This window comes from Pseudarthrobacter sp. 10T415 (assembly GCF_056394175.1).
The window spans coordinates 113,789-167,320 of the sequence record NZ_JBFTHJ010000006.1 but is presented as its reverse complement, the minus strand read 5'-3'; the positions used below and the strand labels follow the sequence as shown (position 1 = coordinate 167,320).

General features: G+C 65.9%; 60 protein-coding genes and 1 pseudogene (2 of these 61 only partly in view). 40 read left to right on the top strand and 21 right to left on the bottom strand.

The window, feature by feature from the left end:
* The 6 genes from AC1DBN_RS10865 to AC1DBN_RS10840 all read left to right on the top strand — a co-directional run.
* Nucleotides 1–1,422: the 3' portion of a glycoside hydrolase family 68 protein gene (locus AC1DBN_RS10865; protein WP_477723165.1), read on the top strand. 177 nt of this gene lie to the left of the window's left edge; 1,422 of the gene's 1,599 nt are visible here — the last part of the coding sequence; its start codon lies off the left edge, out of view; it ends in the stop codon at nt 1,420–1,422.
* A gap of 225 nt (nt 1,423–1,647) precedes the next feature.
* Entirely contained in the window at nt 1,648–2,109 is a 462-nt protein-coding gene (locus AC1DBN_RS10860; RefSeq protein WP_091717909.1) for an Asp23/Gls24 family envelope stress response protein, read from the top strand.
* Nucleotides 2,106–2,297, top strand: a complete 192-nt coding sequence (locus AC1DBN_RS10855; RefSeq protein ID WP_056076947.1) for a hypothetical protein — start codon at nt 2,106–2,108, stop codon at nt 2,295–2,297. Before AC1DBN_RS10860 ends, AC1DBN_RS10855 begins: the two co-directional genes overlap by 4 nt.
* Nucleotides 2,294–2,671, top strand: coding sequence for a hypothetical protein (locus tag AC1DBN_RS10850; protein WP_056076945.1), 378 nt, complete (start codon nt 2,294–2,296; stop codon nt 2,669–2,671). The genes AC1DBN_RS10855 and AC1DBN_RS10850 overlap by 4 nt, the downstream gene beginning before the upstream one ends.
* Nucleotides 2,668–3,324 carry a hypothetical protein gene (locus tag AC1DBN_RS10845; RefSeq protein WP_091717912.1) on the top strand — a complete coding sequence of 219 codons (657 nt, stop codon included), beginning with the start codon at nt 2,668–2,670 and terminating at the stop codon, nt 3,322–3,324. Before AC1DBN_RS10850 ends, AC1DBN_RS10845 begins: the two co-directional genes overlap by 4 nt.
* On the top strand, nt 3,321–3,932 hold the full coding sequence (locus tag AC1DBN_RS10840; RefSeq protein WP_477723164.1) for a hypothetical protein: 612 nt from the start codon (nt 3,321–3,323) through the stop codon (nt 3,930–3,932). Before AC1DBN_RS10845 ends, AC1DBN_RS10840 begins: the two co-directional genes overlap by 4 nt.
* A gap of 30 nt (nt 3,933–3,962) precedes the next feature.
* On the opposite strand, the gene AC1DBN_RS10835 is transcribed toward AC1DBN_RS10840, so the two are convergent.
* The gene (locus AC1DBN_RS10835) at nt 3,963–5,801 is read right to left on the bottom strand and encodes a glycoside hydrolase family 13 protein (protein WP_477723163.1); all 1,839 of its coding nucleotides are present in this window, start codon (nt 5,799–5,801) and stop codon (nt 3,963–3,965) included.
* Nucleotides 5,802–5,940: 139 nt separating this feature from the next.
* On the opposite strand from AC1DBN_RS10835, the gene AC1DBN_RS10830 reads away from it, so the two are divergent.
* The 5 genes from AC1DBN_RS10830 (at nt 5,941) to AC1DBN_RS10810 (ending at nt 10,589) form a co-directional block, all read left to right on the top strand.
* Nucleotides 5,941–7,227 (top strand): ABC transporter substrate-binding protein, encoded by a 1,287-nt coding sequence (locus AC1DBN_RS10830; RefSeq protein WP_477723162.1) that lies wholly within the window; start codon nt 5,941–5,943, stop codon nt 7,225–7,227.
* A 6-nt stretch (nt 7,228–7,233) separates the two neighbouring features.
* Entirely contained in the window at nt 7,234–8,271 is a 1,038-nt protein-coding gene (locus AC1DBN_RS10825; RefSeq protein ID WP_091717920.1) for a carbohydrate ABC transporter permease, read from the top strand.
* On the top strand, nt 8,268–9,164 hold the full coding sequence (locus AC1DBN_RS10820; RefSeq protein ID WP_091717922.1) for a carbohydrate ABC transporter permease: 897 nt from the start codon (nt 8,268–8,270) through the stop codon (nt 9,162–9,164). Before AC1DBN_RS10825 ends, AC1DBN_RS10820 begins: the two co-directional genes overlap by 4 nt.
* Nucleotides 9,161–9,409, top strand: a complete 249-nt coding sequence (locus AC1DBN_RS10815; RefSeq protein ID WP_091717924.1) for a hypothetical protein — start codon at nt 9,161–9,163, stop codon at nt 9,407–9,409. Before AC1DBN_RS10820 ends, AC1DBN_RS10815 begins: the two co-directional genes overlap by 4 nt.
* Before the next feature lie 127 nt (nt 9,410–9,536).
* Nucleotides 9,537–10,589, top strand: a complete 1,053-nt coding sequence (locus tag AC1DBN_RS10810; RefSeq protein WP_091717926.1) for a LacI family DNA-binding transcriptional regulator — start codon at nt 9,537–9,539, stop codon at nt 10,587–10,589.
* 44 nt (nt 10,590–10,633) lie between these two features.
* On the opposite strand, the gene AC1DBN_RS10805 is transcribed toward AC1DBN_RS10810, so the two are convergent.
* Together AC1DBN_RS10805 and AC1DBN_RS10800 are read right to left on the bottom strand one after the other, a co-directional pair.
* Entirely contained in the window at nt 10,634–11,527 is an 894-nt protein-coding gene (locus tag AC1DBN_RS10805; RefSeq protein ID WP_091717928.1) for a DUF8083 family protein, read from the bottom strand.
* A 34-nt stretch (nt 11,528–11,561) separates the two neighbouring features.
* Entirely contained in the window at nt 11,562–12,368 is an 807-nt protein-coding gene (locus AC1DBN_RS10800) for an exodeoxyribonuclease III (protein WP_091717930.1), read from the bottom strand.
* Between the two features lie 196 nt (nt 12,369–12,564).
* On the opposite strand from AC1DBN_RS10800, the gene AC1DBN_RS10795 reads away from it, so the two are divergent.
* Genes AC1DBN_RS10795 through AC1DBN_RS10780 form a run of 4 tightly spaced genes read left to right on the top strand, consistent with a single transcriptional unit; the run spans nt 12,565 to nt 16,904 of the window.
* Nucleotides 12,565–14,064, top strand: a complete 1,500-nt coding sequence (locus AC1DBN_RS10795; protein ID WP_091717932.1) for a CoA-acylating methylmalonate-semialdehyde dehydrogenase — start codon at nt 12,565–12,567, stop codon at nt 14,062–14,064.
* Entirely contained in the window at nt 14,064–15,179 is a 1,116-nt protein-coding gene (locus tag AC1DBN_RS10790; protein WP_091717934.1) for an enoyl-CoA hydratase/isomerase family protein, read from the top strand. The genes AC1DBN_RS10795 and AC1DBN_RS10790 overlap by 1 nt, the downstream gene beginning before the upstream one ends.
* Nucleotides 15,172–16,131 carry a 3-hydroxyisobutyrate dehydrogenase gene (mmsB, locus tag AC1DBN_RS10785; RefSeq protein ID WP_091717936.1) on the top strand — a complete coding sequence of 320 codons (960 nt, stop codon included), beginning with the start codon at nt 15,172–15,174 and terminating at the stop codon, nt 16,129–16,131. Before AC1DBN_RS10790 ends, mmsB begins: the two co-directional genes overlap by 8 nt.
* The gene (locus tag AC1DBN_RS10780; RefSeq protein ID WP_091717938.1) at nt 16,128–16,904 is read left to right on the top strand and encodes an enoyl-CoA hydratase; all 777 of its coding nucleotides are present in this window, start codon (nt 16,128–16,130) and stop codon (nt 16,902–16,904) included. The genes mmsB and AC1DBN_RS10780 overlap by 4 nt, the downstream gene beginning before the upstream one ends.
* On the opposite strand, the gene AC1DBN_RS10775 is transcribed toward AC1DBN_RS10780, so the two are convergent.
* Nucleotides 16,891–17,865 carry an NAD(P)/FAD-dependent oxidoreductase gene (locus AC1DBN_RS10775; RefSeq protein WP_477723161.1) on the bottom strand — a complete coding sequence of 325 codons (975 nt, stop codon included), beginning with the start codon at nt 17,863–17,865 and terminating at the stop codon, nt 16,891–16,893. The two genes, AC1DBN_RS10780 and AC1DBN_RS10775, sit on opposite strands and share 14 nt — an antisense overlap.
* Nucleotides 17,866–17,931: 66 nt before the next feature.
* Here AC1DBN_RS10775 and AC1DBN_RS10770 point away from each other — a divergent pair, with 66 nt between their 5' ends.
* Entirely contained in the window at nt 17,932–18,528 is a 597-nt protein-coding gene (locus AC1DBN_RS10770) for a helix-turn-helix domain-containing protein (protein ID WP_477723160.1), read from the top strand.
* 97 nt (nt 18,529–18,625) lie between these two features.
* Nucleotides 18,626–19,279: a DedA family protein gene (locus AC1DBN_RS10765; protein WP_091717944.1), complete on the top strand. Its 654-nt coding sequence runs from the start codon at nt 18,626–18,628 to the stop codon at nt 19,277–19,279.
* Nucleotides 19,280–19,285: 6 nt separating this feature from the next.
* Here the strand turns inward: AC1DBN_RS10765 and AC1DBN_RS10760 are convergent, their stop codons facing one another.
* Complete coding sequence (locus AC1DBN_RS10760; protein WP_477723159.1) at nt 19,286–19,798, bottom strand: MarR family winged helix-turn-helix transcriptional regulator; 513 nt, start codon at nt 19,796–19,798, stop codon at nt 19,286–19,288.
* 66 nt (nt 19,799–19,864) lie between these two features.
* Here AC1DBN_RS10760 and AC1DBN_RS10755 point away from each other — a divergent pair, with 66 nt between their 5' ends.
* Nucleotides 19,865–21,055, top strand: a complete 1,191-nt coding sequence (locus AC1DBN_RS10755) for an acyl-CoA dehydrogenase family protein (RefSeq protein ID WP_477723158.1) — start codon at nt 19,865–19,867, stop codon at nt 21,053–21,055.
* Nucleotides 21,056–21,071: 16 nt separating this feature from the next.
* Here AC1DBN_RS10755 and AC1DBN_RS10750 read toward each other — a convergent pair whose 3' ends face one another.
* The 5 genes from AC1DBN_RS10750 to AC1DBN_RS10730 all read right to left on the bottom strand — a co-directional run bounded on the left by AC1DBN_RS10750 (nt 21,072) and on the right by AC1DBN_RS10730 (nt 24,554).
* On the bottom strand, nt 21,072–21,857 hold the full coding sequence (locus AC1DBN_RS10750; protein ID WP_091717949.1) for a MerR family transcriptional regulator: 786 nt from the start codon (nt 21,855–21,857) through the stop codon (nt 21,072–21,074).
* A 79-nt stretch (nt 21,858–21,936) separates the two neighbouring features.
* Nucleotides 21,937–22,257, bottom strand: coding sequence for a hypothetical protein (locus AC1DBN_RS10745; protein ID WP_091717951.1), 321 nt, complete (start codon nt 22,255–22,257; stop codon nt 21,937–21,939).
* A gap of 135 nt (nt 22,258–22,392) precedes the next feature.
* The gene (locus AC1DBN_RS10740; protein WP_069950491.1) at nt 22,393–22,596 is read right to left on the bottom strand and encodes a cold-shock protein; all 204 of its coding nucleotides are present in this window, start codon (nt 22,594–22,596) and stop codon (nt 22,393–22,395) included.
* Nucleotides 22,597–22,728: 132 nt separating this feature from the next.
* Nucleotides 22,729–23,355, bottom strand: coding sequence for a response regulator (locus AC1DBN_RS10735; RefSeq protein WP_091717953.1), 627 nt, complete (start codon nt 23,353–23,355; stop codon nt 22,729–22,731).
* Nucleotides 23,352–24,554, bottom strand: coding sequence for a sensor histidine kinase (locus AC1DBN_RS10730; RefSeq protein ID WP_091717955.1), 1,203 nt, complete (start codon nt 24,552–24,554; stop codon nt 23,352–23,354). Before AC1DBN_RS10730 ends, AC1DBN_RS10735 begins: the two co-directional genes overlap by 4 nt.
* A gap of 197 nt (nt 24,555–24,751) precedes the next feature.
* On the opposite strand from AC1DBN_RS10730, the gene AC1DBN_RS10725 reads away from it, so the two are divergent.
* Nucleotides 24,752–25,321: a GlcG/HbpS family heme-binding protein gene (locus AC1DBN_RS10725; RefSeq protein WP_091717957.1), complete on the top strand. Its 570-nt coding sequence runs from the start codon at nt 24,752–24,754 to the stop codon at nt 25,319–25,321.
* Nucleotides 25,322–25,330: 9 nt separating this feature from the next.
* Nucleotides 25,331–26,062, top strand: coding sequence for an ankyrin repeat domain-containing protein (locus AC1DBN_RS10720; RefSeq protein ID WP_477723157.1), 732 nt, complete (start codon nt 25,331–25,333; stop codon nt 26,060–26,062).
* 121 nt (nt 26,063–26,183) lie between these two features.
* On the opposite strand, the gene AC1DBN_RS10715 is transcribed toward AC1DBN_RS10720, so the two are convergent.
* From AC1DBN_RS10715 to AC1DBN_RS10700, 4 genes are all read right to left on the bottom strand, one after another.
* Nucleotides 26,184–27,377: an acetyl-CoA acetyltransferase gene (locus AC1DBN_RS10715; protein WP_314215538.1), complete on the bottom strand. Its 1,194-nt coding sequence runs from the start codon at nt 27,375–27,377 to the stop codon at nt 26,184–26,186.
* Nucleotides 27,374–28,057, bottom strand: a complete 684-nt coding sequence (locus AC1DBN_RS10710; protein ID WP_314215540.1) for a CoA transferase subunit B — start codon at nt 28,055–28,057, stop codon at nt 27,374–27,376. Before AC1DBN_RS10710 ends, AC1DBN_RS10715 begins: the two co-directional genes overlap by 4 nt.
* Before the next feature lie 54 nt (nt 28,058–28,111).
* The gene (locus AC1DBN_RS10705) at nt 28,112–29,551 is read right to left on the bottom strand and encodes a short-chain fatty acid transporter (protein WP_314215541.1); all 1,440 of its coding nucleotides are present in this window, start codon (nt 29,549–29,551) and stop codon (nt 28,112–28,114) included.
* A gap of 68 nt (nt 29,552–29,619) precedes the next feature.
* Nucleotides 29,620–30,336 (bottom strand): CoA transferase subunit A, encoded by a 717-nt coding sequence (locus tag AC1DBN_RS10700; protein ID WP_314215543.1) that lies wholly within the window; start codon nt 30,334–30,336, stop codon nt 29,620–29,622.
* A gap of 175 nt (nt 30,337–30,511) precedes the next feature.
* Between AC1DBN_RS10700 and AC1DBN_RS10695 the strand changes: the two genes are divergently transcribed.
* Nucleotides 30,512–31,303, top strand: a complete 792-nt coding sequence (locus tag AC1DBN_RS10695; protein ID WP_477723156.1) for an IclR family transcriptional regulator — start codon at nt 30,512–30,514, stop codon at nt 31,301–31,303.
* Nucleotides 31,304–31,428: 125 nt separating this feature from the next.
* Here AC1DBN_RS10695 and nadE read toward each other — a convergent pair whose 3' ends face one another.
* On the bottom strand, nt 31,429–32,262 hold the full coding sequence (gene nadE, locus AC1DBN_RS10690) for an ammonia-dependent NAD(+) synthetase (protein WP_477723155.1): 834 nt from the start codon (nt 32,260–32,262) through the stop codon (nt 31,429–31,431).
* Nucleotides 32,263–32,336: 74 nt separating this feature from the next.
* Here nadE and pyrE point away from each other — a divergent pair, with 74 nt between their 5' ends.
* From pyrE to AC1DBN_RS10670, 4 genes are all read left to right on the top strand, one after another.
* Nucleotides 32,337–32,921 carry an orotate phosphoribosyltransferase gene (pyrE, locus tag AC1DBN_RS10685; RefSeq protein WP_314215548.1) on the top strand — a complete coding sequence of 195 codons (585 nt, stop codon included), beginning with the start codon at nt 32,337–32,339 and terminating at the stop codon, nt 32,919–32,921.
* A gap of 163 nt (nt 32,922–33,084) precedes the next feature.
* Nucleotides 33,085–33,852, top strand: coding sequence for a GAF and ANTAR domain-containing protein (locus AC1DBN_RS10680; protein ID WP_314215550.1), 768 nt, complete (start codon nt 33,085–33,087; stop codon nt 33,850–33,852).
* Nucleotides 33,853–33,983: 131 nt separating this feature from the next.
* Nucleotides 33,984–34,625 (top strand): hypothetical protein, encoded by a 642-nt coding sequence (locus AC1DBN_RS10675; RefSeq protein WP_477723154.1) that lies wholly within the window; start codon nt 33,984–33,986, stop codon nt 34,623–34,625.
* An 84-nt stretch (nt 34,626–34,709) separates the two neighbouring features.
* Nucleotides 34,710–35,750, top strand: coding sequence for an alpha/beta fold hydrolase (locus AC1DBN_RS10670; RefSeq protein ID WP_477723153.1), 1,041 nt, complete (start codon nt 34,710–34,712; stop codon nt 35,748–35,750).
* On the opposite strand, the gene AC1DBN_RS10665 is transcribed toward AC1DBN_RS10670, so the two are convergent.
* Complete coding sequence (locus AC1DBN_RS10665) at nt 35,747–36,577, bottom strand: HAD-IIA family hydrolase (RefSeq protein ID WP_091717979.1); 831 nt, start codon at nt 36,575–36,577, stop codon at nt 35,747–35,749. The two genes, AC1DBN_RS10670 and AC1DBN_RS10665, sit on opposite strands and share 4 nt — an antisense overlap.
* Before the next feature lie 92 nt (nt 36,578–36,669).
* Here AC1DBN_RS10665 and AC1DBN_RS10660 point away from each other — a divergent pair, with 92 nt between their 5' ends.
* The 3 genes and pseudogenes from AC1DBN_RS10660 (at nt 36,670) to AC1DBN_RS10650 (ending at nt 38,933) form a co-directional block, all read left to right on the top strand.
* A complete protein-coding gene (locus AC1DBN_RS10660) occupies nt 36,670–37,347 on the top strand; it encodes a TrmH family RNA methyltransferase (RefSeq protein ID WP_172830034.1) in 678 nt (225 codons plus the stop codon).
* A 140-nt stretch (nt 37,348–37,487) separates the two neighbouring features.
* Nucleotides 37,488–38,510, top strand: a pseudogene (gene fbaA / locus AC1DBN_RS10655) (class II fructose-bisphosphate aldolase); the annotation flags it as partial.
* A complete protein-coding gene (locus AC1DBN_RS10650; protein ID WP_091717983.1) occupies nt 38,511–38,933 on the top strand; it encodes a DUF3151 domain-containing protein in 423 nt (140 codons plus the stop codon).
* A 139-nt stretch (nt 38,934–39,072) separates the two neighbouring features.
* Here the strand turns inward: AC1DBN_RS10650 and AC1DBN_RS10645 are convergent, their stop codons facing one another.
* Nucleotides 39,073–39,702: a uracil-DNA glycosylase family protein gene (locus AC1DBN_RS10645; protein WP_314215558.1), complete on the bottom strand. Its 630-nt coding sequence runs from the start codon at nt 39,700–39,702 to the stop codon at nt 39,073–39,075.
* Between the two features lie 355 nt (nt 39,703–40,057).
* Here AC1DBN_RS10645 and AC1DBN_RS10640 point away from each other — a divergent pair, with 355 nt between their 5' ends.
* From AC1DBN_RS10640 to AC1DBN_RS10615, 6 genes are all read left to right on the top strand, one after another.
* Complete coding sequence (locus AC1DBN_RS10640; protein ID WP_477723152.1) at nt 40,058–41,143, top strand: M14 family zinc carboxypeptidase; 1,086 nt, start codon at nt 40,058–40,060, stop codon at nt 41,141–41,143.
* Nucleotides 41,144–41,384: 241 nt separating this feature from the next.
* Entirely contained in the window at nt 41,385–42,674 is a 1,290-nt protein-coding gene (locus tag AC1DBN_RS10635; protein WP_314215561.1) for an adenylosuccinate synthase, read from the top strand.
* A gap of 322 nt (nt 42,675–42,996) precedes the next feature.
* The gene (locus AC1DBN_RS10630) at nt 42,997–43,353 is read left to right on the top strand and encodes a YegP family protein (RefSeq protein ID WP_091717990.1); all 357 of its coding nucleotides are present in this window, start codon (nt 42,997–42,999) and stop codon (nt 43,351–43,353) included.
* Nucleotides 43,354–43,663: 310 nt separating this feature from the next.
* Nucleotides 43,664–44,215, top strand: coding sequence for an RNA polymerase sigma factor (locus AC1DBN_RS10625; protein WP_091717992.1), 552 nt, complete (start codon nt 43,664–43,666; stop codon nt 44,213–44,215).
* The gene (locus AC1DBN_RS10620; RefSeq protein ID WP_091717993.1) at nt 44,212–45,135 is read left to right on the top strand and encodes a hypothetical protein; all 924 of its coding nucleotides are present in this window, start codon (nt 44,212–44,214) and stop codon (nt 45,133–45,135) included. The genes AC1DBN_RS10625 and AC1DBN_RS10620 overlap by 4 nt, the downstream gene beginning before the upstream one ends.
* Before the next feature lie 45 nt (nt 45,136–45,180).
* Nucleotides 45,181–45,606 carry a CoA-binding protein gene (locus AC1DBN_RS10615; RefSeq protein ID WP_091717995.1) on the top strand — a complete coding sequence of 142 codons (426 nt, stop codon included), beginning with the start codon at nt 45,181–45,183 and terminating at the stop codon, nt 45,604–45,606.
* A 13-nt stretch (nt 45,607–45,619) separates the two neighbouring features.
* Here the strand turns inward: AC1DBN_RS10615 and AC1DBN_RS10610 are convergent, their stop codons facing one another.
* Nucleotides 45,620–46,651: an isopenicillin N synthase family dioxygenase gene (locus tag AC1DBN_RS10610; protein WP_477723151.1), complete on the bottom strand. Its 1,032-nt coding sequence runs from the start codon at nt 46,649–46,651 to the stop codon at nt 45,620–45,622.
* Nucleotides 46,652–46,696: 45 nt separating this feature from the next.
* Between AC1DBN_RS10610 and AC1DBN_RS10605 the strand changes: the two genes are divergently transcribed.
* Genes AC1DBN_RS10605 through AC1DBN_RS10590 form a run of 4 tightly spaced genes read left to right on the top strand, consistent with a single transcriptional unit; the run spans nt 46,697 to nt 48,277 of the window.
* Nucleotides 46,697–47,104, top strand: a complete 408-nt coding sequence (locus tag AC1DBN_RS10605) for an MmcQ/YjbR family DNA-binding protein (protein WP_477723150.1) — start codon at nt 46,697–46,699, stop codon at nt 47,102–47,104.
* A complete protein-coding gene (locus AC1DBN_RS10600; protein WP_091718001.1) occupies nt 47,097–47,651 on the top strand; it encodes a DUF1990 family protein in 555 nt (184 codons plus the stop codon). Before AC1DBN_RS10605 ends, AC1DBN_RS10600 begins: the two co-directional genes overlap by 8 nt.
* Nucleotides 47,648–47,968: a putative quinol monooxygenase gene (locus AC1DBN_RS10595; RefSeq protein WP_091718003.1), complete on the top strand. Its 321-nt coding sequence runs from the start codon at nt 47,648–47,650 to the stop codon at nt 47,966–47,968. The genes AC1DBN_RS10600 and AC1DBN_RS10595 overlap by 4 nt, the downstream gene beginning before the upstream one ends.
* Nucleotides 47,969–47,983: 15 nt before the next feature.
* A complete protein-coding gene (locus AC1DBN_RS10590; protein ID WP_091718005.1) occupies nt 47,984–48,277 on the top strand; it encodes a DUF503 domain-containing protein in 294 nt (97 codons plus the stop codon).
* Between the two features lie 103 nt (nt 48,278–48,380).
* Here the strand turns inward: AC1DBN_RS10590 and purL are convergent, their stop codons facing one another.
* From purL to purS, 3 genes are read right to left on the bottom strand one after another with little or no spacing between them, the layout of a single operon-like run.
* Entirely contained in the window at nt 48,381–50,690 is a 2,310-nt protein-coding gene (gene purL, locus AC1DBN_RS10585; RefSeq protein ID WP_477723149.1) for a phosphoribosylformylglycinamidine synthase subunit PurL, read from the bottom strand.
* Complete coding sequence (gene purQ, locus AC1DBN_RS10580) at nt 50,687–51,472, bottom strand: phosphoribosylformylglycinamidine synthase subunit PurQ (RefSeq protein WP_091718010.1); 786 nt, start codon at nt 51,470–51,472, stop codon at nt 50,687–50,689. The genes purL and purQ overlap by 4 nt, the downstream gene beginning before the upstream one ends.
* A gap of 1 nt (nt 51,473) precedes the next feature.
* Nucleotides 51,474–51,725: a phosphoribosylformylglycinamidine synthase subunit PurS gene (gene purS / locus AC1DBN_RS10575; RefSeq protein ID WP_015935902.1), complete on the bottom strand. Its 252-nt coding sequence runs from the start codon at nt 51,723–51,725 to the stop codon at nt 51,474–51,476.
* Between the two features lie 267 nt (nt 51,726–51,992).
* Between purS and AC1DBN_RS10570 the strand changes: the two genes are divergently transcribed.
* Together AC1DBN_RS10570 and AC1DBN_RS10565 are read left to right on the top strand one after the other, a co-directional pair.
* The gene (locus tag AC1DBN_RS10570; RefSeq protein ID WP_091718013.1) at nt 51,993–52,178 is read left to right on the top strand and encodes a hypothetical protein; all 186 of its coding nucleotides are present in this window, start codon (nt 51,993–51,995) and stop codon (nt 52,176–52,178) included.
* A 114-nt stretch (nt 52,179–52,292) separates the two neighbouring features.
* On the top strand, nt 52,293–53,532 hold the beginning of the coding sequence (locus AC1DBN_RS10565) for a S8 family serine peptidase (protein WP_477723148.1). 2,090 nt of this gene lie beyond the right edge of the window; the window shows 1,240 of its 3,330 coding nt (coding positions 1–1,240); the start codon lies at nt 52,293–52,295; the stop codon falls past the right edge of the window.

Below are 53,532 nucleotides of genomic sequence, written 5' to 3'. Positions count from 1 at the left end.
ACCAAGCACACCCAGCAGGCTGTTGACCCGGCGTCGGACTTCACTTCAAAGTGGACCCGTGCGGACGCCAAGCAGATCATGGCGCAGAGCAACCCCTCCGTTGCACCGGGCCAGAACTCCATGAGCCCCGACGTCACCATGCCGGAAATCCCTGAAGATTTCCCCGCCATGAACGACGACGTCTGGGTCTGGGACACCTGGTCCCTGACGGATGAAAACGCCAACCAGATCAGCTACAAGGGCTACGACGTCATCTTCTCCCTGGTTGCCGACCGCCACGCCGGCTATGGCTTCGACCAGCGCCACTGGAATGCCCGCATCGGATACTTCTTCCGCAAGACCAACGCCGATCCGGCCAAGGACAAGTGGAACTACGGCGGACACCTGTTCCTGGACAACACGTCCATCGGCAACACCGAATGGTCCGGCTCCACGCGCCTCATGCAGGGCAACCAGGTCAACGTCTTCTACACCGCCACCACGTTCCACGATGTGGCAGAGCGCAACGCCGGTGGCGGCGGAATCGCTCCCGACGCCGCAATCGCCAAAGCACTGGGCAAGATCCATGCCGACAAGAACGGCGTGACGTTCGACGGCTTCCAGCACACCAAGCTGCTGGAACCGGACGGCAAGCTCTACCAGAACAAGGCCCAGAACCCGGGCTTCGCCTTCCGCGACCCGTACACCTTCGCTGACCCGGCGCACCCGGGTAAGACCTACATGGTTTTTGAGGGCAACACCGCCGGAAACCGCGGCGACTACCAGTGCAAGGGCGAGGACCTGGGCTACCAGCCGGGCGATCCGCACGCTGAAAGCCTGACCGATGTCCGGAACACCGGTTCGCACTACCAGACCGCCAACGTGGGCCTGGCCGTCGCCGACAACAAGGACCTCACCAAGTGGTCCTTCCTGCCGCCGATCCTGTCCGCCAACTGCGTCAACGACCAGACTGAGCGCCCGCAGATCTTCATCCAGAACGAGAACGGCAAGAACAAGTACTACCTGTACACAATCAGCCACCAGTTCACGTATGCGGACGGAATGCGCGGTCCCGACGGCGTCTACGGCTTCGTGGGCGACGGCATCCGCTCCGACTATCAGCCGGTCAACAACAGCGGCCTGGCGCTCGGCTCACCCACCGACCTCAACCTTCCGGCCAATAACCCGAGTGGAAGTATCTCGGGCCAGCAGAATGGCCGGCAGTTCCAGGCATACTCGCACTACGTCCAGCCCAACGGCCTGGTGCAGTCGTTCATCGACAACGTCAACGGCGTCCGCGGCGGATCCCTGTCCCCGACCGTCAAGATCAACTTCAAGAACGGCGTGACCCAGGTGGACCGCAGCTTCGGCCAGAACGGCCTGGGCCCGTTCGGCTACCTGCCTACCAATAAGCGAATTGGCGGCGAAGGCCTCTACAAGTAACAAGACCGCGGCACCTGCCGCTTCCGCCGCCTGCTCCAGGCGGCACCGCTCAGGCGGGGATGTCCTTGGGGGCCTCCCCGCCTGGGCCTTTTAACTGTCCCGCTCGACGGTTGTCACGCCCCGCACCTACATCACCGCGATTCCACTGCACCTGTCGCGGAGCGATTTCAGCACATCACCGCAGGCTGGGGATAGGGTTGGAAACAAAAGAAGGGGGAGTGCCTGATGGAATACCAGAACCCACAACCCACACCGGGTGTCCACCGCGGGGCCGTGCCGGTTCCCGCTGCGGTGCCGGGGCCGGGCCGCACCGTCATTTCCGAAACCGCCGTGGCCAAGGTTGCCGGTATCGCCGCCAGGGCGGTCCCCGGTGTCTATTCCCTTGGTTCGGGCCCGTCCCGGGCGCTGGGTGCCATCCGGGACGCCGTGGGCAGTACCGACCATGCCACGGGGGTCAGGGCGGAAGTCGGCGAAACGCAGGTGGCTGTCGACATCAGCCTGGTTGCCAGTTACGGCACGCCCCTGCATTCCTTGGCCAACCAGGTCCGCGCCGCGGTCTACCGGGCCGTGGAGGAACTCGTAGGGCTTCAGGTCATCGAGGTGAACGTGGAGGTCACCGACGTCTACGTGCCGCCGCCCGTCAAGCCGGCAGTCTCCGGCTCTCCGGAAAGGGAGGCATTGCTGTGAATCTCACTGTGGCAGGCATCGCGATGGGTGCCTTTGTTGCTTTCATGTCCCTGCAGTTCGGCCTCTGGGGCTTCCTCGTCTCTTTGCTCTTCATGGCCATCGGAGCGCTCCTGGGCCGTGCCGCCGAAGGAAAGCTGGACCTGCGCGGCGTCCTTGACGCCATCACGGGCCGGCGTTCATCGTCATGAGCGCGCCGGCGCCGGCTGTGCCGGGGCAGGTGCTCAACGGCCATAACCGGATCAGCACGCAGGCGCTGACCAGCCTCGCCAAGGCGGCGGCGGCCCGCGAGTTCGGCGTTGACGCCCAGGACGTCCGTGCCGACTGGGCGGACGACGACGGGCTGCTGGCTTTGTCGCTTGTCACGCCTATCAGGGTCCCCCCGCTGCAGGCGGCGATGGATCCGGGGCGGATTGACTTGGTGGGCGGTTCCATCTGGCAGCGTACGGTGCAGGCCAAGGCCCGCATCCTGGCCACGGTGACCGAGCTCAGCGGAGCCAGCCTGAGCCGGGTGGACATCAGGATCAGCGGGGCAAGGATCAGCGAAGGAGGTCGGGTGCAGTGAGCAGCAGCGTGGAGACACGGGGCAGCGACGCCCGCGGCGGCAGGGGCGGACGCCACAATGGCCGGAGCCCGGACATGGCCCGGATCGTGCGCCGGGAAACACGTTCGACGCGTGCCGGCGTCGCCATCGTTGCCGCTGTAGTGGTCATGGCGCTGGCCGGGTACGGGCTGCTGGAGGCTGCGGTGCACGCCATTGGCCAGCCGCCCTGGCTGATCGAACCCCAAGTCGCCGCAGAGCGGCTGACGGTGCTTCCCGCAGGGATTTCACCCCTCCTGCTGGGTGCCATCGGCGCCGTGCTTGCCATGGTGGGACTGGTCTTTTTCCTCAACGGTGTGGCTCCGGGACGCCGCGCCAGGCACACGCTCGCCGGCGGTTGGCTCGAATCCGGTCGTCCCGCCGTCGTCATTGACGACGAAGTGATCGCTTCGTCGCTGGCCCGCCGGGCTCGGCTGGCCGCAAACGTTACGCCGGAGCAGGTAATGGTGGTGGTCTCGCAGCGCCAGGTCATGGTGAACGTCCGGCCCACGTCGGGCGTGCCCGTCGATGGAGACTCGGTCCTGGCCGCCGTCCGGGAGGAAGTGGAGCAGATGGCGCTCGATCCAGCACCGGAAGTCCGTATTAACGTGGCACCGTCCGGGGTGGTGGGAGCATGAACAGCACACCAACCGCCCTGAACCGGATCCTCCTGACACTGCTCGGCCTGAAACTGCTGGCGGTTGGCCTCCTGCTGGTCCTGCTGGCCACCGTTCCCGCCGTCGCAGCGTGGTGGCATTCCTGGTCCGCGGCAGCCTGGAGCACCGCGAACGATGCCTTCAACGCCACCCGGTTCCCCGGGCGGACGGAAAGCTGGCTCTGGATGGTGGTGGCATTGGTCCTGCTGGTCCTGATCGGACTGATGGTTGCCTGGGTGGCCCAGCAGGGTAAGGGCCGGTCGAACCTCCTGGCATCCGAATATGATCCCGGGGAAGTCCCCGGCGATGTCCGGATCGGCGCGGGAGTGGCCGAACAGGCGCTCAAGCAGGCGCTCGCCGGCCGCCCGGACCTCGCCTCGTCCAGCGTGACCACCTACGACGTCAAAGGCACCCCGACGCTGAGGATCCGGCTGCTGCCCCGCCAGGGGGTGGCGCCGCATCTTCTGGCCGCCGAAGTCTCCGGGCTGGTTGATGCCCTTGACGCTGTGGTGGGAAGGAAGACTCCCGTCCTCATCCATATCGGCGCCGGGGCCCGGACCCGCTTCGGCAGGGCCGAGCGGGTCCGCTGACGCACTGTTCCCGGGTTGGCTTAAGTGGGCCTAGCCCTGCCGGTCCTGGGCATTCCCCGGTTGAAGTGTGGTTGTCTTCTGCAGGTACACGGTGCAGTCCACCGGAATTTCCTGCATGTCCGCCCACTCTGCCCGCGGCTCCGGCCCGCTGGACACCGCCACGGCGTAGCCGCCAGGCACCGGGGCGCCGGCGAATCCCATGTTCGCAACCACCAGCACGTCCCCGTTGGTGAAGGCCAGCACGCCGCTCTCCGGTGAATGGGCTTCTGCCCATTCGACGCTCCCCGCACCCAGTTTCTCCGCCGCCCGGAAAGCCAGGGCGGCGCGGTACAGCTCCAGCGTGGACCCTTCCATACCGTCCTGCAGGTCCGCTGCATGCGGACCGAAGCTGTCCGGCTGCGGCAGCCAGGGTTCCGCGGCGTTCTCAGCAGGGTCCGAGAACCCGAAGCCCGGAGCCCCTGCGGTCCATGGCAACGGAACCCGGCAGCCGTCCCGGCCGATTTCCGCGCCCCTGGTGCGGAAGAACGTGGGATCCTGCCGTGCCCCGGCGGGAAGCATGGTGTGCTCCGGCAGGCCCAGTTCTTCGCCCTGGTACAGGTAGGCCGAGCCGGGAAGGGCCAGCGACACCAGCGTGGCGGCCCGGGCCCGCGCCAGCCCCAACGAGGCGTCCGGCTGTTCGTCGTCCGGGCCGATGCCTTTGGGAAAGGATGTGGGATCGGGCAGGCCAAAGCGGGTGGTGTGCCGGACGGTGTCATGGTTGCTGAGCACCCAGGTGCACGGTGCGCCTACGGTGGCCGCAGCGGCCAGGGAGGTATCGATGGCCGCCGCCATCCGCTCCGCATCCCACCCGGCCAGCAGGAAGTCGAAGTTGAACGCCTGCTGCATCTCGTCCTGGCGGACGTAGCGGGCCAGCCGTTCCGCCGGTTCAACCCAGGCTTCGGCCACGAGCATGCGGTCGGGACCGTACCCGGACAGCACCTTGTGCCAGTCGCGGTAGATCGCGTGGACACCTTCCTGGTCGAAGAAGGGCGACGGCGGATACACCGGTGATACCGCACGGTGCGGTTCTTCGGCGTCGGTGTGGGCACCGGGGGCATCGCCCGGGAGCAGGGGATCCCGGTGCGGGGCAGTGCCCTCCACCATGGCAGCCACGCCGTCCCAGTCCGGCAGGCCGGCCTCCTTGACAAGTCCGTGGGCAACGTCCACCCGGAAGCCGTCCACACCCCGGTCCAGCCAGAACCGCAGGACTGACCGCATCTCTTCCTGGACCTCTGCATTGTCCCAGTTCAGGTCCGGCTGCTTGGTGTCGAAGAGGTGGAGGTACCACTCTCCGTCCTGGCCGCCGGCGTCGGTGACCCGGGTCCAGGCCGGGCCGCCGAAGATTGACTTCCAGTTGTTGGGTGGCCTGTTGCCGTCCCCGGACCCCGGCTCAGAGTCCTTGCCCGGCCGGAAGATGTACCTGTCCCTCTCGGCGGACCCCGGCGGCGCCGCCAGCGCTTCACGGAACCACAGGTGCTCATCCGAGGTGTGGTTGGGAACCAGGTCAACGATGACCTTCAGTCCCCGCCCGTGAGCATCCTGCAACATGCTGTCGAAGTCGGCCAGGGATCCGAACAGGGGGTCCACCTGGCGGTAGTCGGCCACGTCGTAGCCGCCGTCAGCCTGGGGTGACTTATAAAAAGGGGAGAGCCAGACGGCGTCCACTCCCAACCGCTCCAGGTACGGCAAGTGGGCGGTCACGCCGCGGAGATCACCCATTCCGTCGCCGTCAGCGTCCGCGAAGGAGCGGGGATAGACCTGGTAGACCACAGCATCGGCCCACCACTCGCGGCTACTGCTCCGGGAGCCTGGAACGGTCGGGTTCGGCATTTGGTTCCCCTTAGATAACTTTTTGATGTAAACGCTTGCATCAACGGCAGCAACCTTACTAGTGTGACAGGCACCACATCAACCTCACCAACAACCGCACTGTCGACTTACTTGTCTCTCAGCGAGGAGCTTCAAGCCAATGAAAACCCCTAGATTCCTTCTGCCGGTTGCCACGGCCGGCGTTCTGGCCCTTTCCCTGTCCGCCTGTGCCGGCGGAGGAGGTGGCGGAACGTCGGGCGGCGGCAGCGACGCTGAGGCCAACCTCGACAGCCGGGGCCCCATCACGTACGTGCAGGGCAAGGACAACAGCAACGTCGTCCGTCCGCTGATCGAAAAGTGGAACGCTGCGCACCCGGACGAAAAGGTCACCTTCAAGGAGCAGACCGACAACGCCGACCAGCAGCACGATGACCTGGTGCAGAACTTCCAGGCAAAGAACGCGGACTATGACGTAGCCAGCGTGGACGTCGTTTGGACGGCCGAGTTCGCCGCCAAGGGCTGGCTGCAGCCGCTCAAGGACAAGATGGCCATCGACACCAAGGGCATGCTGGAGCCCACCATCGAGGCTGGCTCCTACAAGGGCACTCTCTACGCAGCGCCCGTCTCCTCCGACGGCGGCATCCTGTACTACCGCAAGGACCTGGTGCCCACGCCGCCGAAGACCTGGGACGAGATGATGGGCATGTGCTCCATCGCCAAGCAGAACAACATGGGCTGCTACGCCGGGCAGTTCAAGCAGTATGAGGGCCTCACCGTCAACGCCTCGGAAGCAATCAACTCCGCCGGTGGATCCGTCCTCGACAAGGACGGCAAGCCGAACCTGAACACCCCCGAGGCCGAAGCGGGCCTGAACAACCTGGTGAAGGCCTTCAAGGACGGAAACATCCCGGCTGAAGCCATCACCTACCAGGAAGAGGAAAGCCGCCGTGCCTTCCAGGACGGCAAGCTCCTGTTCCTGCGCAACTGGCCCTACGTCTACAACCTGGCAACCACTGAAGGTTCTTCCAAGGTCAAGGACGTTCTGGGCATGGCAGCCCTTCCGGGCAAGGACGGCCCCGGCGCTTCCTCCCTCGGTGGCCACAGCGCAGCCGTCAGCGTCTACTCCGACCACAAGGCCACGTCCCTGGACTTCGTGAAGTTCCTGGTGCAGGAAGAACAGCAGAAGTTCTTCGCAACCCAGGGTTCGCTGGCCCCGGTCCTCGGTGACCTGTACCAGGACCAGGAACTGGTTGCCAAGCTGCCGTACCTGCCGGTGCTCAAGACCTCCATCGAGAATGCTGTTCCCCGGCCGGTAACCCCGTTCTACCCTGCAGTCACCAAGGCCATCCAGGACAACGCCTACGCGGCGCTGAAGGGTGAAAAGCCCGCCAAGGATGCGCTCTCCGACATGCAGAAGTCCATCGAGACCGCCGGCGCAGGATCGTAAAAAGCCATGGCTACCGAATTGGGCCCGACGCCGGTCAAGCAGCCGGCGTCGGGCGCCGCCCCGGCCCATCACGGGCCTAAAGGGGTAGGCGAAGACAACAGGATTGCCAGCCAGGGCCGGTGGGCCACCTGGCTGCTGGCGCCGACTGTCGTCGCGCTGGCCATCGTGATCGTGTACCCGATCATCAGCGCGCTCGTGATGTCCTTCCAGAAGGACGCCGGGCTCGATCCCGTCACGGGTCTTTTCACGGATGGCGGCGCGGCCGGCATCCAGAATTACGTGAATTGGCTGGGGCAGCAGTGTGCCGCCCAGGGTGGCGGAACGGTGGCTTGCCCGCCGGGCACCCTCGGAGGCCAGTTCTGGTCCGCGACAGCCACCACATTCTTCTTCACCGTGGTGACTGTCGCCTTGGAGACCGTCCTGGGGTTCTGGATGGCCATGATCATGGCTCGGACCTTCAAGGGCCGCAGCCTGGTCCGCGCAGCCGTCCTGGTGCCGTGGGCCATTCCCACCGCCGTCACCGCGCAGCTGTGGCTGTTCATGTTCGACTTCAACGGCATCATCAACAAACTGTTTAACGTCTCCATTCTGTGGACGGGCAGCGAGTGGCCCGCCAAGTGGGCGGTCATCATCGCCGATACCTGGAAAACCACGCCCTTCATGGCGCTGCTGATCCTGGCCGGCCTGCAGATGATTCCGGCCGAGGTTTACGAGGCATCAAAGGTGGACGGTGCCAGTGCCTGGCAGCGCTTCCGCCTGATCACGCTGCCCCTGGTCAAGCCCGCGCTGATGGTCGCCATCCTGTTCCGTACCCTTGACGCGCTGAGGATGTTCGACCTTCCGTACATCCTCACCGGCGGTGCCAACAACACCACCACACTGTCTATCCTGGTGATCAACCAGATCAGGCAAGGGTTCAACTCAGCGGCGGCGTTGTCCACCATTACGTTCGTCATCATCTTCCTGGTGGCGTTCATTTTCGTCCGGTTCCTGGGCGCCAACGTGGTGGAACAGAGCGGCGCAACCGGTAAGGGGAAGAAATGACAACCGCAAGTGCTCCCGCCGGAGTGCGGCTTGACCAGAACGCCGCACGCAAGACCGCCCAAAACCGGGAAAGGTGGGCGAGCGCCAGGACGTACATCAGTGCCGCCGTCATCCTGATCTGGTGCCTGGCGCCCGCCTACTGGATGGTGGTGACGGCGTTCCGCGAAGTGGGTTTCACCTACGACACGACGCCGTGGCCAACCCACGTGACGCTGGATAACTTCCTCACCGCGTTCGACACCTCGTTTGGTAACAAGTTCGGCCAGGCGCTGCTGAACAGCATCATCATTGGCGTCACTGTCACGGTAGTGTCGCTCGTCATCGGTGTTTTTGCCGCGTACGCGCTGGCCCGGCTTAACTTCCGGTTCAAGTACTTGGTACTGGGCTTCATCCTGGGTGCTTCCATGTTCCCCGGCGTTGCCCTGATCACCCCGCTGTTCCAGCTCTTTACGAACATTGGCTGGATGGGTACCTACCAGGCGCTGATCATTCCGAACATCTCGTTCGTCCTGCCGCTGACCGTCTATACGCTGACGTCCTTCTTCCGTGAGATGCCCTGGGAGTTGGAGGAGTCTGCACGCGTGGACGGTTGCACGCAGGGACAGGCATTCCGCAAGGTGATCATGCCGCTGGCGGCTCCGGCCATCTTTACAACGGCCATCCTGGCGTTCATCTCCTCCTGGAATGAATTCCTGATTGCCAGCCAGCTGTCAAACGAACGGACCCAGCCGGTTACCGTTGCAATCGCCAGCTTCGCGGGTGCGCAGCCGAACCAGATCCCCTACACGGCCATCATGGCCGCAGGCACCATCGTCACCATTCCGCTGGTGATCCTGGTGCTGGTCTTCCAGCGCAAGATTGTTGCCGGCCTGACGGCAGGTGCAGTCAAGTGATGGGCGACGCTTCCCGCTCCCGGGCTCCGGGAGCGGGAAGCACCCGCCGCCGCGTCCGTTCGGGCGAAGACTTCGACATCATCATCGGGTTCCTCGGCTTCTGGGCCCTGGTCCTGCTGGTGGTCACGGTCTGGATGGAAGTGACGGCGCAACCCGCCCTGGGCTGGGCCTTGGGCCTGCTGGCAACCCTCCTGGCGCTCTACGGCATGATCCGCCTCCGCAGGAAACTTCCGGACCGCAGGTAATCGGTCACAGAACGGGGGATGTCCCGCGCGGTTAGCACCGCATCCACGCAGAATGCGAAAATACGAAGTCTTGGGGGTAACGCAGGGCGAACAGCCTTACGCTGCAAGGAGTTATTGAGGGGACACCGTGGCACGCACAACAGAGAGATCCCAGCGGGGCGGCCATAACGGTGTCAGTATCGAGGACGTTGCCGCCGCAGCCGGTGTATCAACTGCCACGGTGTCCCGGGCCGTACGGGGCCTGCCCCGGGTTTCGCCGGCCACCCGCGAGAAGATCCTGGAGGTCGCAACAAACCTCGGCTACGTGGCGTCGTCCTCGGCCTCGGGCCTCGCCACGGGGAGGACCAAAACCATTGGTGTGCTGGCCCCGTTCGTGAGCCGCTGGTTCTTTTCCAAGGCCATCGAAGGGGCCGACCGGGAACTCCATGCCCGGCAGTACAACCTCTCGCTGTTCAATCTGGGCGGCCACGGCAGCAACCGGGAACGGCTCTTCAGCAAGACCATGGTCTACAAGCAGATCGACGCCCTGCTGGTCCTTTGTATGGCACTGACCCCGGAAGAGCTGGACCACCTGCAAAAAATCGACATCCCCCTGGTGGTGGTGGGCGGGCATGTCGAGGAGTGCGCCTACATCGGCATCGATGATTACGCGGCTGCTTCCACAGCTGTCCGGCATCTGATCGAGCTCGGCCACCGGGACATCGCCCTCCTCCATGGGGACGACGAAACGGACCTGAATTTCGATGTTCCCCGGGTTCGTATCCTGGCCTTCAGGGACGTGATGACGGCCGCCGGCCTGAAGATCCGCCCTGAATGGGACGAATGGGGAGACTTCACCGTCCGCAGCGGGCAGGAAGCCTTCCGGCGGCTGTGGTCCGGGTCCGAGGCCAAACCCACCGCAATCTTCTGCGCCTCGGACGAGATGGCCATGGGCGTCATCTTCGAGGCCGCCCGGCTCGGCGTCAACGTACCGGCGGACCTGTCAGTGGTGGGCATCGACAACCACGACTTCGCCGAAGCCATGGGCCTGACCACGGTGGGGCAGCGGCCGGACGAGCAGGCCGAGCTGGCCACCAAGATGCTTCTCGATGAACTGGACGGACAGGAAGGGGCGGTGCAGTCCGCCGTCGCGCCGCATGAACTGATGGTCCGAAGGACCACGGCGCCGCCCCTGCATTGACCCGTCCCCGGCCGTAACGCCCGGACGGGGAAGGACGCTGGAACTCAGGAGGCGCGGGCCAACTGCCGGATGGGAATCCAGCGCGAGGCCAGCCGCCGGTAGGCCGCAGCCGCACCGGTCATGTCGCCCTCAGCAAGGCATTCGATGCCGAGCCTTATGTCCGTGGGGGAGTCGTCCGGGTAGACCTTGTCCGCCACGGATCCGTAGTCCAGTTCAATCATCGACTCCACATGGAACTGCTCCAGCCATTCGGTCAGCTGCGCAAGGTCATCCAGCATGTCGAGGTCCGGGGCGGCCAGCGCAAGGTTGGCGACGGCGTAGCGGGCACGTTCCAGCGCATCGGTAATTGACGCCCACACCCGGACGGTGACGATCCGGCCGGCGGCCTCCACAACGTCCTTGTGGTCCGACTCCATGAACAGCGAAAACCAGCTGAAGGGGATGCCCCACGTGGACGCCCTGGTGTGCACCCGGGTGGAACCGTCCCGCGCCTTGACCAGGTCTATGCGTTCCTGGTGCCTGTCCCGCTGTTCTTCGGGGATCAGCAGTTCCGCGAGCGGGCCGTGGATCCCTTCCATCAGTGCATTCGCGGCCAGCCCGGCACGGAGCACCAGCTGGCTGGGGCAATACAGGAGTTCCGGCTCGGCCTCTGTGCCGCTGTCGCCGTCAGCGGTCCCCCCGGGCTGGGCGGCCGGGGCGGCGGTGACCCGCACCAGATCGGTGCGGCCGGTGGGAAACGGATCACCGCCGGGGCGGGTGATGCGTCCCAGCGAGGCGAGGAGTTCGGCGTTCTCGACGGCGGCACGTGAGGCAGTGCGCGCCCCGGCCGCCTGGATGGCTTTCCGCTGTTCCTGCGGGAACGCGTCCAGGGGTTCGTAAACGCGGAGGGTGGAGGAAAACGGCAGGCCTGCCTGGCCCCGGTAGAGGTTGCCCGTCACTGCGGTCTCCTTGGCTGGGTCCAGGACGTTGTCATTAGTCCGCCAGTTCCACCAGAACGGGGGCGTGGTCCGATGCGCCCTTGCCTTTGCGCTCTTCCCGGTCGATGGAGGCGCCGGTGACCCGGGCGGCCAAAGCCTTCGAGGCCAGGACGAAGTCGATCCGCATGCCTTCCTTCTTGGGGAAGCGCAGCTGGGTGTAGTCCCAGTAGGTGTAGACGCCGGGGCCGGGAGTGTACGGCCGGACGACGTCGGTGAAACCGGCCGTCTCGAAGGCGTGGAACGCCTCCCGCTCCGGTGGACTGACGTGGGTGTACCGGTTGTTGACGAAGAGGTCAATGTCCCAGACGTCGTCGTCGAAGGGGGCGATGTTCCAGTCACCCATCAGTGCCACCTGGGCCTCGGGATTCTCCGTCACCAGGCCCTGGGCGTGGGTCTTCAGGCTCTCGAGCCACTTGAGCTTGTAGGGCATGTGTTCGTCATCCAGGGAGCGGCCATTGGGGATGTACAGGCTCCAGATCCGGACGCCGCCGCAGGTGGCGGCCATGGCGCGGGCTTCCTGCACCGGGTCCTTGCCCGCCTTGCCGAAGGCCGGCTGGTCCAGGAACGTGCGCTCCACGTCCTCCAGCCCTACCCGGGAGGCGATGGCCACACCGTTCCACTGGTTCACGCCGAAGTGGGCCACCTCGTAGCCCATGCGTTCGAAGAGCTCCCAGGGAAAGTTGTCGTCCTTGCACTTCGTTTCCTGGATGGCCAGGACGTCGCAGTCGCTGCGCTGGAGCCAGGCTTCAACACGGTCGGCGCGGGCACGGAGCGAGTTCACATTCCAGGTAGCTATCTTCACGCTCCCTAACTTACCGTGGCTGCCGCACCGCACGTAAAGCAGCCGGTGAAGCCCGAGCGGCGGCCCCCGGGCACACCGGAGCGGGTCGAAGCCGCCGGGTCAGAGGCGATGGAATTTAGTAGGAAGTCCGAGTATATTCGCAACCACAATGACCTGGGTCACTAAAGCCGGATCACATGCGAAGGGGCATCCAGCCATGGTGCGCGAGCTTTCCCACTACATCGGCGGCCGCCATGCCGGCGGAACCTCCGGACGGTTTGGTGACGTCTTCGACCCCTGCACCGGCGACGTGCAGGCCCGCCTGCCGCTTGCGGACCGGGACGAAGTGCAGGCAGCGGTGGCTGCCGCCGCGGAGGCGCAGCCGGACTGGGCGGCATTGAACCCCCAGCGGCGGGGCCGGATCCTGCTGAAGTTCGTGGACCTGGTGAACCGGAACATGGACGAATTGGCCAGGCTGCTGTCGTCCGAACACGGCAAAACCCTGGCCGACTCCATCGGTGACATCCAACGTGGACTGGAGGTGGTGGAGTTTGCCGCCGGAGCGCCGCACCTGCTCAAGGGCGAGTTCTCCAGCGACGCCGGGCAGGGCATTGACATCCATTCGCTGCGCCAGCCGCTGGGCGTGGTTGCCGGCATCACGCCCTTCAACTTTCCCGCGATGATCCCGCTCTGGAAGTCCGGCCCCGCCCTCGCTGCGGGCAACGCTTTTGTGCTCAAACCTTCGGAAAGGGACCCTTCGGTGCCGCTGCGGCTCGCGGAACTGTACAGCGAAGCAGGTGTTCCTGATGGTGTCTTCAGCGTGGTGAACGGGGACAAGGAGGCCGTTGACGCCCTCCTTGAGGATCCCCGGGTGAAAGCCGTCGGTTTCGTGGGTTCCACACCCATCGCCCAATACATCTACGCCACGGCGGCCGCCCATGGAAAGCGGGCCCAGTGCTTCGGCGGGGCCAAGAACCACATGGTGGTGATGCCGGATGCCGATTTGGACCAGGCGGCGGATGCCCTCATCGGTTCAGGCTACGGCTCGGCAGGAGAACGCTGCATGGCCATTTCGGTGGCCGTGCCGGTGGGTCCGGACACCGCTGACCGGTTGGTGGCCAGGCTGGAAGAACGCGTCCGGAAACTCACGGTGGGCCACAGCCTCGACGCGGGCTCGGACTTCGGGCCAGTGGTGTCAGCAGCCGCCAAGGACCGCATCGAGGGACTCATCAGTTCAGGCGTGGACGACGGCGCCACCCTCCTCGCCGACGGACGCGGACTCACTGTCGACGGCTACCCCGGCGGCTTCTGGGTGGGCCCGGCGCTTTTCGACCACGTCACCCCGGACATGGCCATCTACCGCAACGAAATTTTTGGCCCGGTACTCAGCGTGGTCCGCGCCGCGACCTACGACGACGCTCTCCGGCTCTGTACCGATAACCCGTTCGGGAACGGCGTGGCCATCTTCACACGTGACGGCGATTCCGCCCGGGACTTCGCCACCAGGGTGGATGTGGGCATGGTGGGGGTCAACGTTCCCATTCCGGTGCCGTTGGCCTATTACACGTTCGGCGGCTGGAAGGCCTCCGGATTCGGGGACCTGAACCAGCACGGCGCGGACGCCTTCCGCTTCTATACCAAGACCAAAACGGTCACCACACGGTGGCCCTCGGGAATACGCCACGGAGCCAGCTTCGTGATGCCGGAAGGAAGCTGATGACGGAAACGGCCGCCGCCCCTGAAGCGGAAGTGCTTTTCACCCGGCGCGGCAAGCTGGCGGTGGCAACGCTCAACCGGCCCAAGGCGGTCAACGCACTCACCGCCGGGATGGTTGAGGCACTGCTGCGGCAGCTCACCGAATGGGCGGAGGACGGCAGCGTCAGCACGGTCCTGGTGCAGGGCGCCGGCGGCCGGGGTTTGTGCGCCGGGGGAGATATCGTGGCGATTTACCGCGACATTCTCCGCGGCGGAGACGATACCGCGGACTTCTGGCAGGCCGAGTACCGGCTGAATCACCTGATCTCCCGGTACCCGAAGCCCTACGTCGCGCTGATGGACGGGCTGGTGTTGGGCGGCGGCGTGGGAATCTCGGCGCACGGCTCGGTCCGCGTGGTCACCGAGCGGACCAGGACCGGGATGCCTGAGACAACCATTGGGTTTGCGCCCGACGTCGGCGGGACGCTTTTGCTGGCCCGCGCACCAGGGGAGGCGGGAACCCATGCAGCCCTCACCGGCGCCCACCTCGACGGTGCGGACGCACTGTTCCTTGGCCTGGCGGACCACTACGTTCCGTCCGGCAGGCTCGACGAACTCACGGCAGCGCTGGAAAACGAAACCCCGGAAGACGCCGTCGGACGCTTTGCCGTGGACCCGCCGCCGTCCGGACTTGCCGGGCAGCGGCAGTGGATCGACAGCTGCTACGACTCTGCAGACGCGGAAGAAATCGTGGGGCGGCTGCGGGCGTGGACCGGAGACGGCAGCGCCGATGCGTCACACACCGCGGACACCATCGAGGCGAAGTCCCCCACCTCCGTCAAGGTCACCCTGGCGTCGCTGCGGCGGGTGGCGGGGACACCGCTGGACCACGCGCTGGCCCAGGAATACCGGGTGGGGCTGCGGTTCCTGGCGGCACCCGATTTCCGCGAAGGCATCCGGGCGCAGGTGGTGGACAAGGACCGCGCCCCGCACTGGAAGCCGCCCACCCTGGCAGAAGTATCGCCGGAGCAGGTTGAACGCTTCTTCAGGCCGCTCGGCAGCAGGGAACTGGACCTCGGAACAGGTCCGGAGCATGGGCCGGAGGCGGCACAACAAGAGGAGGCGGACCATGCCTGACACCTACACCGTGGCGTTCCTGGGGCTCGGCCACATGGGCGGACCGATGGCAGTGAACCTGGTCAGGGCCGGGCACCGGGTGGCGGGGTACGACGTAGTGCCGGCTGCCGTGGACGCGGCCCGCTCCGCCGGTGTCCCGGTTGTCGGAAGTGTTGCCAAGGCTGTGTCGGACGCGGACGTGGTACTCACCATGTTCCCCAGCGGCCAGCACGTCCTGGACGCCTACCGCGGTACCGGGGGCCAGCCGGGACTGCTGGCACTGGCAGCACCGGGAACCATGTTCCTGGACTGTTCCACCATCAATGTCGACGAAGCCAGGGAGGCGGCGCAGCTGGCGCTCGGTGCCGGGCACCGGTCCGTGGATGCTCCCGTGTCCGGCGGCGTGGTGGGCGCGGAGGCCGGAACGCTCACCTTCATGGTGGGCGGTGAAGAGGACGACTTCCACGCCGTCAGGCCGCTCCTCGACGTCATGGGCAAGCGCATCGTCCACTGCGGAGCCCACGGGGCCGGCCAGGCGGCGAAGGTATGCAACAACCTGATCCTGGGCGTCTCAATGATCGCCGTCAGCGAGGCCTTTGTCCTCGGCGAGAAGCTGGGGCTGAGCCACCAGGCGCTGTTCGACGTCGCCTCCGCCGCGTCCGGACAATGCTGGGCCCTGACCACCAACTGCCCGGTGCCCGGCCCGGTTCCCACCAGTCCGGCCAACCGCGATTACCAGCCGGGATTCGCCGGCGCGCTGATGGCCAAGGACCTCAACCTTGCCCTCAACGCCCTGCACAGCACCGGAGTGGCCGGCCGGATGGGCCCGCTTGCCGCAGAAATTTACGATACGTTTGCCGCGGAAGGCGGCGCCGGCCAGGACTTTTCCGCGATCATCAACGACATCCGCGAAAAATCCGGCCCCGCACCGCACAAGACCGCAACAGCGCACGACGACGGGAGTCCTGAATGACGGAGTACGCCAACATCCTGGTGGAACAGCACGGCAGGGTGGGGCTGGTGACGCTTAACCGGCCCCAGGCGCTGAATGCACTGAACAAAGCCACCATGGAGGAACTGGTGCACGCCGTCAGCGCCATGGACGCTGACCCCGGAACCGGCGCCGTGGTGATCACCGGCTCCGGGAAGGCCTTCGCGGCCGGCGCCGACATTAAGGAAATGGCCGCCCAGGGCTACATGGACATGTACGCCGCGGACTGGTTCCGCGGCTGGGAGGACTTCACCAGGCTCCGTATCCCCACCATTGCTGCTGTCTCCGGGTTTGCCCTGGGTGGCGGCTGCGAACTGGCCATGATGTGCGATCTGCTCATCGCCGGGGACAACGCCAAGTTTGGCCAGCCCGAAATCAACCTCGGCGTCCTTCCCGGCATGGGCGGCTCGCAGCGGCTCACCCGCGCCGTGGGCAAGGCCAAGGCCATGGACCTGATCCTCACCGGGCGGTTCATCGGGGCCGAGGAAGCCGAGCGGTCCGGCCTGGTGTCCCGCGTGGTACCCGCCGAGGACGTGGTGGCCGAGGCCCTCAAAGCGGCCGAAGTCATTGCCGGCAAGTCAAAGCCGGTGGCGATGGCTGCCAAGGAGGCCGTGAACGCCGCCTTCGAAACCGGGCTGGCCCAGGGTGTCGTGTTCGAGCGCCGGCTCTTCCACTCCCTGTTCGCCACCGAGGACCAGAAGGAAGGCATGGCGGCGTTCACGGAAAAGCGCGAACCGGAATTCAAACACCGGTAACGGCCAGCGACTCCCGGTAGGCGGCGAGGTCGCGGGCCATCTCCCCGGCCATCAGGGAGTTGTTGATCATCACGGCGGTCCACGACGCTGCAGCGGCGGATGCCAGGACCTGTGCCCTCACGTCCGTGACGTTGCCGGCAGCCCAGACTCCGGGCACCGTCGTTGCGCCTTCGGCATCGGTTTCCAGGTAGTCCCCGATGCCCATTGGATGCGGAACCGCCGTCAGGCCAAGGCCGGCGAACGCGTCAAAGCGGGCGTGCACCCGGGTACCCACCACGACGGCGTCCACGGCCACCTCCGGGCCGCCCGCCAGCACCACGGCCTTGAGCGCATCGCCGTGGACCCGCACGGTCTCGACGGCGCCGGGAACCACCTTCACACCACGGGCAGCCAATTGCTCGAGTTCGTCTCCGGAGGGCTCCACCACGTCATTGAGGAACAGGGTGATGCTGCTGCACCATTGCCGGAACAGCAGGGCCTGGTGCACAGACCACGGGCCGGTGCCCACTACGCCGATGGCCTGGTCCCGGACCTCCCATCCATGGCAGAACGGACAGTGCAGCACGTCCCGGCCCCATCGCTCGCGCAACCCCGGGATGTCCGGCAGTTCGTCCACCAGGCCCGTGGTGATCAGGAGTCGCCGCCCGCGAAGCCGCCTGCCGTCGTCGAGCGTTACCTCGAAACCCTGCTCCACGCCGCCTCCGGCAGCCACCACCGTGCCGTTGATGATGTCCGCGCCATAGTGCCGCGCCTGGTCGCGGCCAGTGGCGAGGAGTTCTGCCGGGCTGATCCCGTCGCGTGACAGGAAGCCGTGCACGCCGTGCGCCGGGGCATTGCGGGGCTCACCGCTGTCCACCACCGCCACCCGCCGCCGGGTCCGGCCCAGCATCAGCGCGGCGCTCAGGCCGGCGGCCCCGCCGCCAACAACCAGCACATCGTAAAAGGAGTTCTGTTCAGTCATGCATCCATCGTCTTTCCCGCGCCAATGCTCTGGCAAAGTATTTTGCCGGTATGGCAAAATTCTCGGATGGATGAAAACCTCGACGACGTCCTCGCCGCCGTTGGCCCGCGGCTGAAGGCTTTACGCCTGCGCAGGGACGTCACGCTGACGGCGCTCGCAGCCGCCACGGGCATTTCCGTCAGCACGCTTTCCAGGCTCGAATCGGCCCAGCGGCGGCCTAACCTCGAACTCCTGCTTCCTCTCGCGCAAGCCCACCAGGTACCCCTCGATGAGTTGGTCGGCGCCCCGGCCACGGGGGATCCCCGCGTCCACCTGCGGCCCATCACCGCCTACGGCATGACCATCATTCCGCTCACCCGCAAGCCCGGCGGCATCCAGGCCTACAAGCACATCGTTCCCGCCGGGCCGGTGGAGGAACCCAACCCGCAGGTCCACGAGGGCTACGAATGGCTCTACGTGCTGAACGGCAAGCTGCGGATGGTCCTGGGCGCCCGCGACCTGGTCCTGGGGGCGGGCGAAGCAGTGGAATTCGATACCCGGGTGCCGCACTGGTTCGGCCGGGCCGACGGCCAGGCCGTGGAGTTCCTGAGCCTGTTCGGCTCCCAAGGCGAGCGCATGCACATCCGGGCCCGTCCTGCGGCCGGAAAATCCCCAGGGACGTAGCCCCCGCCGCGCTGCCAGCGGGCGTTCAGGTCCGTACGGTAGACAGGACCAGCAGGAATACGGTCGCGGAACGCGGTGGAAATCGGGGGAGCAGCTTATGTGGGCAACAGCGGCAGATGGAACGGGTGCAGCGGAGGGTCTGGGCGGGCTGGTGGGTGCAGCGGCCCAGGTGATAGAAAACCTCGGTGAATGGGGCGTTGGCGCCTTCACCCTCGCCGAAACCGTGGTCCCGCCCATTCCCAGCGAAGTGATCCTGCCGCTGGCCGGATATCTGGCCAAGCAGGGCTCCTTGAACCTGGGGCTCATCCTCGTCACCAGTACGCTGGGTGCCTACCTCGGAGCCCTCCTCCTGTACTGGCTCGGCGCCAAGCTGGGGCTGGAACGGTCCATCCGCGGCCTGTCGAAGCTGCCGCTGGTAGACCGTGAGGACTTCGAAAAGGCTGCAGGATGGTTCACCCGGCACGGTAAGTCTTCGATCTTCTTTGGCCGGCTCCTGCCCGGCGTCCGCAGCCTGATCTCGCTTCCTGCCGGCGCCGCGGCGATGCCGCTCCTCACCTTTTCCACCTTTACCCTGGCCGGCAGCGCACTGTGGAACGGAGCGCTGATCGGGTTCGGGTACCTGCTGGGAACGCAGTACCACCTGATCGAGGGCTACTCGAAGTACCTGAACTACGCCGTCTACGCCGCCCTCGCCATCACCCTGGCCTGGCTGGTGGTCCGCCGGGTGAAGCGGGCCAAGGTAAGCCGCTGACAGCAGTCAGGGACTGTCCTCGAAGTCACCCGACCCCCTGCGGAAGTCGCCCAGGATCCGGATCAGCTCGTCCACATCCTCCGGCGGAAATCCCGGCTCGCTGAAAACCTGGCTGTTGAGGGCCGCCGTGGAACGCTGAGCCACAGTACGGCCTTCCGGGGTGAGCCCCACCAGTGTGGTGCGGCCGTCGGTGGGGTGCGGTGAGCGGGCCACCAGGCCGGCGCGCTCCAACCGGTCCACGGCGTTGGTGACCGACGTCGGGTGGACCTGAAGCAGGGCGCTTGCCTTGTTCATCGGCAGGGCACCCTTCCGGGCGAAACTCAAGAGGGCCAGCAGTTCGTACCGGGCGAACGTCAGCCCAAACGGCTTGAGGGCGGATTCGATCCTGGCCAGGAGGATCTGCTGGGTCCGCATAATCGCCGTGATGGCGGCCATGGGTGCTGCGACATCGGACCAGCCGTGGTCCTCCCAATTCCGCCGGGCTTCGGCAATCGGATCCCGGGATAACGGTGTGCCCATAGCCAGCCCCTTTCCGGAAATCCTGTGAATATACTAGGACATCCAACCGTTTGGAAGGGAGGCGTCATGCCCGGACACTCCCATGACGGCCCGGCGGAGATTCCCTATCCGGACGCGGACCTCCTGCACATCGTGCGGCTCCTTCCGCCCACGGAACAGGCCAGGTACGCGGACATCCGGAACTACCTGCAGTCCAGCGTCAGGCCGGCCTCCATCGGCTACTGGAACCGGGAAGAGTTCCCGCGCGATGTCGTGGCCGGGATGGGTGCCCGCGGGCTGGGGGAGTTGCAGCTGGACGGCAGTTCCGCCCTGTTCAAAGGCCTCATGTACGTGGAACTGGCCAGGGCCGACGTCTCACTTTCCGCCTTGGCCGGAATCCATAACGAACTCATAGTGGGCACCATCCACCACCTGGGATCCGATGAACAGAAGCGCCGGTGGCTGCCCGGACTGAGGACCTTTGCGCAGCTGGGAGCCTTCGCCCTCACGGAGCCCGGCCACGGTTCAGACATCTCCCGCGGGCTCGAAACAACCGCCCGGCGGGACGGCGGCGAGTGGGTCCTCAACGGCGCCAAACGCTGGATCGGCAGCGGGACCGTTGCCGACGTCGCCCTGGTCTGGGCCCGGGACACGGCTGACGGGCAGCTCAAATGCTTCCTCGTGGAAACGGACCGGCCCGGCTACTCCGCCGCCAGGATTGAAAACAAGATCGGTTTGCGCATCATGCAGAATGCCGATATCCAGCTGGAGGACGTACGCACACCGGCGGCTAATCTCCTGCCCGGGGCATCAAGCTTCGCCTCGGCCAACGCGTTGCTCCGGGACTCCCGGGCCTGGGTGGGCTGGCAAGCCGCCGGCATCCAGTTCGCTGCTTTCGATGTGGCCCGCAGCTACTCGCTGGACCGCCGCCAGTTCGGCAGGGAACTGGCGGGGTTCCAGCTGGTCCAGCAGCAGCTCGCGGACATCCTGGGGAACGCTGCCGCTTCACTTGCCCTGATGGTGCAGCTGGCCCGGCTCCAGGAAGACGGGTTGCTGGAGATGGCTCAGGCGGCCATGGCCAAGGCCACCACCACCAGGCTTGCCAGGGCCTCGGTGGCGATGGGTCGCTCGCTGCTGGGCGGCAACGGAATCACCACCGACCACGAGATGGCCAAGCTGTTCGCGGACGCCGAGATCCTGTACACGTACGAGGGCAGTTACGAGATCAACTCTTTGCTGGTTGGAAGGGCCGTTACGGGAATCCAGGCATTCACCTAGGCGGCCCGCGCAACTGCTACAGGTTCCGGTCCGCGTAGGTCCGCAGCGCGTCCCGAACAAAGGTGGCGCCGGCCTCGCCCCCGTAGTTGGCGGCGAACCTTGGATCTGCCACGTACATGTCCGCCAGCCCGGTGACGTAGCCTTTGATGTCCCCGCCGGCCCCGGCCGCAGGTGTTCCCGGGATGGAGCGGAGCCAGGCCACATGCCGGGCGGCCAGGCCCTGGGCTTCGTCGCCCCCGGGGGCCGCCCCGGAGCCTGCCGCTGCCAGCCAATCCCGGCCCAGTCCCTCCGAGCGGGACTTCCACTCCCGCTTTTCGGCCTCGTCCATGCCCCGCCACCACGAGTCGCCCTTCGCGTAGGCATCCTTTCCCCAGCGCTCCTCCACTTCGTCCTTGTACTGCGTGTGGTCGAAGCCATCAAACATTTTCTCTGCCACGAGCTCTCCTCCTTGTTGCACTGTTTCGATGGTTTGCCGGACGGACCGGACTTGCCGGGCCAGGCGTTCCTGTTCCTGGCCCAGCCACTCAAGGTGCCGGGTCAGCGCCCGGACAGGGTCCGTCTGGTGCTGGAAGACGTCGGCGATGGCCGGCAGGCCCAGGCCCAGCTCCCGAAGGAGCAGGATCCTCTGCAGCTGCAGGAGGGCTCCGCCGTCGTAGTAGCGGTAGCCGTTGCTGCCCACCCTGGTGGGCTTCAGCAGCCCAATGTCGTCGTAGTGGCGGAGGGTACGGCTGGTGGTTCCCGCCATTCTGGCCACGTCCTGGATGGGCCAGCCGCTGGCCCTGTCCTCCCCGGTTGCTTCCATGCTTCGAGCGTAGGGGTTGACGCAGCGTCAAGGTCAAGGGGAAACGTGAAGGGGAACCTTCCAAGGATTTCGCAGGTGGTCAGCGGGTGCCGCGGTGGCGCGCCTGGGCCACCAGCCGGGTAAAAGAGAAAACGAAAACGGCCTCAATCAGGACCATGAGTCCGGCCAGCAGCCATTGCTGGCGGGCAACGAAGAACACGCATCCCGTCAGGACCAGGATGGTGCCCAGGGCCAGGGCATAGACAGCAAAGCCCACAGCCACGCGGGCGCTGCGCACGCCGGTGCGGAAACCGAAGCCGTGGGGTTCGCCGCCGGGCTGGCCGGGGACACGGTCCGGCATTCCGGGACCGAGCCTGTCGAACTCTTCCCAAGGATCCCTGTCCTCTTCCTTGCCGGTCATGGGTCAATTATCCCAAAAGCACCGAACGTTGTGGGCGGGCCGCCGGCAGGCACAACTAAAACAGCGGCCCCGCCAACACGAGGTTGGCGGGGCCGCTGCCGGGGCTGGCCCGGGAAACCGGGCCGGCCGTAAGACTTAGAGCGGGCGGATGTTCTCTGCCTGCGGACCCTTGGGGCCCTGGGTCACGTCGAATTCGACCTTCTGGTTCTCGTCCAGTGAGCGGTAACCGCTGCTGGAGATTGCCGAGTAGTGGGCGAAAACGTCAGCGGACCCGTCATCGGGGGCAATGAAGCCAAAACCCTTTTCGGCGTTGAACCATTTAACTGTGCCTGTTGCCATGGCTGCATTCCTTCATGTAACTCTGATTCTCTCCCCGGATTTCAGCCCGGGGTGTGCGGAGAACGTCCCCCGCAATCCCAACGTACGGGGCTAAACGCCCTGTTGGCAAGGGTAAACGCCACAAAACCCGCGTCAGCGCATGCCCTCACGGCGGATGGCGGTGGCAATCGCGGCGGCCCGGGTTTCCACTCCCAGCTTCGAATAGATGTGCGCCAGGTGGGTTTTGACGGTGGCTTCCGAGATGAAAAGGCGTTGGCCGAGTTCGCGGTTGCTGAGCCCCTGGGTGAGCAGGCTCAGCAGCTCCGCCTCGCGTGGAGTGAGGATCTCCTCCGGATTGCGGAGTTGCTGGAAGAGCCGCGAAGCCACCGGCGGGCTCATTACGCTCCTGCCCTGCACCGCGCCGCGGACAGCCGAGAAGATCTCTTCCGGCGCGGCGTCCTTCAGCAGGTAACCCATGGCACCGGCATCCACGGCACGCACAATGTCCGCGTCCGAATCGTAGGTGGTGAACACCAGGATGGCCTGCCTGCTGTTGAGCCCGCGGATGCGCCGGATGGCTTCGATGCCGTCCATGCCGCCGCCCATGGCGAGGTCCATGACCACGACGCCGGGCGACAGCTCCCGCACCAGCTCCAGGGCTTCCTCCCCGGACGCGGCGTCGGCCACCACCTCGATGTCCGGCTGGGTGCCCAGCAGGGCGCGCAGCCCGCTGCGGACCACCAGGTGGTCATCCACCAGGAGCACGGTAATGGCATTCATGCCTGGCTTCCGTCCGTTGGTGCCGCCGAGGGGCCAGCGGGGAGCTGCGCCGCCACGATGGTGCCCTCGCCGGGGGCGCTTTCCACGGAGAACGTCCCGCCAAGCTGTTCCACGCGCTGCCGCATGGCCCGAAGGCCGTACCCTCCGGCGTCCGACGGCGGTGCTGCCGCCGCCGGATCAAAGCCGGCGCCGTCGTCGTACACGTCCAGGGTGACGGCGTCCGGCAGGAACCCGAGGGTCACGGTGGCGGTGGTTGCGGAGGCATGGAGCCGCACGTTGGACGCTGCACTCTGGACCACGCGCAGCAAGGTGTGCCGGATGTCTGCCGCCACCGGCCGTGGTTCGCCGGTGACCAGGAGCCGGGCGTCGGGAAGGTAGCGGCGCGCGGCCGTCAGCAGGGCCTCCGGCAGGGGCGAGCCTTCGAGCCCGGGGGAGGCAAGATCATGGACCAGGCTTCGGGTTTCGGCCAGGTTGTCCCGCAGCAGGGAAGTGGCCTGCCGCAGGTCCGAGTGGGCGGCAGGTGCGGGCCACGTGCGCCCGGCGGCCTCGAGCAACAGCAGGCTGCTGGCCAGGCCCTGGGTCACGGTGTCGTGGATTTCGCGGGAAACCCGCTCCCGCTCGGCAATGGCGCCCGCCCGCCGTTCGCTGGCGGCCAGCTGCCCCTGCGCGGTGGACACCTCAGCGTGCAGCCGCCGCTGCTCCTCGGCATCGTTGCGGATCCGGTCATGGATAAGGGTCAGCATCACGCCCACGGCCAGCGGGCCCAGGAGCATGGCCAGGTCCGTGCCTCCGCTGAGCCTGAACAGGCCGGCCGCCGTGGCAACGGCAATGATTCCCGCGGCAACGTACGCGGCAACACCGCTGATCGCGGCACGGCAGAGGAAGAAGAGGGCAAACGAGCACCAGGCAAAGCTGGGTGCAGCGATCACCAGGACCGCCCAGACGGCCACCAGGGCGGCCATCCACGCCGGCCCGGGCAGACCGCGCCTGGCAAGCACCGAAACGCCCGCATACAGCAGGGAGGCTGCCGCAGCCAGGCACAGGACCAGAACGTTGTCCGCGGGCGGGTGGCGCATGACGTACCGGACGGTCGACGCCACCAGGAGGACGGCGAATCCCGCATGGACCGCGGTGTCGATGTTGCCCAGCCGGGGCAGCCCGGCAGGACTCGGGGGATGGTCAGGGCCTGGGGCTGTCATGGAATTTCCGGTCTGGTGGGGGAATGCTGCCCTTCCATGCTATTGCCGGCGGCCGGGGCGGGTCTCTCATCCATTTGGCTGATACGGCCATCCTTTGGTCGCAGCAGGGACCATGCAAAGGCCCGATGGCAGGCGGGGCGCCGGCCGGAAGGATTGACGTGTTCGCAGCGATCGCCTGCCTAACCCAAGGAGCCACCATGAAGAAGTCCCGCACAGCCCTTGCCGCCGCCGCAGCCGGTGCCCTGGTCCTCACCGCCGGAATCACTGCAGCGGCCAACGCAGGAACAACCCCTGCGCCGGCGGCCGTTCCCGCCGTGGACGTCCAGCCTGCGCCGGAAACCGTCGTCCAGCAGAACCGCATCTCCGTGGGGGCCTCCGCCGCTGCCGTGAACGCCGCCCTGGCCAAGTGCCAGGCGGACAAGCTCCCGTTCGTCACCGTTGCCGTGGTAGACCGGTTCGGCACCGTGCAGGCACTCCTCCGCGGGGACAATGCAGCGGAGCACACCATCGAAGCCGCCAAGCAGAAGGCCTACACCGCAGCAGCGTTCGGTACGCCCACCAGTGAGCTGGCCAAGCGGATTAACGGCAACGGTCCATCCATTGCAGACCTCCCCGGCACCCTGTTCCTGGCCGGCGGCGTCCCGCTCAAGGTCAATGGGGTTTCACTGGCCGGCGTCGGGGTTGGCGGCGCACCGGACGGCGCCCTGGACGAGGCCTGCGCCACCGCCGGAGCTGCAGCCATCGCGGGCGCCCCCGCCGGAAAGTAGGCTGCCCGTATGAGGCGCACTGGCATACGTGCCCAGGGCTTGCTGGCCGCCGGCGCCCTGGCCCTCATCCTGACGGCGTGCCAAAGCCCTGCTCCGGCACCATCCAGTGGACCGGCGTCGGCCGCGCCTTCACCCAGTACTGCGGTCCCCACCAGTACTGCGGTCCCCAGCGGAACCGTTGACGCCCAACCCGGCCCTCCTGCTTCAGGGCCGGCGGCAACCCCGGCGGCGCTCTCCGCCGAAGCCCAGGCGGCGCTGGACCAAGAACTGATTGCTGCCGCAAAGGCCAACAACGCGCCGCTGGTCCGCGAACTGGTGGGCCGGGGCGGCAACGTCAATGCCAAGGACTCCATCCAGGACTCGGCCTTCCTCTACGCCGGCGCCGAAGGCTTCAACGAGGTCCTGCAGCTGACCCTGGGGGCCGGCGCCGACGTATCCAGCATCAACCGCTACGGCGGGACTGCCCTGATTCCGGCCAGCGAGCATGGGCATGTGGAGACGGTGAAGATCCTGGTTGCCGCAGGCGTACCCGTCAACCACGTGAACAACCTGGGCTGGACGGCCATGCAGGAAGCCATCCTCCTGAACAATGGCGGTCCCCGGCAGCAGGAAGTGGTGCGGTTGCTGCTGGAGGCCGGCGGGGACCCGGGTATCCGGGACGCGGAGGGCCGGACTGCGCTGCAGAACGCCGAACGGCTGGGCTTTGCGGAGATCGCCGCCCTGATCCGGAGCCACGGCTAGCCTGCTTCGCAGCCGCAGCGCCGGGATTCACCACCGTTGGCCCGGTACGACGGCGGCGCGCCGCACTTTTGGCCCGACGCGCCGTTATCGGCAGCCAAAGGTGGGCAGATTCAGCGGCCGGTCAGACGGCCTCGAGGATGCTGACGTAGTTGGCGATGCCCACGCCGCCCATGTTCTGGACCGCTGCCCGGCGCGGTGCCGCGAGCTGCATGTCGCCGGCGGTGCCGGTCAGCTGCATGGCCGCGAGCACGTGCTGCGAGACGCCGGTGGCACCCACGGGGTGGCCCTTGGACTTGAGGCCGCCGGAGACGTTGACCGGCAGCTTCCCGTCCTTGAACACCCACCCTTCCTCGAGCGCGCGGGCGCCCTGGCCGGGTTCGGTCAGTCCCATGGCCTCGTACATGAGCAGTTCGGCGATGGTGAAGCAGTCATGGACTTCGGCGAGGTCAAGGTCTTCGATCCCGACGCCGGCCATCGCCAGGGCGCGCTGCCACGAGACCCTGGTGGCTTCGAAGGCCGTGGGGTCCCGGCGCGCGGCCGGGAAGAAATCGTTGGCCTGGCCAAACCCGGCGAGCCGCACAGCAGGGTTGGCGCCTGCCGTGGGGGAGGTGGAGAGCACGACGGCGGCCGCTCCGTCCGAGACGGGGGAGCAGTCCGTGCGGCGCAGCGGGTCCGCCACCATGGGGTTCTTGTCCGACACGGTCCGGCAGAACTCTTCGCCGAGGTCCTTCCGGAGCTGCGCGTAGGGGTTATCCACGCCATTGCGGTGGTTCTTGGCGGCGATACTGCCCAGCACATCGCCCAGGTTCCCGGCCGGGTCGTAACGCTTGGCGTAGTGCTTGGCCACTTCGGCAAACAGCCCGGTGAAGCCGGTGGTCGAGGCCTTGCCGGCCATGTCGTAATCGGCGCCGAGCAGGCCCGCGCCCACCACGTCAGCCCCTGCGTGGGTCATCTTTTCGGCGCCGATCACCAGGACGGTTTTGGCGGTGCCCGCCAGCAGCGACTTGGTGCCCTGCTGGAATGCTGCCGAACCGGAGGCGCACGCGTTTTCCACGCGGGTGGACGGGACATTGGCCAGGTCCGGGGAAACCTGCAAGGCCAGCGACGACGGGAACGCCAGCGGCATCATGCCGGAGTTGAACTGGCCCACATAGATTTCATCGATCTGCCCGGGCTCAACCCCCGCGCCTGCGATGGCATCGGTGGCCACCTGCACGATCAGTGATTCCAGGGTGTCATCGGTGAGCTTTCCGAACCTGCTGTGGCCCCATCCGGTGATCAGGACATCCTTGCCAAACTGTTCCTTCAGGCTCATGCCGCCACTTCCTCGTTCTCAAGGCGGACTTCGAAATCCGCATCCGTCTTTTCCTGGATGTCCTCCACGGTGACCCCCGGCGCCAGCCGGGTCAGCGTGAGCTGCCGCCCGCCGTCGCCCGTTCCTTCGCCGTCCTTCACCAGGTCGAAGACCGCAAGGTCGCTGATGATCCGGTCCACGCAGCTGAGGCCGGTCAGGGGGAGCGTGCATTCGCGGACGATCTTCGCCGTGCCGTCCTTGGCGTTGTGCTCGGTGAGGACCACAACCCGGGGCGTCCCGGCCACCAGATCCATGGCCCCGCCCATGCCCTTGACCATCTTGCCCGGGATGGTCCAGTTGGCCAGGTCGCCATTGCCGGAGACCTGCATGGCGCCCAGGATGGCCACCTTCACGTGGCCGCCGCGGATCATGCCAAACGACGTGGCGGAGTCGAAGATGCTGCCGCCGGGAAGCACCGTGACGGTCTGCTTGCCGGCGTTGATGAGGTCCGCGTCCTCCTCGCCCTCATAGGGGAACGGCCCCATGCCGAGGAGTCCGTTCTCACTCTGCAAAACCACGCGCACGCCGTCGGGCAGGTTGTTGGCCACCAGCGTGGGGATGCCGATACCCAGGTTGACGTAGTCGCCGTCGTTCAGTTCCTCTGCCGCAATCGCAGCCATTTCATCCCTGGTCCAGGCCATGGGTTCCTCGATTCTCAATGTCTTGTCGGTTGTCTGGGTTGCCGCAGGGGGCGGCTATTTGGGAATGACCGGCGGAACAAACTCGAAGGTCATTCCCAGCAGCCACGCCAGCAGCAGGACCACCGGAAGGTGGAACAGGAACTGCTGGAAGGTGAAGCCCACCAGGTCCCGGGCGCGCAGCCCCAGCACGGCCAGCAGGGGCAGCATGAAGAAAGGGTTGATGAGGTTGGGCAGCGCCTCGGCCATGTTGTAGATCTGCACGGTCCAGCCCAGGTTCATGTTGACGTCCGTGGCGGACTGCATCACGTACGGCGCCTCCACCAGCCACTTGCCACCGCCGGACGGGACGAACATGCCCAGGAAGGCCGTGTAGAGCGCGATGACCACCGCGAATGCGCCGTTGCTGCCGATGCTGGTGAAGAAGTGGGCCAGGTGCTCGGAGACGGTGAGCCCGTCAGCCCCGGCGGCCTTCGTGAGGATGGCTGCCATGGCTGCGTAGAGCGGAAACTGGACCAGGATGCCGGCGGTGGCGGGCACGGCCTTGGTCACCGCCTGCAGGAACTTCCGGGGAGTACCGTGCAGCACCAGGCCCAGCATCAGGAACACCAGCAGGTAGCCGTTCAGCGAGCTGACCACTGAAAGGATGGGCAGCGTGAGCAGTTGGGAGACCAGCCAGCCCAGAGTCAGGACACCGGCAATGATGGGCAGGATCCGGCTGTACTCAAGCCATTCACCCGGCCGCGACTTTTCGGCGGGGGCCTCGGGCTCGTCGTCCAGGTCCACGCCCATATCCTCGGCCGTCCGGATGGCCTTTCCTGTGGGAGCAGAGAAGTGCGCGATCACGGTGGTGAGGAGCATGAGGATCACCAGCGTCAGCAGCGACTGCCAGGTGAAGATGGTGGTGCCGAAGTCCAGGACCCCGGTGATCTGCAGCAGCGCCGGCGGAATCGAGGCCTTCGTTGCCTGCAGTTGGGCCGCCGAGGAGGACAGCCCCAGGGCCCACACTGCACCGAGCCCCATGAAAGCGGCCGCACCGAGGGCGCGGTAATCAACCGTGAGGTCCGAACGCCGCGCGATGGCCCGGGCCAGGAGGCCGCCGAAGATCAGGCTCAAGCCCCAGTTGATGAACGAGACGGACATGGACATGACGGCCACGAAGCTCACCGCCGCCCGTGCGGATCCCGGAATGACGGCCAGGCGGTTGATCAGCCGGGCAACAGGCGGGGACGTGGCCACCACATAGCCGGTGAGCACCACCATGGCCATCTGCAGGGTGAAGGCGGTGAGGTCCCAGAACCCGTTGCCGAAGGAGTCCACCACGGCTTTGGGGGAAGCCCCGATGGCCAGGGCGGCAATGGCGACCAGGACGACGCCGGCGAGGGCAAAGATGTAGGCGTCAGGGAACCACTTCTGAGTCCATCCGGCGAGGCTTTCCGCCATCCGGGCCAAGCCCTTCTGGCGGACATCCTCGTCGTGAATCTGCGCGGTGTTCATTGTTGTGTGCTCTCCATTGAGTTACGGGCCATTGAGTTGCGGGCGGTTGCTGCGGGTGCCGGCGCCGGTCAGGCGGACACAAGATCGGTGCGCGGCCGCACCGTCCGCTGCTCAATGTCCTTTACGCGGTTGGTTGCCTGCACCAGGCGCTGGACGAAGACGCCAGGGGTGACCACATGGTTGGGATCCACTTCTCCGGGCTGCACGATCACTTCGGCTTCGGCGATGGTCAGCTTGCCGGCCGTGGCCACCACGGGGTTAAAATTCCGGGCCGTGTGGCGGTAGACGAGGTTGCCGTCCGTGTCGGCGGTGTGGGCATGGACAAGTGCCACATCGGCAATGATGGCGCGCTCGCGGACGTACGTTTCGCCGTCGAATACTTCCAGCGGTTTTCCTTCTGCCACCAGCGTGCCCACGCCGGTCTTCGTGTAGAACGCCGGGATGCCCGCCCCTCCCGCCCGGAGCCGCTCCGCGAGGGTCCCCTGGGGCGTGAATTCAACCTCCAGCTTTCCGGCAAGGTACTGCTCGGCGAAGAGCTTGTTTTCCCCCACGTAGGAGGCAATCACCTTGCGGACCTGCCCCGCTTCGATGAGGATGCCCAGGCCCTTGCCGTCCACGCCCATGTTGTTGGAGACCACGGTGAGGTTCTGCACGCCGGAGTCACGGACGGCTTCGATCAGGTCTGCCGGAATGCCGCTGAGCCCGAAGCCGCCAACGGCGAGGGTGATGCCGTCCTGCAGGGCGCCTTCCAGGGCGGCTGCCGCGGAGTCCTGGATTTTGCTCATGGGTGTGTCTCCTCATCGAGATGGTCAGTCCACTTTGTGGACTCGGCTTCTGAGTATGGAGACTACGGTCCTCGTCTCAAGCCCGTCAAGGCTGAAAATCACCCATTTCAGCCTGCGTTCTATACTGTGGACGAAGGGCAAGAAAGTATCCACAATATGGACGATTAGGACGTTGATGAGCAATTCTCCAGTGCAGGGCGCCCAAGTGGTCAGCCGCCTCGCGAGCCTGCTGCGGCTGGTTGGCCGCAGCGCCGGGGGCATGCCGCTGGCCGGTATTGTCCGCGAATCGGGGCTCACCCGGCCCACCGTGCACAGGCTCCTGTCCTCCTTGGCCGCCGAGGGCCTGCTGGACCACGATCCCGCCAACGGCAACTGGGTGCTGGGCCCCGAAATGCTGCTGCTGGGGTCAGTGGCCTCCGCCCGGTTCCCCATGGAGGACATCGCCCGGCCCAGCCTGCGGCGGTTGGCCGAAGCCACGGGCGAGAGCGCCTTCTTCTCCATCCGCCGCGGCATGGAAACAGTCTGCCTGCTGCGGGAGGAAGGCAGTTTCCCGGTCCGTTCCTTCGTGCTGCACGAGGGCGTGCGGTTCCCTTTGGGGGTGGCGTCCGCGGGAACAGCCATCATGGCCTTCCTTCCCGAGGGGGAACGGGAAGAAATCCTGCAGGACTGGGAGGCCCACGCGGGAACCTTCGCGGCCGGGCACACCGCCGGCATCGTCCGGGAGAACCTTGAACGCACCAGGCTGGCTGGGTACTCCGTGAACCCGGGGCTCGTCCTTGAAGGCAGCTGGGGGATGGGTGCCGCAGTATTCGACAGGTCCGGCAAGCCGGCCTGGGCGCTGTCCCTGACCGGTATTGAGCCGCGCTTCAAGCCGGAACGTCAGGAGGAGCTGGGCGGCCTCCTCATGGCGGAGGCCCACCGGATCACCCAGCAGCTGGGCGGGGGAGAAGGTGCCACGGCCCGCTGAGTCTCCCCGGTTTTGCCCACGTACGACGACGGCGCGCCGCCTTTGTGGGGAGACGCGCCGTCGTGATCCCCGCAAGCAGGGGAAGATCAGCGGTGGGGTGGCCGGCTACAGTCCGGCGCGGGGCTCTAGCGGCCTTCGCCCTTCCACCACGTATCAAAGACGGTGACGGGGACTGTGCGCTTGTGGCGCGTGCGCAGGTACTTCTGTTCGATGGATTCGGCGACGGACCCGGGAACCTCGCGGCCCTCGAGGTAGTCGTCAATCTGGTCGTAGCTGATGCCCAGTTCGTCCTCGTCCGTGCGGCCCGGCCGATCGTCCAGCAGGTCCGCGGTGGGGACTTTCTCCCAGATGCGTGCCGGGGCACCGAGCTCGGCCAGCAGGGCCCGGTTCTGCCGCTTGTTCAAACCGAACAGGGGGAGGATGTCCGCGCCGCCGTCGCCGAACTTGGTGAAGAACCCGGTAACGGATTCCGCGCCGTGGTCCGTGCCGATCACCAGGTAATTGAATTCGCCGGCCAGCGCGTACTGGGCAATCATCCGGGTGCGGGCCTTGGTGTTGCCCTTGTGGAAGTCGGAAATCTCGGAGCCGGCGGTCTTTTCGAACTCGTCCTCGAAGCCGTCCACGGCCGCGGAGATGTTAAAGGTCCACTCGGTCTTGGCCTTGATGAAGTCCAGGGCGGCCTGCGCGTCTTCCTCATCATGCTGCACGCCGTAGGGCAGGCGGACGGCTACGAAGTTGGCTTCCACGCCTTCCGCCTCAAGCTCCTCGACTGCCTGCTGTGCCAGTTTCCCGGCCAGCGAGGAATCGAGCCCTCCCGAGATCCCCAGGACAAAGCCCTTGGTGCCTGTGGCTTTGAGGTACTCCTTGAGGAATGTGACGCGTTTGCGCACCTCCCCTGCGGGGTCGATCCGGGGCTGCACGCCCATTTCTTCAATGATGGTGGCCTGGAGTTCGCGCATGTGGTCCACACTAGCCAGCGGCGGCAACCCTGCTCAAGCAACCGCACCGGTCCGGCCCCACTAAACTGGAACCCATGACTTCCCCCAGTGAGACTGCAGTGGATTCTGCAGCCGCCCGCGCCCGACTGCTCGAACTCATCAAGGACCTTGCCGTGGTCCGCGGCAAGGTCATCCTCTCCAGCGGCGCGGAGGCGGATTACTACATCGACCTTCGCCGCATCACCCTGCACCACGAGGCGTCCAAGCTGGTGGGCCAGGTCATGCTGAAGATGGCGGACGACGCCGGCATCGGCTTTGAGTGCGCGGGTGGCCTGACCATGGGGGCCGACCCCGTGGGCACCGCCGTCATGCACGCTGCGGTGGACGCCGGCCGCACCGTGGACGCGTTCGTGGTCCGCAAGGCCCAGAAGTCCTATGGCATGGGGCGCCAGGTGGAAGGCCCCTCGGTGGAGGGCCGGAACGTGCTGGTCCTCGAGGATACGTCCACCACCGGCGGGTCCGCACTGACCGCCGTCGAGGGCGTCCGCAAGGCTGGCGGCAACGTTGTGGCCGTGGCAGTGATCGTGGACCGTGATACCGGCGCCAAGGAAAAGATCGAAGCCGAAACCGGAGTGCCTTACCTCTTTGCGTTCGGCAAGGACGAACTGGGCCTCGACTAGGTCCCAACCGCCGGCCCGGGCAGCCCGGCCACCCAGCCCGGCTCGCAGCCGGGCTGGGCGGGGGAGGGCTGCGCGGTACGGGACTGGCCTGCGCACTTGGCCCGGACCAGCCGCTGGCCTAATATTCTCCTAAGCCACTTAAGTACCCTTGGAGAACCTGCCCATGCCCACCGCGGACCAGCCTTTGAGCGCCACCGAGACGGTCCAGGACCTGATCCTGGACAGCTCGGATTTTGAAGAGTTCCTCAATGAGCTCGCACGCTTTTCGGCGCATCAGGTTGCCGGGGTGGGAGATGACGCACTGTGCGGCATCACGCTGCTTCGTGACCGGAAGGCCGCCACGATCGGCTGGAGCAGCGACTCCGCCCGCGAAGTGGATGAGATCCAGTATTCGCTTTCCCAAGGCCCCTGCCTGACCGCCGCCCAGGAAGAGCGTGAGATCCACGTCCCGGACCTGTTTGATGAAGAGCGGTGGGGCCCGGAGTATGCCTCCGCCGTGGCTTCCTACGGGTTGCGTTCGGTGTTGTCGCTGCCCTTCAACCTGCAGGGCGATGCGAAGGCGGCGCTCAACCTGTACTCGGATGTCCCGCATAAGTTCGACGAGCGGGCCACAGCGAAAGCCCGCGGCTTCACGAGGGAGATTTCCCAGGCGCTGCGGCTGGCTGTGCGCTTCTCCCTGCATACGGACAGCGCGGCGAACCTCCGGGCAACCCTGGAATCGCGCACTATCATCGACATTGCCATCGGGATTGTGATGGCGCAAAACCGGTGCAGCCAGGAAGCTGCCATCCGAATCCTCACCGAGGCTTCCAGCAACAGCAATACAAAGTTGAGGGACATCGCCAAATCGTTGGTTGATTCCGTCGGCGGCACCGGCACACGCACGTTCTACCAGGAACCCGGCAGCCGCAGGCCTGAACAGTCAGCCTAGGAAGGCCGCCCGCGCGGGCAGCCTGAGCAGGCGCTGACGCAGGTACTGGAACGCAGGTTGTGCCTGCACACCATCGGGGATACGCTGGCCGAGGTTGAGCCGTCGGCCATAGAACCTCTTTTGGAGTACCTATGGACCGCTCTCTTAATCCGCTCGTTAACCTCGACGTCCCCGCTAACATCGTCAGAATCGACGTCCGCGGAAGCCTCACCCACGATTCCCGGCCGGACCTTGTCCACATCATCCGGCGCGTCCGCCGCATGGGCATGCGTGCCCACATCCGCGTTGACCTCTCGCAGGCCGCACTGGTGGAATCCAGTGCCTTGGCGGGCCTGCGCAGTGACCTGAACACGATGGACGCCAACACCCTGCCGGGCATCTACGGCTCTGGTGTTTCGCTCCACCTGACGGGTTCACACGACAGGCTGGCTGGGGCACACCTGGCCGGTGCCGAGGCTGCCCAGCAGGTGCAGCCACTGCATATCGTCGACGACGACGCCACCCACCCAAACCACGGCAGGGCCTTCGGTGAGGGGCTCCAAGTAGCGCCGGACGCCGCGCTTGAGGAGCTGTTCGGGCGGCAGCTGGTGGAGTATTCAGAACAGGAACTCCTCGCCGCCAGCGACACCCTCTTTGCGCTGCTGGACCACCCCGGGGCCTTCCCCGGCTCGGACCTCCTGGGGCGCTACAAGGACATCGGACGCGAGCTCGGCCGCCGCCAACAGGACCCGGAGGCACCCTTCCCGGCAGCTGAGGGCCAGGCCGCCAGCTGACGGCCGGCCCGGCACAGGGCAGTCACTGAATGGTTATGCAAGGCTTCTTGCGGCGGACTCTTCAGTTGTGCCTACGGTAGAGGCGTGCCGTATGAGGGGAAGGTTGATCCGCAGGGCCGGGGCGGGGCAACCGCAGCCCGGCTGCTGTCACAAGCCGCTGCCCTCAAACGCTTTTCCCGGCGCAGCTTCTTTACCGCAACGGGTGCTTCCGGGGTACTTGCCGCGGACATGCTGCTGACCAGGGAGGTGCAGTCGCAGCGCCGGACGGACAAGATCCTGCCCGTTCCGGACGACTTTGCCGACGCCTACTACCCGGACGCCAGCTGGTTCCTGTTCCCGGGATACAAGACCAGCTGGGAGGAGGCCCAGTGGATCCTGAACTCCCTCCGTGGTTCCTTGAACAAGCGTGCCCGGCTCGCCGCCGTCGGGTATTCCAACCAAGGCCTGGACATCGACGACATCGTGATCGCCGTCATCGAATACGTCCGTGAACAGAAGATCGAGAAGCTGTTCTTCTACGGGCACAGTTTCGGCGGCATGGTGGCCACCCAGGTGGCTGCCCGGCTCCTGGAGATCCACGGCGTGCAGGTCCAGTTTGTGGTGCTGGACTCCAGCCCGTACAGCAAGCACGACGTCCTGGACCAGAGCTGGTTCGACGGCGTGGTGTTCCTTTACGAGCGCGGCTTCCGGTTCCCGTCCACCCTCCGCGGCGGCTACGAGCTGGGCGAACGGGTCATCCACAAGGACGAACGCAGCTGGCGCCAGATCCTCGACCAGACCCTGGAGCAGCTCTCGCCCATCGCACCGTCAAGCGTGCTGATCCAGACGGAATCCGCCTACATCTACCACTTCGACGGGACCCGGTTCGCAGGGAAGATCGGGACTGCGAAGATGGCCTATCTTGGCAACCCCAAGGACCGCACCGTGCGCTACGAATCAGCGGTGGAAGCGTGGGCGGTGGCGTTCAAGGACAACATGGTCTCCACCGGACTCCAGACCATCGGGGCCGCACCCGCACACGCCAGCCCGCAGTGGAACCCGCACATCTACCGGCCGCTACTGGACGGACTGCTGGACGAGCAATTCCCGCTGCCGGCCGGCGGCTCCCGGGTGACAGTGTTCTAGAGCTGGTTCTTCAGGTCCGCCACGGAGTTCAGGACCTGGTTGGGCCGGAAGGGGTAGGAGGCGATCTCGTCCCGCTGCGTGATGCCGGACAGCACCAGGACCGTGTGCAGCCCGGCTTCCATGCCGGCGATGATGTCCGTGTCCATCCGGTCGCCGATCATTGCCGTGGTTTCGGAATGGGCGTCGATCTGGTTCATGGCCGAGCGGAACATCATCGGGTTGGGCTTGCCCACAATGTAGGGTTCCCGTCCCGTGGCTTTGGTGATCAGCGCCGCGATGGCTCCGGTGGCCGGCATGGGACCGTCCTTGGACGGGCCCGTGGCGTCGGGGTTGGTGGCGATGAACCGGGCCCCGGCGAGGATGAGGCGGATGGCCATGGTGATCGCCTCGAAGGAATAGGTGCGCGTCTCGCCCAGCACAACGAAGTCCGGATCCTGGTCGGTGAGGATGAAGCCGGCCTCATGCAGCGCCGTCGTCAGTCCTGCTTCGCCGATGGTGTACGCGCGGTTGCCGGACCCTGAGCCCTGCACCTGGTCCTTCAGGAACTGGGCCGTGGCCAGCGCCGACGTCCAGATGTTCTCTTCGGGGATCTCCAGGCCGGACGCACGCAGCCGGGCCGCAAGGTCGCGGGGCGTGAAGATCGAGTTGTTGGTCAGGACCAGGAAGCGCTTGGACGTGTCCACCCACCGCTGGATGAGCTCAGCGGCGCCCGGCACGGCCTGGTTCTCGTGGACCAGGACACCGTCCATGTCTGTCAGCCAGCACTCAATGTCCTGGCCGCTGCGGTACACCGCCGGTGCGTCCTTGACCTTGTCCGCTTCTGCCATGCCTGCCTCCGAGTGTCGACGCCTGTGATGAGGGGGCGTGATGATCGCCCAAAGGTCCAGTCTAGTGTTGAGGGGTGAACCAAACGCCCGGGATGGCAGACGCGCCCCACCACTCATCCGAAGAAGCCGACGCAACGGAAACCGGGGCACCCAGGGCGGAGGTCGGCGTCGGGCCCTGGGAAGGCGAATTGCCCGAAGGCGACCACTGGGATCCTGACCTGCTGGCGGACGGTGACCGGCGCAACGTGCTGGACAAATACCGCTACTGGAAGCACGAGGCGATTGTGGCGGAGCTGGATTCGCGGCGGCACAACTTCCATGTGGCCATCGAAAACTGGCAGCACGACCTCAACATCGGCACTGTGGTGCGCACCGCCAACGCCTTCCTCGCCAAAGAGGTCCACATCATCGGACGACGGCGGTGGAACCGGCGCGGGGCCATGGTCACCGACCGCTACCAGCACGTCCGCCACCACCCCACGGTGGAGGATTTCGTCCAGTGGGCGCAGGGGGAGGGGCTGGCGATCATCGGCATCGACATCTTCCCGGACTCCGTGCCGCTGGAAACCTATGAGCTGCCCCGCGACTGCGTGCTGGTGTTCGGGCAGGAAGGACCGGGCCTGACGGCGGAGGTCCACGAAGCTGCCGAAGCCACGCTGTCCATCGAACAGTTTGGTTCCACCCGTTCCATCAACGCAGCCTCCGCCGCAGCGATCGCCATGCACGCGTGGGTCCGCCGGCACGTCTTCAACCAGCACGTCCAGGGCTGACTGCGGCGGCCCGTCAGCGAGTGTTACCGACTGCCGACCAGAAACTCGGCGGTGTGGCGGATATCGCTAGGATGGTGCCTAGCCGTAAGCGGTCTACTTGAGGGTCTTCCAACCCACAGACGAAACTCAGCAGAGGAGTCAGCATGCCCATTGCAACCCCAGAGATCTACTCCGAAATGATCGACCGTGCGAAGGCGGGCGGATTCGCTTTCCCGGCAGTGAACGTCACGTCCTCGCAGACGCTGAACGCGGCCCTGCGCGGCTTCGCCGAGGCTGAGTCCGACGGCATCGTCCAGGTCTCTACCGGCGGTGCGGCTTACTGGTCCGGCGCGTCCACCAAAGACATGGTGGCCGGTTCCCTGGGCTTCGCGGCCTTCGCCCGTGAAGTGGCCAAGAACTACGGCGTCAACATCGCCCTCCACACGGACCACTGCCCCAAGGACAAGCTGGACGGCTTCGTCCTGCCCCTGCTCGCAGCCTCCGAGGCCGAGGTCAAGGCCGGCCGCAACCCCATCTTCAACTCCCACATGTGGGACGGTTCCGCCGAAACCCTGCAGGACAACCTGCGCATCGCCCGCGACCTGCTGGCCCGCACGGCCGCTGCCAAGATGATCCTCGAAGTTGAAATCGGCACCGTGGGTGGCGAGGAAGACGGCGTCGAGAACGAGATCAACGAGAAGCTGTACACCACCGTCGAGGACGCCCTGGCCACCATCGAAGCCCTGGGCTCCGGCGAGAACGGCCGCTACATCACGGCACTGACCTTCGGCAACGTCCACGGTGTTTACAAGCCCGGTGGCGTCAAGCTCCGCCCGGAGATCCTCAAGGACATCCAGGCACAGGTTGGCGCGAAGATCGGCAAGGACAGCCCGTTCGACCTCGTTTTCCACGGCGGCTCCGGCTCCTCGGACCAGGAAATTGCCGACGCCGTGTCCTACGGCACCATCAAGATGAACATCGACACGGACACCCAGTACGCCTACACGCGCCCGGTGGCGGACCACATGTTCCGCAACTACGACGGCGTCCTGAAGGTGGATGGCGAAGTGGGCAACAAGAAGACCTACGACCCCCGTGTTTGGGGCGCCTCCGCCGAAGCCGGCCTCGCCGCCCGCGTTGTGGAAGCCACCAAGCAGCTCGGTTCAGCCGGAAAGACCTTCTAAATGTCGGATGAGTTCCGCAGGAACCTGATGGGGCCGGAGCCCACGCTCCTGCCGGCAGAATCCGAGATCTACCAGCACCTGGCGCTCGGCCAGGAAGCCGTTGACCTCGTGGCGAAGAACCCCACGTCGTCGCTGCTGTGGGCCATCCTTGCCGAGGAGGCCTGGGCGGAGGGACGCACCATAGACTCCTACGCTTACGCCCGCGTTGGCTACCACCGCGGGCTGGACTCGCTGCGCCGCAACGGCTGGCGCGGCGTGGGCCCCATCCCCTGGGAGCACGAGCCCAACCGCGGGTTCCTGCGGGCGCTCTACTCGCTGGGGCGGGCCTCTTCGGCCATCGGTGAAGCCGATGAACCGGAGCGGATCGAGAAGTTCCTCAACGATTCCGACCCCGCGGCCAAGGCGGCCATCGAGGGCAAATAGGTCCCCACCGCCTCCCTAGCTTCGCTGCGCTCAGCCAGGGAACCCTCGGCGGCGGAGGCCCCTTCAAACGACGACGGCGGGCGGTCACCTTTCTTTGGGAAAGGTGAACGCCCGCCGTCGTTTATTGTGCGTCTGGAGGTTATGCGCGCTGCAGGCCTGTGCGGGCCATGGCGTCCGCGTAGGCCGTGCGCATGTCCTGGAGGAACTCTTCCTGGCGTGCCGGGGAGCCGGCGAAGGCGCGGCCGCTGAGGGAGCGCACCTTGTAGGTCTTCAGGCCGCGGCGCCACAGCAGCGGCACCTCGGTCTTCAGGAGCGCGTTGGCCAGCCTGTTGGCCTCGGTGCCGTGTGCCACGATGACCGAAGCGCGCGGGACCAGAGCGAGGAACTTGAGCAGCGGCTTGAGGCCGGCTTGGATCTGGTCCGGGGTGAACTTGCCGTTCGGTTCGCCCGGGACGTGCCAGGGGTGGACATTCCACGGCATGACGTACTCGGGCCGCAGCCCCAGCTTCCACTGGATACCGAGCATGCGGGTGGCTGCGTCCTGGTCGCCGGCGGTGATGAAGCCGGAGCCGTCCGCCTCACCGATGTTGGAGAACAGGCTGATGATCCGGCATTCATCAACGTCGTGCATGGGATCGACGTAAGGCACCACCGTGCCCGGCTTGGTGTCCTGCAGGGAATCGCACAGTTCGTTGACGGCGGCGACGTTGGGTTCGTAGCGGCGGTTGAGGAGCTGTTCGTGGAGGGATTCTGGTGCAAGGGCGGTCATATGGTGCTGGGTCTCCTGCGGGGATTGGCGGTGCTTCCGCCTGCGGAGGAGGGCGCGTGAAGGCGCAACTCGACATCGGCGGTGTGTTGGGGTGGGCCGGTCAACCCGGCCTTCCCCAGTTTAGCAAGCCCCGGGAAGCGAAACGCCGGTTGCGCGTATTCCGGTGACCGGACGCACAGCCGGGGTTTCGCCCTTCCCGTGATTCTGCGGCAGCGGGCTACCAGAGCCGCTTCGTGGCTACGGGAAAGCTGTCATGGGTTTCCCAGGTTTTGTCGAGTCCATTGACAGGTTTCACTCAGCTTGGTTGGCTGTTGTCACAGCGCGCAATGGGGGACATGGTGGCTGGACGCACTCAATGCACTCGAAAGAGGTAACGCACGTGAAGAAATCCCTGGCTACATTTAGGACCCTTGCAGTTTCAGGGGCTTTGGCTCTGGCGGTTGTCGCCGCTCCTGCTCCGGCTATCGCTGTGGGGGAGGGCCCCAACTACGGCGGCAACGGCCAGATCACCACCTCGAAGCTGGCCACCTATGACCAGATGGTGTCGTTCCTGAAGGACCAGGACGCCAAACAGCCGGCCATGGAACTTGAGGTCATCGGCAAAACAGTCAAGGGCCGCGACATCCACCTGGTCAAGTACATCTCGGACCCGGCCAAGCCCACCATCCTCTACCTGACCCAGCAGCACGGCAACGAACAGCTCACCACAGAGGGTGCGCTGGAGTTCGTCAAGCACCTGGGCACCGGAAAATCGGCCGACATCCTCAAGGGCGTCAACATCCTGGTGGTTCCCATGCTCAACGCGGACGGCGCCATGGGTGACGTCAACTTCTCCCTGGAGGATTACATCGCCGAGGGTGACCGCAACATGACCCGCTTCAACGCCACGGGCGTGGACCTGAATCGAGACCACATTGCCAAAATCCAGCCAGAAACGCAGGCCCTGCACAACAACGTGATGCGCAAATACCGGGTGGACTACATGATTGACCTGCACCACCAGGGCACCCGGGCAGAACGCGACGGCAAACTGGTTTCCGGCTCCATCCTGTACCCCACCACCCCCAACGCCGATCCCGCCGTCGTCGAACGGTCCAAGCAGCTGGGCGCCGTGGTCTTCGACAATGTCGACTCCACCGGCTGGGGCCACCTCGGCAAGTACCAGGGCGGCAGCGCCGAGACCATCAGCCGCAACGGCATCTCGGTGGAATACGGCATCGCCACCCTGCTCTTTGAGATGCGCGGCATGTCGGACCACTACCTCGACGGCTACGCGCTGGGACAGCGCAGCAACGGCTACTTGATCAAGCAGACCGTCATCACCCTGACGTCCACCGCCGCCGCCATCGCGGACGGTTCAATTGCCGACGCCGACACCTCCTTTTGGGACACCCTCGCCGAGCAGACCTCCCGCCCGGCAGGCGAGGCCGACGACGAGTAACCGCTTCAGGACGGGACGTCCCGGTTCTTTACCGCGCGTAAAGAACCGGGACGTCCCAGCGAGTGGACAAAGTGCACTATCGGCTAAACTTGGGTGGTAAGGGCCCCGGGGCCAACGCGATCGCCAATCCGCCTGCGGAACGGCGGAAGCCGGTCCACTCGGGGCATTCTCATGAACGGCGCTGAACCAGGACCGCCACGCTGTGGCGCCCGGCCGGCCCGAACGAATGGGGGAGGATCCCATGCCAGCAATTGTGATCGTAGGAGCCCAGTGGGGCGACGAAGGAAAAGGCAAGGCCACCGACCTGCTGGGCGGCCGTGTTGACTACGTCGTCAAGCCCAACGGCGGCAACAACGCCGGGCACACCGTCGTCGTAGGCGGTGAAAAGTACGAACTCAAGCTGCTTCCGGCAGGCATTCTCAGCCCCAACGCAGTCCCCATCATTGGCAACGGCTGCGTGGTCAACCTTGAGGCCCTCTTCCAGGAAATCGAAGGCCTGCAGGCACGCGGTGCGGATACGTCCAAACTGCGCGTCTCCGCAAACGCCCACCTCGTGGCGCCGTACCACCAGGTCCTGGACAAGGTCACCGAACGCTTCCTCGGCAAGCGCGCCATCGGCACCACCGGTCGCGGCATCGGCCCCGCCTACATGGACAAGGTGGCCCGCCTGGGCATCCGCGTCCAGGACGTCTTCGACGAGTCCATCCTTCGCCAGAAGGTGGAGGGCTCGCTGCACCAGAAGAACGAGGTCCTGGTCAAGATCTACAACCGCCGCAGCGTTGTGGTCGATGAGATCGTCGAATACTTCCTGTCCTTCGCCGAGCGGCTCCGCCCGCTGGTCATCGACAGCACCCTGGTCCTGAATACAGCCCTGGACGAGGGCAAGGTAGTGCTGATGGAAGGCGGCCAGGCAACGTTCCTCGACGTCGACCACGGCACGTACCCGTTCGTCACCTCCTCGAACCCCACCGCGGGCGGCGCATCTGTGGGCTCGGGCATCGGCCCCACCCGCATCTCCCGCTCCATCGGCATCATCAAGGCCTACACCACCCGCGTGGGAGCAGGCCCGTTCCCCACCGAACTGTTTGATGAGATGGGCGTTTACCTGCAGAAGACCGGCGGCGAGTTCGGCGTCAACACGGGGCGCCCCCGCCGATGCGGCTGGTACGACGCCGTCCTGGCCCGCCACGCGTCCCGCGTCAACGGCTTCACGGACTACTTCGTCACCAAGCTGGACGTCCTCACCGGCATCGAACAGATCCCGGTGTGCGTGGCCTACGACGTTGACGGCGTCCGGCACGACGAGATGCCGATGACGCAGACCGAGTTCCACCACGCCAAGCCCATCTTCGAGTACTTCGACGGCTGGACCGAGGACATCACGGCTGCCCGCACCCTGGCAGACCTGCCGGAGAACGCGCGCAACTACGTCTTGGCGCTCGAGAAGCTGTCGGGGACGCGTTTCTCCGCCATTGGCGTGGGACCGGACCGGGACCAGACCATCGTGGTGAACGACCTCATCAACGACTAATACTTGGGCCCACGCCCGCAGGGTTCCCTGGCCGAGCTTGCGAGGCTAGGGAGCGGGTGGGGACGACGGCGGCGGGCCACCTTTGCGGGTGCCCCGCCGCTTGTTCGTTTCCGTCCAAGCCCGCGGCAGCTCAATTTACACAGGGTTTACCTGCATTGCCTTGTGGGCGTACATCCCGGACAGCCAGACTTTTGGGACAGCATTCGAGGACTGCCTGGCAAGCACGTCCACCACTTTGCGGGACAGGCGCGGCCGCGCGCCAGCCGGACCATCGGCGGAGATGCCGTCCGGAGATCCGCTCACAACCGGAAGGAAGTGCGCCATGGCGGGCAAGTTCGAAGTTTTCCTTGATCCCCAGTCGAAGTTCAGGTTCAGGCTCGTGGGAGCGGACGGGGCGGTGATGGCGGTCTCGCAGGCCTTCAACGACAAAGCGTCCGTCGTGGTGGGGATCGCCGCGGTCCGGGAGTGCGCCGGGACCGGTTTGGTGACGGACCTGTGCCCTGCCGGAGCCCAAACGCCGTCGGTGACTGTCGCCGCAGCCGCTCCCGCCACCGAACCCATCCTCGATGACCGGGCGGTGGCCAGGCTTCATGCCATCGCCACGGCCAAGGGTCTTCGCCGCCACGCCGACCCCGCACACTGGGACCGGCGCCGGAGCCGGGCGGAACTGGCCAACTGAGGTTGCTTCCACTCCGTCCCGGGCAGTGGCAGCCCACGGCCAAAAAACTTTCCTGAAAGAGGCGTAACCTTTCGCCGCCCGGGGACGATTACCTTTATGTAGCGCCGGCCTGGAACTTGTCCCCCATCACGTTCCAGGCCGGCTCTTTAACTCTCCGGCAGCAGGGACAGCTGCGCACGGCCGGAACCGGCAGTGCACGTGGCGGTCCGGTGCGCGGTGGTTACTGCGGGGTAAAGTAAGCGGGCAAAGGCATTCCGGCAACGGGCCTTCCTGCCCAGCCATCCCCGCACCGACCAAAGGCACCACGTCCGTGACCGATGCACTGACAGACGAGTCCCTGCGAGATCCAGATTCTGGTTCCTCAGCCTTCGGCGTCGTCTACCGGACGTATGCGTCACAGGTATTGGGCTATTTCAAAGCCCGTGGAGCCGAGGATCCGGAGGCAGCAATGCAGGAGGTCTTCCTTTCTGTTTTGCCACGCCTGAACTCAGTGAACGGCGGCAGCGCAGGCCTGCGCACGTTCATCTTCTCGGTGGCCCACGCCCGCATGGTTGACGACCACCGGCGGCAGAGCCGCACCCCGGCCAGGCTACCCTTCGAACCTGAACTGGACGGGCGGGAGAACCCGTCCGCTGAAGCGGAAGCGCTCGAACGGATGGCGCCAGGAGAAATCGTGGGGTTGCTGGAATCTTTGCAGGACGAGCAGCGGGAAGTGCTGTCACTGCGCTTGGTTGCCGGGCTCACCGTCGAACAAACAGCGGAAACCATGGGGAAGAGCGCAGGAGCTGTGAAGCAGCTGCAACGTCGCGGCATCCTCAAACTGCGCGAAGCTGCGGCAGTGAAGGAGTACCTGCGGCCATGACCACACCCGAAAGCAGGCTGCGCGAACTGGTCGATGAAGTCCTCACGGACGCAGGCCACCCGGATGACGCCGCACTTCGAAGTGCACTCGAATCGATTGGCTCCCTCGCGTCGCTTCCCGTTCCCGAGCCCTCGGGAGAACTTGCCCGGCTGCTGGCTGGCGGCGGGGACGAACTGGCCCGCCGCCGTCGCTCCAACCGTCACCGTCCCACTGTGGTGGGACTTGCAGTGATTGCCGGAATGGGGCTGGGTATTGGCGGCGTAGCCGCCACGGCCGGCAGCGCACCCGGCAGCAGTGCAGCATCCGTACAGCACTTGCTGGGGGACTGGTCGCCGGATTGGGCGATCACCCACGGCGTACCGGCAGCGCCCACGCCCGAATACCGTGGAGTGGCGGTCCCTGCAGACCAAACTCCGGATTCGGTTCCCGCAGCCAGTTCCGCCTCTGGTTCCGCCGGAACCCCGGAGGGCACCGGCATTCCCCAGGGCAAAGAACTGCGGCCGCACGGCGAAGGTTTGGCTGGTTCCGCTGGAAGACCCGAATGCGGAAGCCCGAAGCAAACCGCGGCAACTCCTGCGGGCATCTGCCCGCCCGCAGCCGAACCATCAGGACAGCCGGACGGGCCGAGCAACCACATCGGCGGGGGATCGACGCGGGGAACGGCTGCGCCCGGGAACGCGGACAAGAAGAAGGTGCCGGACGAAGGCATTCCCGGCCACGCAGTTCGCGGCCAGGACCAAGCCGATCCCGGAGCCCCAGGACGTGCACTCGAGAACAGTGCCGGGCCAGGGAAAGCGGGACCAAAACAAGCCGCTGACAGCGGACCGGGAAGGGCCGCACCGGAAAAGCCCGGCCCGGCAAGCTCCCGGCAAGGGACAGGTACAGGAGATGCCCGGGTAACCGCTGCCGGCGGCAAATAGCTGCCCATCGGCCCGGCAGTCTGCGGCCCGGGTTAGGCTGATGTCATGGGCCACACGAACGATCCTGCAGTCATTGAAAGCCTCATGCGGACCAAAGGGCGGTGGGCCATCGTCGGCCTGACCACCAACGAGTGGCGCTCCGCCTACGACGTGTCCTTGTTCATCCGGGACCAGCTGGGCATGGACATCATCCCCGTCAACCTTGCCGGCGATACCGTGCACGGCGAACCGGGGTACCGCACCCTGGCGGAGATTCCGGCGGAAAAGCAGCCCATCGACGTCGTGGATTGCTTTGTGAACTCGGAGAGGGTTGGCAAGGTCGTGGACGAGGCGATCGCCGTCGGGGCCAAGGCTGTCTGGCTTCAGCTGGGCGTCATCGATGAAGCCGCCGCGGAACGCGCCAAGGCCGCTGGCCTGGACGTTGTGATGAACTCGTGCCCGGCCCAGCAGGCCTGGAAGTTCAAAATCTGAGCCTTGCGGGAGACTAGCCCCGCTTCAGGAGGTCCGGGTAGTGCCGCTCGGTGACGTCCGGGTGCGCCCGCATTCTGCCCTTGAGCATGTTGAGCCCAAAGGACGCGAGCAGCGGGTTGCTGGGATCGTCCGTGATGCCGCGTGCGGCTGACTTCAGCTCCGGGGCGAGCGGAACGGGCTGGATGACCGAGTCCAGGCGGGGCGACCAGAAGAACGGCACCGAGTAGCGGTCCACGCCCGGGGGCGGTGCCTGAACGCGGTGGATCGTGGCCGCAAGGTACCCCTCGGTGGCCACTTCAAGCATTTCGCCCAGGTTCACCACCAACGCCCCGGGAAGGGGCTCCACCGGAAGCCATTCCGAGGTCCCCGGCGGTTTTACTTCCAGGCCTCCAACATCGTCCTGCAGCAGGAGCGTCACGAACCCGTAGTCCGCATGGGATCCTACGCCCTGGTCACCGGCCTCTTTGACGACGCCGCCAACATAATGGACCAGTTTTCCCATCCATGCCGGTGCTTCCCGGAACGGTTCGTCGAAATAGTCCTCGGGCTGTTGCAGCGTCACGGCAATGGCGCGCAGCAGTTCCATCCCCACCCCGGACATCAGTTCTGCCCAGGCCATGGCTGCCGGCTTTAGTTCAGGGAACGCTTCGTCGGGCCACTGGTTGGGTCCCTGCAGCAGCCAATACGGCTGGTCCGGCGGATAGCTGTCCACGGGCGGACGCTCGGGGGAGTAGTCGATCTGCTCGCGCGCATCCGCCCGCCCCTGCGTCACTTCGGTTCCCATCCGGGTATAACCGCGGAAGTGCGGCGACAGCCGGTTGTCCAGCTTCATCCGTTCTTCGAGGGGAAGGTTGAAGAACCGCCGGACGGCGTCAAGGAGTTGGTCCGCCTGCCCTGGCGAACCCCCGTAACCGGTGATTTGGAAGAAGCCCACGTCATGGGTGGCATGCCGCAACTGCTCGATGAATTCGGGACTGAAGGTCCCGTAGGGCTGCCGTGCGGTACTCAAATCCAGAACAGGTATGGCTCCCTGGTCGTGTGACATCCTCGCAGACTAGCACCGTAAGGATGCGCTTTATAGGCTTCGTTCATGGACCCCGCCCTGCTGCGAAAAATCTGCCTCTCATTCCCCGGTGCCTTCGAGGACTACCCGTTCGGCCCGGAGATTGCCGTCTTCAAGGTCCGTGCCCACGTAGCCGGAGGAACCAGGCATGAGGCGAAGCTGTTCGCACTGTCCTCCATGGATCCCGGCGATTTCTACGTGAACCTCAAATGCGATCCCTCCCTGGCGGTTCAATTACGGGCCGCGCACGCCGCCATCGACGGGGCCTGGCACATGAACAAGACGCACTGGAACGGTGTCCGCCTGGACGGGTCCCTCCCGGAGGACATGGTGCGGGACATGGTGGAGGACTCCTATGACCTGGTGGTTGCGGGCCTGAGCCGCAAGCAGCAGGAACAGCTTGGCTGGGCACGCCTGGGACGTTCGGGTGAATGAGGCACGGGCGGCCCGCGGCAGCCTGAACTATCCGGGTGTTGGAAGTACAAGGCAGGGTACGACGCCGGCGGGGTACGCCAGCGTCGTGGAGGAGGTGCGCCTGGGGTCGGGGCTGCCGCTGTTCCGTCGCGTCGCGGACGGCATCCTTGGGTGGGAACTGCAGCGGCGCGCGGGCCTCCGTGTCCGGGCGGAGTCCCCACAGGCAAGGCCGGGCGTCCGCGTGGTCAGCGGCTTCGGCGTCGGCCCGTTCCGCCTGAACGCGCCGTGCGAGGTGGTTTGGGTCCGGGAACCGTCCGCGGACGGCATGCCACAGGCAGCAGGTTTTGGCTACGGGACGCTTCCGGGACACCCCGCCCGCGGCGAGGAATCCTTTGAGGCGGTCATCGACGCCTCGGGTGCGGTCTACCTCCGGATCCGTGCTTTCAGCAAGCCGGCCAACTGGTTCTACGCCACCGGCGGACTGGTCACCCGGGCGGCCCAGCGGTACGTTACTTCCCGGTACATTGAAGGGGCACGCACACTCGCCGCGGAAGGAACGTCCCAGTGATTTTTATCGTCGTCAAGTTCAAGGTCAAGCCGGAATGGTCGGAGCGCTGGCCGGAGCTGGTGGCAGACTTCACCGCGGCAACCCGGCAGGAGCCCGGCAACCTCTGGTTCGACTGGTCACGAAGCCTGGACGACCCCAACGAGTACGTCCTTGTTGAAGCGTTCAAGGACGACGCCGCGGGCGACCACGTGAACAGCGAACACTTCAAGAAGGCCATGGCGGACATGCCGCAGGCCCTCGCCGAAACTCCCCGCATCATCAGCCGCCAGCTCGAGGGCGACGGCTGGGACCGCATGGGCGAGCTCACCATCGGCTAGGGAAGGACCGCGGCCATGTGGGTCGGCTGGATCGAGTTCGACATCCTCCTGGGCGACGTCCAAAGCCTCAAGGAGAAACGGTCCGTTATCAGGCCGCTCCTTGCTGAACTAAAGCGTCGCTTCGACGTGTCCGTGGCCGAGGTGGGGGACCACGACCAGTACCGCCGCACCAGGGTGGGCGCCGGCCTGGTGGCAGCCGACCGCGCGCACCTCGTGGAGGTGCTCGACGCCGTCGAACGCTTCGTGGCGGGCCGCCCCGAAATCGAGCTGCTCAGCGCCCGCCGCCGGGACCTGCACAGCGAGGATTAAGCGGGCGCAATGGCTGGCGGAGGGGAGATTAAAAACGATTGCTCCGTAACCGCCGTTTTGAGGGCTCAAAAGGGCAATTACGGAGCAATCGAAGGGGAAGGGATCAGCCGAAGTACTTCGGCAGCGTCCCTTCGTGGGCTTCGCGGAGGGCGTCGAGGGACAGGCTCTCCACGCCGTTGATTTCCAGGGCGCCGCTGGCAGCGTCCACCACGCCGATGCGGGTGTGCGCGAAGCCGCGGGCGGTGCACATGTCCGTGAAGCGCACTTCCTCCGAGCGGGGAACGCCCACCACGGCACGTCCCTGGGATTCGGAGAACAGTGCCGTGAACAGGTCCACGCCATCGCGGTCCATGACATCCTGCAGCGCAATCCGCGCGCCGACGCCGTAGCGCAGCGAGGACTCCACCAGCACGGCGGCCAGGCCGCCCTCGGAGAGGTCGTGTGCGGCGTCGATCATGCCGTCGCGGGAGGCGTTGATCAGGATCTCACCCAGTGCGCGCTCGGTCTCAAGGTCCACCTTCGGCGGCTGGCCGCCCAGGTGGCCGCGCATGTTGGCCCACTCAGAGCCGTCCAGCTCGGCAGCGGTAGTGCCCAGCAGGTAGATCGCCTGGCCATCCTCACGCCAGCCCGACGGCGTGCGGCGGGCAACGTCGTCGAGCTTGCCCAGGACCGCCACCACGGGGGAGGGGTGGATGGGCGTGGTGCCCGTCTGGTTGTACAGCGAGACGTTGCCGCCGGTGACGGGGATGCCGAGCACCTGGCAGGCGTCGGACAGGCCGCGGATCGCTTCGGCCAGCTGCCACATGACATCCGGGTCCTCGGGGGAGCCGAAGTTCAGGCAGTCGCTGACGGCCATGGGGATGGCACCTGCGGTGGCAACGTTCCGGTACGCCTCGGCCAGGGCCAGCTGTGCACCGTGGTAGGGATCGAGGTAGGTGTAGCGGCCGTTGGCGTCGGTGGCCAGGGCAACACCCAGGCCGGTTTCCTCGTCAACGCGGACCACGCCGGCGTCGTCCGGGAACGCCATGGAGGTGTTGCCGCCCACGTACCGGTCGTACTGGTTGGTGATCCAGGACTTCGAGCACATGTTCGGCGAGGCCACGAGTTCCGTCACAGCCTTGGCCAGCTCGGCGGGTGCAGCGGGGCGGCCGGCATCCTGAACAGAGCCGGTGAAGGTGTCTGCCTGGATCGAATCCTGCCACTCCGGGCGGGCAAACGGGCGGTCGTAGACCGGGCCGTCGTGCGCCACGGTGCGGGGATCGACATCGACAATCACGTCGCCTTCCCAGGTGATGATCAGGCGGCCGGTGTCGGTGACCTCGCCCAGCCAGGAGTACTCCACGGCCCACTTGTCCATGACGGCCTCGAACGCTTCCACGTTCTCCGGCGTCACAACGGCCATCATGCGTTCCTGGGACTCGGACATCAGGATCTCGCCCGGGGTCAGCGTGGGGTCGCGCAGCAGGACGGAGGTCAGCTCAACCTGCATGCCGCCGTCGCCGTTGGAGGCGAGCTCGGACGTGGCGCAGGAGATGCCTGCCGCGCCGAGGTCCTGGATGCCCTCCACCAGGGAGCCCTTGAACAGCTCAAGGCAGCACTCGATGAGCACCTTTTCGGCGAACGGGTCGCCCACCTGGACGGCGGGGCGCTTGGACGGCTTGGTGTCATCAAAGGATTCGGAAGCCAGCACGGAAGCGCCGCCGATTCCGTCGCCGCCGGTGCGTGCACCGAACAGGACCACCTTGTTGCCCTTGCCCGAGGCGTTGGCAAGCCGGATGTCCTCGTGGCGCATGACGCCAACGGCAAGGGCGTTGACCAGCGGGTTGCCCTGGTAGACGGAGTCGAACACCATCTCGCCGCCGATGTTCGGCAGGCCCAGCGAGTTGCCGTAGCCGCCGATGCCCGCCACGGCGCCGTGCATTACGCGGGCGGTGTCCGGGTGGTCGATGGCGCCGAAGCGCAGCGGGTCCATGACGGCAACGGGGCGTGCGCCCATGGAGATGATGTCGCGGACAATGCCGCCAATGCCGGTTGCCGCGCCCTGGTAAGGCTCAACGAACGACGGCGAGTTGTGCGATTCGATCTTGAAGGTCACGGCCCAGCCGTCCCCCAGGTTGGTGACGCCGGCGTTCTCGCCGATGCCCACCAGCATGTCCTTCTTCATTTCCTCGGTGACCTTTTCGCCGAACTGGCGCAGGTGGTTCTTGGAGGACTTGTAGGAGCAGTGCTCGCTCCACATGACGGAATACATGGCCAGTTCGGCGCCGGTGGGGCGGCGGCCCAGGACCTTGACGATTTCGTCGAACTCGTTCCGCTTCAGGCCAAGCTCGGCCCACGGCAGGTCCGTCTTCGGAGTCTTGCCGGCGTTCTCCACCGTGTCGATGTTGAACTTCTTGGTGGTTTCGGTGGTCACTTGTCGCCTCCCACAATCTTGGTCAGTACGGAGGTGAAGAAACCGAGTCCGTCTGTGTCGGACCCGCCGACACCGGCGGAGCCGGACAACGCAGTCTCGGGGCCAAAGCCCGGTTCCACGGCGTGCTCGGGGTGCGGCATGAGGCCCACCACGTTGCCGGCTGCATTGGAGATGCCGGCGATGTCGCGGCGCGAACCGTTCGGGTTGAAGCCCACGTAACGGAAGACGACGCGGCCCTCGGCCTCGAGGGCGTCCAGGGTCTTGTCGTCCGCGATGTACTGGCCATCCTGGTTCTTCAGAGGGATGGTGATTTCCTGGCCCGCTTCGTAGTCCAGGGTCCAGGCAGTGTTGCTGTTCTCGACGCGCAGGATCTGGTCGCGGCACAGGAACTTCAGGTGATCGTTCTTGATCATCGAACCCGGCAGCAGGTGCGATTCCGTGAGGATCTGGAAGCCGTTGCAGATGCCCAGGACAGGCAGCTTGGCGTCACTGTTGGCGGCGTCGATGATCTTGGACATCAGCGGCGCGAAACGGGCAATGGCGCCGGCACGGAGGTAGTCACCGTAGGAGAACCCGCCGGGGATGACGACGGCGTCCACGTCACCGAGTTCGGTGTCGCCGTGCCAGAGTTCGACGGCGGTGGCACCGGCCAGGCGCACGGCGCGGGCGGCATCCCGGTCATCAAGGGTGCCGGGGAAGGTAACGACGCCGATCCGGGCGCCGGCGAGGCGCGGCTCCGCCGCGACGGCGATGGCCTCGCCGATCAGGGGAAGTTCAGTCATCTCAGGCCTCGACGACCTCGACGTTGACGACGTCCTCGATCACGGGGTTGGACAGGAGGGTTTCGGCGGCGTCGCGGGCCTGGGCCAGGATCTCCTCCGTCACCTCGCCGTCCACGGTCAGTTCGAAGCGCTTGCCCTGGCGGACAGAGCTGAAGCTGGTGAAGCCGAGGCGGGGAAGAGCGCCGACGATCGCCTTTCCCTGGGGGTCAAGAATCTCGGGCTTGGGCATGACGTCAACAACGATCCGGGGCATCCGGCAACTCCTGTGCGTGAGCTTGGGTAAGGGCGCAGCGGAGTGGTGCCGTCTCACGCCGTACCGGTGTTGGGGGCACACTGTAAGGCAGTGTTCCAGACTTTGTGGACGGGCGCTCCGCGAGCTTGCCTTATCATTCTACCGGCCCGGCGGCCCCACCCTGTATTCGGTAGATCCACGTCACGGTGGGGCCCGCAAAAGCGGAATCCGGCGCTTCCGGCCAATCCCGCTATGGAGTTGAAACGGACCCTTCACTAGGATGACGGGATGGCAGAGAATTCGAAGTCCGTCCTTTTGCCAGTGATGGCCGCAGCCGTATTTGCCGGCCTGGGCCGGATGGTCTTCCAGAAGATCAAAGCCGACCGCCGTGCCCGGGAAACCCGCACGGCCGGACCGGTGGACGAGAAGACCCGGCAATGGATCAGCGACGTGGTCCGGACCCCCCGGCAGTAGCGTCCTGCCGCGGATTCCCGCGCCCTGCCCCTGACGCGCAGGGCTTCCCGGGCTGCCCGTCAGGGTCCCCGCCAGCGCTGTATATGACTGGCGAAAATTCGCCGTATGTGCCCTATGTCATATTCGGCTATCAGTCTGTACTCTGTGAACCGGCTGGTCTTATCGAATTACAAAACCTGTAATTCCCTGTACCAAGCCGGTCGTTTCCGGCCCTCTAATCCTGACAGGCCGGTTCATCGTGAAAGGGTGCACGTGAAATTAACAGGAAAGAGCCCTGCAAGGGGCGGCGGGTTCCGGAGGGCTGCAGCGTTCTCCGTGGGGATTCCGCTGCTTCTTGGTTCAGTGGCAGCCGTGCCAGCCACGGCAGCCCCCGCCACGGGGCAGGTTCCGTCGGTCCAGCAGAAGAACCTTGATCCCAAGGACTACCAAGCCGGCCGGTACATCGTGGTACTGGCGGAGAAGCCCGCAGCCACCTATGCAGGCGGCACCGGCGACCTGAGCGCTACGAAACCCCAGAGCGGAAAGAAGCTCGACGCCGGGCGGCCCGAGGTGCAGCGCTACCAGCAGCATCTCGAAACGCAACAGCGCGAGATCGCCAAGGACGAAAGCGTCCAGATCAAACGCAACTTCACCGCCGCCATCAATGGCTTCGCCGCGGATCTCTCCGCCGACCAGGCGCTGAAGCTGGCCAAGGATCCGAAGGTCCTCATGGTGGCGCCGGATACCGAGAACGCGCCGGACTACTCCACCACCGATTTCCTTCAGCTCTCCGGCCCGCAAGGCATCTGGAATACATCCTTCGGTGGCACGGAGAACGCCGGCAAGGGCGTTGTGGTGGGAGTCATCGACTCCGGCTACACCCCCTCCAGCCCTTTATTCGCCGGAACCGACGTCAAGCCGCTGGCCGGAAACCCCGAGGTGGGCGTGCCCTACCGGACAGCAGACGGCAAGATCGCCATGTTGAAGTCCGACGGCGACACGTTCGTGGGCGAATGCCAAAAAGGCGAAGGCACCGGGGCAGCTTTCGACGGCAGTGCCTGCAACTCCAAGGTCCTCAGCGCCCGCTACTTCGCCGACGACTTCAAGAAGTACGTCCCGGAGGCCAACCGTGCCCCCGAGGAAGTGCTCTCTCCCGTTGACGTCGGAAGCCACGGCACCCACACCGCCAGCACCGCAGCCGGAAACGCGAACGTCAGGGCCAACCTTGGCGGCCGCGACATGGGCATCACAGGCGGCGTCGCTCCGGCGGCCAAACTCTCCATCTACAAGGTCTGCTGGGAAGACACCGACCCCAACACCGGCGGCTGCTACAGCTCCGCATCGGTGGCCGCCATCAACCAGGCGATCCTGGACG

What these genes read in the sequence shown, in the direction of transcription:
- AC1DBN_RS10770 (WP_477723160.1), top strand. Translation starts at nt 17,932, where the DNA reads ATGGATGAAAACCTCGACGACGTCCTCGCCGCCGTTGGCCCGCGGCTG.
- purS (WP_015935902.1), bottom strand. Translation starts at nt 51,725, where the DNA reads ATGCCCCGGATCGTTGTTGACGTCATGCCCAAGCCCGAGATTCTTGAC.
- AC1DBN_RS10765 (WP_091717944.1), top strand. Translation starts at nt 18,626, where the DNA reads ATGTGGGCAACAGCGGCAGATGGAACGGGTGCAGCGGAGGGTCTGGGC.
- AC1DBN_RS10840 (WP_477723164.1), top strand. Translation starts at nt 3,321, where the DNA reads ATGAACAGCACACCAACCGCCCTGAACCGGATCCTCCTGACACTGCTC.
- purQ (WP_091718010.1), bottom strand. Translation starts at nt 51,472, where the DNA reads ATGACTGAACTTCCCCTGATCGGCGAGGCCATCGCCGTCGCGGCGGAG.
- AC1DBN_RS10780 (WP_091717938.1), top strand. Translation starts at nt 16,128, where the DNA reads ATGACGGAGTACGCCAACATCCTGGTGGAACAGCACGGCAGGGTGGGG.
- AC1DBN_RS10710 (WP_314215540.1), bottom strand. Translation starts at nt 28,057, where the DNA reads ATGGCCTGGACCAGGGATGAAATGGCTGCGATTGCGGCAGAGGAACTG.
- AC1DBN_RS10570 (WP_091718013.1), top strand. Translation starts at nt 51,993, where the DNA reads ATGGCAGAGAATTCGAAGTCCGTCCTTTTGCCAGTGATGGCCGCAGCC.
- AC1DBN_RS10825 (WP_091717920.1), top strand. Translation starts at nt 7,234, where the DNA reads ATGGCTACCGAATTGGGCCCGACGCCGGTCAAGCAGCCGGCGTCGGGC.
- AC1DBN_RS10695 (WP_477723156.1), top strand. Translation starts at nt 30,512, where the DNA reads ATGAGCAATTCTCCAGTGCAGGGCGCCCAAGTGGTCAGCCGCCTCGCG.
- AC1DBN_RS10740 (WP_069950491.1), bottom strand. Translation starts at nt 22,596, where the DNA reads ATGGCAACAGGCACAGTTAAATGGTTCAACGCCGAAAAGGGTTTTGGC.
- AC1DBN_RS10745 (WP_091717951.1), bottom strand. Translation starts at nt 22,257, where the DNA reads ATGACCGGCAAGGAAGAGGACAGGGATCCTTGGGAAGAGTTCGACAGG.
- AC1DBN_RS10715 (WP_314215538.1), bottom strand. Translation starts at nt 27,377, where the DNA reads ATGAGCCTGAAGGAACAGTTTGGCAAGGATGTCCTGATCACCGGATGG.
- AC1DBN_RS10640 (WP_477723152.1), top strand. Translation starts at nt 40,058, where the DNA reads ATGCACTCGAAAGAGGTAACGCACGTGAAGAAATCCCTGGCTACATTT.
- AC1DBN_RS10775 (WP_477723161.1), bottom strand. Translation starts at nt 17,865, where the DNA reads ATGACTGAACAGAACTCCTTTTACGATGTGCTGGTTGTTGGCGGCGGG.
- AC1DBN_RS10665 (WP_091717979.1), bottom strand. Translation starts at nt 36,577, where the DNA reads ATGGCAGAAGCGGACAAGGTCAAGGACGCACCGGCGGTGTACCGCAGC.
- nadE (WP_477723155.1), bottom strand. Translation starts at nt 32,262, where the DNA reads ATGCGCGAACTCCAGGCCACCATCATTGAAGAAATGGGCGTGCAGCCC.
- AC1DBN_RS10755 (WP_477723158.1), top strand. Translation starts at nt 19,865, where the DNA reads ATGCCCGGACACTCCCATGACGGCCCGGCGGAGATTCCCTATCCGGAC.
- AC1DBN_RS10720 (WP_477723157.1), top strand. Translation starts at nt 25,331, where the DNA reads ATGAGGCGCACTGGCATACGTGCCCAGGGCTTGCTGGCCGCCGGCGCC.
- AC1DBN_RS10830 (WP_477723162.1), top strand. Translation starts at nt 5,941, where the DNA reads ATGAAAACCCCTAGATTCCTTCTGCCGGTTGCCACGGCCGGCGTTCTG.
- pyrE (WP_314215548.1), top strand. Translation starts at nt 32,337, where the DNA reads ATGACTTCCCCCAGTGAGACTGCAGTGGATTCTGCAGCCGCCCGCGCC.
- AC1DBN_RS10605 (WP_477723150.1), top strand. Translation starts at nt 46,697, where the DNA reads ATGGACCCCGCCCTGCTGCGAAAAATCTGCCTCTCATTCCCCGGTGCC.
- AC1DBN_RS10850 (WP_056076945.1), top strand. Translation starts at nt 2,294, where the DNA reads ATGAGCGCGCCGGCGCCGGCTGTGCCGGGGCAGGTGCTCAACGGCCAT.
- AC1DBN_RS10615 (WP_091717995.1), top strand. Translation starts at nt 45,181, where the DNA reads ATGGGCCACACGAACGATCCTGCAGTCATTGAAAGCCTCATGCGGACC.
- AC1DBN_RS10820 (WP_091717922.1), top strand. Translation starts at nt 8,268, where the DNA reads ATGACAACCGCAAGTGCTCCCGCCGGAGTGCGGCTTGACCAGAACGCC.
- AC1DBN_RS10620 (WP_091717993.1), top strand. Translation starts at nt 44,212, where the DNA reads ATGACCACACCCGAAAGCAGGCTGCGCGAACTGGTCGATGAAGTCCTC.
- AC1DBN_RS10635 (WP_314215561.1), top strand. Translation starts at nt 41,385, where the DNA reads ATGCCAGCAATTGTGATCGTAGGAGCCCAGTGGGGCGACGAAGGAAAA.
- AC1DBN_RS10610 (WP_477723151.1), bottom strand. Translation starts at nt 46,651, where the DNA reads ATGTCACACGACCAGGGAGCCATACCTGTTCTGGATTTGAGTACCGCA.
- AC1DBN_RS10650 (WP_091717983.1), top strand. Translation starts at nt 38,511, where the DNA reads ATGTCGGATGAGTTCCGCAGGAACCTGATGGGGCCGGAGCCCACGCTC.
- AC1DBN_RS10675 (WP_477723154.1), top strand. Translation starts at nt 33,984, where the DNA reads ATGGACCGCTCTCTTAATCCGCTCGTTAACCTCGACGTCCCCGCTAAC.
- AC1DBN_RS10860 (WP_091717909.1), top strand. Translation starts at nt 1,648, where the DNA reads ATGGAATACCAGAACCCACAACCCACACCGGGTGTCCACCGCGGGGCC.
- AC1DBN_RS10590 (WP_091718005.1), top strand. Translation starts at nt 47,984, where the DNA reads ATGTGGGTCGGCTGGATCGAGTTCGACATCCTCCTGGGCGACGTCCAA.
- AC1DBN_RS10760 (WP_477723159.1), bottom strand. Translation starts at nt 19,798, where the DNA reads ATGGGCACACCGTTATCCCGGGATCCGATTGCCGAAGCCCGGCGGAAT.
- AC1DBN_RS10705 (WP_314215541.1), bottom strand. Translation starts at nt 29,551, where the DNA reads ATGAACACCGCGCAGATTCACGACGAGGATGTCCGCCAGAAGGGCTTG.
- AC1DBN_RS10835 (WP_477723163.1), bottom strand. Translation starts at nt 5,801, where the DNA reads ATGCCGAACCCGACCGTTCCAGGCTCCCGGAGCAGTAGCCGCGAGTGG.
- AC1DBN_RS10660 (WP_172830034.1), top strand. Translation starts at nt 36,670, where the DNA reads ATGGCAGACGCGCCCCACCACTCATCCGAAGAAGCCGACGCAACGGAA.
- AC1DBN_RS10795 (WP_091717932.1), top strand. Translation starts at nt 12,565, where the DNA reads ATGGTGCGCGAGCTTTCCCACTACATCGGCGGCCGCCATGCCGGCGGA.
- mmsB (WP_091717936.1), top strand. Translation starts at nt 15,172, where the DNA reads ATGCCTGACACCTACACCGTGGCGTTCCTGGGGCTCGGCCACATGGGC.
- AC1DBN_RS10725 (WP_091717957.1), top strand. Translation starts at nt 24,752, where the DNA reads ATGAAGAAGTCCCGCACAGCCCTTGCCGCCGCCGCAGCCGGTGCCCTG.
- AC1DBN_RS10700 (WP_314215543.1), bottom strand. Translation starts at nt 30,336, where the DNA reads ATGAGCAAAATCCAGGACTCCGCGGCAGCCGCCCTGGAAGGCGCCCTG.
- AC1DBN_RS10735 (WP_091717953.1), bottom strand. Translation starts at nt 23,355, where the DNA reads ATGAATGCCATTACCGTGCTCCTGGTGGATGACCACCTGGTGGTCCGC.
- AC1DBN_RS10680 (WP_314215550.1), top strand. Translation starts at nt 33,085, where the DNA reads ATGCCCACCGCGGACCAGCCTTTGAGCGCCACCGAGACGGTCCAGGAC.
- AC1DBN_RS10630 (WP_091717990.1), top strand. Translation starts at nt 42,997, where the DNA reads ATGGCGGGCAAGTTCGAAGTTTTCCTTGATCCCCAGTCGAAGTTCAGG.
- AC1DBN_RS10645 (WP_314215558.1), bottom strand. Translation starts at nt 39,702, where the DNA reads ATGACCGCCCTTGCACCAGAATCCCTCCACGAACAGCTCCTCAACCGC.
- AC1DBN_RS10790 (WP_091717934.1), top strand. Translation starts at nt 14,064, where the DNA reads ATGACGGAAACGGCCGCCGCCCCTGAAGCGGAAGTGCTTTTCACCCGG.
- AC1DBN_RS10750 (WP_091717949.1), bottom strand. Translation starts at nt 21,857, where the DNA reads ATGGAAGCAACCGGGGAGGACAGGGCCAGCGGCTGGCCCATCCAGGAC.
- AC1DBN_RS10730 (WP_091717955.1), bottom strand. Translation starts at nt 24,554, where the DNA reads ATGACAGCCCCAGGCCCTGACCATCCCCCGAGTCCTGCCGGGCTGCCC.